We start from the raw sequence: 55,323 nt of genomic DNA, 5'->3' as shown, positions 1-55,323 counted from the left end.
GACGATCACGTATTGCTCACTGGCAGGCAGAAGGCCGGCTTCGGTGGCATACGGGGGTGTGATCGTGGTCTTGTTCGTGGTCGCGTTATAGCTGACCGTGCAGCCTGCCTCGGTGACCTTGCGGTCGAGGTGCAGGCCGAAGTCGAAGCCCGTGTCCTTGGTGCCGGGATTGACCGACATGCTCTCGATGAACACGCCATCAGCGCGCCGAATGATCAGGTAGAGGTTGCTCTCGACGAACTCGACAGAGAGGATCGTGTCGGTCGCCGGGAACGTCCACTTATACCACGCCGACTGGAGTTTCTCCTGGTCGTTCCAGTAGTACTTGTAGACGTAGATTGTGTTGCGCTCGTTTTCCGACAGCATGGCGATGGTGTCCTCGGAAGACGAGGCAGCCATCTTCGAGATGTCCTTCGGCACATAGGCCGGGACGTGCGAGGTCACGTCATTCGCGTCATTCGTCTTGGTGTCCCCATCGACGTAATATTCGCGCAGGCCCGAGAACTCACCCCGGTTGAAGGTGAAGTAGATGTTCCTGCCCGAGCCGACCGGCCGTGCCTTGAGGGAGCATTCGAACTCGGTCGTCTGGTTGATCGCGATGGTCTCAGGCGTGAGCAAATCGACAGCCCCGAGCTGGAACTGCGTCTGCTCCGAGAAGAGCAGCAGCGTTTCATTGAACGGGATTGCATGCTGCAGGATGGAGACCTTGATGTGCGACACAGCAGCGTCGATGGGGTCGGTATCGAGGACCTGGGTGGCCGACGAACGGAAGAAGTTGAAGAAGTCGCTGGCGCGAGAGAAGCAGACGTTCTCATCCGCGATGAAGCCGAGCCGGTTGCGGTGGAAGAAGATGTCGTTCATCTTCTTGCCCACGAAGGACGGCATCGGGCTGCTATCGAGATCTCCGACCTTGCGATCTTCCCATGTCACCTGCTTGAAGGTGAACGTGCCGTTGGCCTCGCGGACCAGCGCATGGGCCATCGTCGAGGACTTGAGGCGGATTGCTTCGCCACCCTTGACGCTCTCGACCCAGACGCCTGACTCGAAGCCGCTGCTGGTCTGATATTTCACATAGTAGTTATCGAACGAAGACGACTGGTCGCCTGCGATCTCGACACTGAAACCGTCGAAGCCCTTTGCAGGCAGATCGGAGAAGCGCTGGACGGAACGCTTTACAAGCTTCGTTGCTTGGTCGCCCTGGCTGTCCGTCACATTGACCGTGAAATCGTTGCCGTCGTTTTTTCTGATCCAGATGCTGGAACCGCTACGGACGAACGTGAAGCCTGGGGCTGCGCTGTTGATGGCGGTGATCAGATTTGCTGCAATTGCGTCGGTCTGGACTTGGGCGATGTGCGCGGCCACCGAACCGTCAGGCGTGTTCACCTCGGCCGTGTTACCATTCAGGTTGATCGAGTACTTGGTGCCGTAAGCACCCTGTTTGATCCACACGATGGCCTCAGGTTGCCGGGAGGCCGACAGCGTGGTGTCCTGCTGGACCGTTATCGTGCGGTTGATGAGGAACGTGTAGTCAGCGATCGTCACTGCCTTGAAAGCAGATCGCGGGTCAGCCGCAGCGAGGTATGCGGTGCCGTTCGGAAACGCCACAGTCTTCTCGACACCGGTCTTCAGGTCATAGACCTTCAGCGCTCCGTTGCCCACGATGACCTCGTACTGCTCGTTGCGGTCGCGGTTGATGGTGTGCGTGAACAGCTCACCTGCGGGTGCGTTGGTGATCTTGGCCCGGTGCGTGGTGCCAGGGCGCTTGCGGAGCCCCTCGACAACCGAGCTATGGGCATTCTCCTGCAGCTCGCACTGGCTCGCCAGACGAAGCGCATAGGGCTGCTGAGAGACGCCGTTGATCAGGTTCGGGATGGTTGTTGAGATGAGCGCCCCGGCCATTAGCTGAGGCCTCCCGGGGGCAGTCGATTGGTCACGCGCTGGACGGACGGGTTGTCCGTGAAGACGTTCAGATCGAGCGTCTCAGCCTCAGCGGACAGCAGGTTCGACCACGACTTCAGCTCATCTCTGGAGTTGAACTGCCAGATCGTCTCCGAGCCGACCATGCGCTCCTGAAACTGCCGAGCAGCTCGCATCACGATGTAGGAGCGGGCAGCCTCGGGGAGCTGGTCGAAAGGCAGGAGAAGGACGATCTCGACGTAGACTGTGCGGCCCACGTTGAAGGTGTGGTTCTTGCGGTCGTAGAGGCGGTTGCCGCGCTGGACCAGATCGAGGACCGAGTCGGCCCCTGTGGTATCCACCTTGAGGGTGTTCGGGGGAAGCTGAAGCTCACCTTCGGGGAAGCTTGCAGGTATCGGGTAGTCGATTTCAGTGTTCCAATGCCAGCCCACGAGCTGAACGTCTCGGCTGGACTGAAAGAGGATTTGACGGGCGATCACCGCGTCGACGACACCGGTATCCTCAGCCGTGTTGACTGGGCTTTCACCGATGACGGACAGCATGAGGTTGATCGCCTCAAGCTCCGTGGTGGGAGTCGGAACGAGGACGGACATGTTGATCCTGAAAAAGAAAAAGCCCGCGCGATGGCGGGCCTGAGTGGGGGTGTGGTGGCTGGTTTAGGCAGCCGAATAGAACTTGGACTTCTCCGACTGCGGGATGCGGCTGATGATCCTGAGGATGGCGTGGAGCAGCGGGTGGACGTGGGTCGTGGTACCGCTACCGGAGTCAAGGTTCAGGGCCTTGCCATAGAGCGTGGCATTGTCCTGCACGTTGGTCGCGAACACTTCCTGAACCTTGTAATTCGAGGTTCCATCACCCACGGGAGCCTCACTGAGAACCGTCCGCGAAGCCCAGAGGCCCGGTTGGTACTCGAATGTGATCACAGCGCCTCGGGGAATGCCTGACGGCATGCGGATGGTGTCCCAGGTGGTTACTCCGTCCTGATTGCCCGGGTGGCCAATAACATTGCCCAGGGGAAACATCTCAGAGCCGGGGGCCTTGGAAGGGTCTGCATCGGTGGTGTAAGCGGGGAACACGTCCATCACCTTGGCGTACCGGGAGGAAGCCTTGATGGCGTCGTTCACAGTCTTGAGGGTGCCGGTAACACCGTTCCACAACGTCGCCACAGAGTAAGCACCGGCCGTGCGGGCGTTATCGGTCGACGTGAGGGTCGGCCAGAGGGTCATCCCCACAACGTGGGTCCCTGCCCCGTATCTGGTCTTGACGCGGTCGACGAGGCCGAACTTATCGCCATACCAAGTGGCAGCCGTGGCGTTGTTATCGTTTCGACCAGACTGATCGGCGACACAGGTCCAGATGTCCTTACCGGCGTTGTAGGTCGTCTTGATCGCGTCGATCATGGTCCAGCGCTTGGTGGCTGAGGTGGCCAGCTCCTGCTTGGACTTTGCGCCAGGGACGCCCATGACGAGCGGGATGAGGCTGCCCCAAATGGGGTCTCTCTGGTCGAACCAGCGCCGCCAGACGCCCATGTTCCCGCGATCATCGGCAGATGCTGCGATCTCCTGACGCTCGGCCAGGGAGTCCGCGAGAAGCATCGGAACGGGGCGACCATCCCATCCCTTCGCGAGGACCAGCGCCGGCCCATAGGCGAGCTGCTGAGAGTTCGTAGCGTTGCCGACAGTGTTGTACCAATTGTCGGGGTCCAGAGCCGCAGTGCTGGGGCCATTAGCGGCAGCAAGCGCCTGAACCGAGGCGAGATCACCAGCAGCCCAGAGCTTCTCACCACGGTGCCTCTGGCAGCGATATGCGCCGATGTAGGTGTTCCCTACGGTGCCGTGATAGAACGTCTCAATACCGAAGATGGACCACGCCGGCAGCGAGGTGGGCAGCGTTACCTGACCATAGACTATCCCGGTTGCTGCGGTGACCGAAGCGGTTGCGGCTCCACCGAACAGGATGGGATACTTGGTCCCATTGGGATGAATGAAGTTTGCCCCATCGAGTGGGATGTCAGCGTTCGGTAGGACGGTCTCCTGAGGTGCGAGGCCCCCTTCGGTCAAACCAAAGCCCACGAACGGGATCAGGAAATCGTTGGTTGGATAATCAGGAGACCCGAAATAAAGCCGGGAGCACTGGTAGTTCAGGCCGGTGGCGTAGGTCATGGTGAAGCCGGCCGGCCAGCGGGTACGGGTTGCAGCAGGCATGTAACGGTTGGGGTCAGGGACCCACACGGGATGACCACCGCCCCCCGATGACAGGTAGGTGGACCAGAGTAGACTTCTGCGATTGATCATGCTGACCTCAGTAGGCGCTGACCGAAATGGCGAGCGGCTGGGTCTTCTCGTTGCGCTTCACGAAGACCTTGTTGGTTCCGAGGTTGATGAACGGCCATGCATCGCCGCGCGGGAGGATGTGACCCTTCACCGAGGCAAGAGCAGCGGAGTTCGGAGCGACCGCGATGTAGGCGTCAAAGACGCTCTCGTTCTTGACGATGACCGTGGCTTCAGCCGTGGAGACCGCAGTCCAATCGTCGGTCTCGATGGAGTAATTCTGAGTGGCCATGAGAGTGAATGTCCTTCACGAAAAAAAGGGGAGACCCCTGTTAAGGAGCCTCCCCATATTCACTGGTGGATTGATTAGGACGCAGCGTTGCGGATTTCGACAGCGGCCTGCGGGCGCAGGATGCCGTGACCGACTGCGTACTTGGCGACCATCAGGTGACCCTGACGGCGGATGTCGTAGGCCGACTCCATGCCCATATCGAGCAGCTTGACGGTGCCGACTGCAGACTTGTGCATGACGAGCGCAGAGGTGTTCGCGAAGTTGCCGCGATAGCGCAGACCCGAGCCAGCCTCGACGCCGGTTGCAGCCGACAGGTCGGTGCTCGGCAGGTGGTTCGTCTTGATGATCTGGATGCCGGCGACCTTGAGGATCGAGCCCTCAGCGTAGGAACCCATGCCGCCCCAATCCTTGTTCAGGTTGTTGGTGGCCTTGACAAGGTTGTAGTACTGGGCGGGCTTCACGAAGGCGACACGCTCTTCTTCCGGCACGTCCTTCTCATCGAGCTTCTGGGCAGCGATGAAGAGGGCAGCGGCGAGGTGATCACCGTTCGTGGCGAAGTTCGGCGTGGCCGGCAGACCGGCTTCACCCGTGAGGATGACGGAACCGCCCGGTTCGCCCTGGACCACGTTCGTGGCGCGGGCTGCGAGGACGCCGACCTGAAGCAGGTGCTTGTCCATCGTCTTGGCCAGGAAGCGGCCCATCTCGGTCGAGTAGATCGAGCGCAGGTCGTAGTGCGTCTTGGCCTCGTCGATGTTGGCGATGAAGCCGTGCGAGATCAGCAGATCGTCGATGGTGATGACCGTTTCAGCGGCCTTGAGGTTCAGGCCGGTGATCTCGGTACCCGGAACGTGGTATTCACCGCCGACCTTGCCGGTCGCGGGAAACTGTGCCGACTTGCCCGAGCTGATCGTGCGGGTCATCGTGTGTTCGAGGGCAACATTGGTTTCCTCGAAAGCAGTGAGGACTTCGCCTGCGAACTGCATGAGGAACAGTGCATCCACATCACCAGAGCCGTTGATCTGACCGATGCGGGTAACGTTGGCGTTTGCCATATGAAGTATTTCCTGTGAAGAGTTGGAAGTTGATCAGGCTTCCCGAACTGCTTCACTCGACACGACTAAGTTGTCCCGACGCATCGGGGCTAAGCTTGCTGAGTGGTGTTCTGGGGATTACCTTGGACAGCCGCGTATGAGGCACGCAGCACTGTCGAACTTCTTTCACAGGGAACGGCAATTAACCTTTGAGTCGGTCACCTTGCATCAGTCGGGAACGCCGGCCCCGACTGAAAACCCAAAGAATTTGCGTTTTCGAGCCCGAAATACTACCTAGGGAGGGTTCGTCGCATTGAGGATATTTTGGTGGAAGAGATTGACCTGGGCATTGAGGAAGACACTCCGGACCGGGAAACCATTAGCTTCAAACACTTCCTGGAGAAGACACACGCTGGAATCGAAAAAGTAGTTGGCGGCGTCTGGGAGCCCACAACCGAGAACAGCATTAGAAAGCGGAAGATACTTTACCCCTCGATACGCCTCCATTGCCAAACCTGCGATGGAATGCGGAGTTACCGCGTTGTCTTTAATCCCGCTTCCGGCTGGAGTCAGACGACGATGAATACCCATGCCCACTATCGATGCGGTGATTGTCTCGAAGACAAAAAACAGTACGCCCTTCACGTGGAGATGGAAGACGACGGTAGCGGTAAGATCTTCAAATATGGCGAGTTCCCAACCATGGGAACGCCGGTCCCGAAGCGCGTATTGAAGTTGCTTGGTGACGCAGACGGCAAACTATTCCTGAAAGGTAGGCAGTGCGAGAATCTGGGTTACGGTATCGGGGCCTTCGCCTATTACCGTCGGGTCGTCGAAAACCACCGAAATGACTTGTTCGACGAAATTATCAAAGTTTGCGAGACTGTCGGTGCTTCCGGCGACCTAATCGAAGAATTGAAAGAGGCGAAGAAAGAAATCTCCTTCATGAAGTCCATGGAGAAGATCAAGTCGGGCGTCCCGCAGGGGCTCTTGATAGACGGGCACAATCCTCTGAACGCTTTACATAAGGCGCTTAGCATTAGCTTGCACAACGAGACCGACGACGATTGCTTGGAATACGCTGCTTCCGTCCGTTTAGTGTTGAGCGACTTGGTAGAGCGCATTGCGTCGTTGAGACAGGACAACAAGCAGCTAAGTCAAGCAGTGCAGCGCCTCCTATCCAAGAAGAAGGGATGAGCCAACTTATGCGGCTCACCCCGATTTATTAAAAGAGACCTGGGGATGTCGGAGCTGCCGGGAAATCCTTCCGCTTGACGGAGAGGACAGAGGCGATGCTTTCGAGGACCGACAGGATTTTCGCTGCGATGGCGTCATCCTTCGGGGTCGGCGTGAGCTTGGAGATCAGGACTAGGACAGCCTGCAGCGCAAAGAGCACTGCGAAGATGTCGTCGAGATGAGCCCAAAGCAGCGCCACGATAGAGGCGAGTGCGGTCATTGACGTTCCTTAATAGAGCGAGGACTTGGAGAGTTTGCGCTTGACGTCCTCCCGATAGGCGGGGTCCTTCTTGTAGCGCGGGTCACGCATTGCTGCGGTGAGTTCAGCGGTCGACCGGAAGAACTCGGTGGAGTTGCCGCCAGTCTCGCCGTTCAGCAGTTCCGGTTCTGCGCCGTTCGCTGCTTCGAAGCGAGCCTTCAGGCCCTGCACGGCCATCTTGGCAGCCGTGATATTGCCGCTGTCGACCTGATCGTTGTAGGCCTCGATCTCAGCCGGCGTGAGGTTCGAAGCGGCCCACTCGGTCATCTGCGTGTAGGTGTCTTCACCGCCGACTGCGAGGAGAACTTCGGCGCGGTGGAGCTGGGTCTTTGCTTCCTGGCCGGCGATGAAGTCGTCGACGATTTCCTTCGTCAGACCCTTCTCGGCCAGCTTGGCGTAGCTCTCATCGGACAGCGCACCCTTCTCGGCAAACTCAGTGCCGAAGGCGTCGAAGTCGAGGCCGACAGAAGCAAGCGCATCACGGGCCTCTTCAGCCGGCGCATCGGCAGGCTTCGGGGCCGGCGTTTCGGTGCCGCCCGACTGCTTGCGTTCGAGGGCAGCATAGGCCTCGGCCAGGGCTTCCGGCGTCTGGAACTTCTCGGGAAGCCAGGAGGGACGTTCAGCGGGCGTTTCGGCCGGCTTGTCGACCGTGCCAGACTGGTTCTGGAATTTCTCGACCATGAGAGCGTTATGCTCGTCAGAGCCGGGGACCACGATCTGGTCCTCTTCTTTCACTTCGTTTTCCATGGTTCCTGCTTATTTCGAGACGGGAGCGTTGCGGCGACGGGCGATGCCGAGCGAGATCGCGGAGCCCTTACGGGCGAACCACTGTCCCTCTTCCGGCTGCGGCCCCTGCTTCTCAGGCTTGGGGACAGTGCCCCGAGCGGGGGTCTGAGGCTTTTGCACGGTGTTCGCGTTCGCATCGGCGCGGGACGGAACCTTGGCGACCGGGGCGTTATCCCGAGCGGCTGCGGCCTGACCGATTGCGGAGCCGGCGCTGGCGATGCCCACGGACTTTGCGGGGCGCGGGTAGTCCTGCTTCGGGGCCGGCTTGGCGGGAGCAGACTTCGGCGCGCTGTCGACCGCTGCCTGGGCATCAGTCTTCATCGCCTCGGGGCGTGGGGTCGGTGTCGGGACGGCCTTCGTGGTCTTGGCCATCTCGTCTTTTGTCTTGGTGTGGTAGGACTTACCTCCAAACTTGAAGGTCGTCTTGCCGGCTTTTCGGGCAGCCTTGAAGGCGTCACCAAAGGATGTCATGGGGTGGTCCTTAGAAGTCGAGAGAGACGATGCCGTGATCATGGACCGTCCGCTTGGGACCGGCACGACCGGCAGGGACCTCAGAGGTCAGAGGGGCAACCTTGGTCGCCGCGCTCTCGTCACCCTGAGGCTGGTTGGGCTTGGGCTTGCGCGCCATCTTGCACCTCTGGTTTGAGTTGATCTCGGAGGATGTCCATTCCCTTCGGGCCGAGCTTGTCGAGGAGCTGCTGCAGCATGAGTTGCTGCTGATCCTGCTGGAGCTGAGCGGGCGTCTTGACGAGGCCGTCCATGTCGAGGCCGAGGGCGGTACCGATGCGCATGAGGAAGTCAGCCTTGCTGATCTCAGGCGGGAGTGCGGCAGCCTGCTGTGCGGCTTGACCGAACAGGTTGAGCTTGTTCATGTCGTGCCCACGACCAAGTGCTTCGAGGCCGGTCGTGATGGTCGGTCTAACAACACCCTTAGGCAGCGGCGGAATCTTCTTCTGGCGCTCCATGCGGAACATCAGGACGCGGACGAGCGGGAGCTGAAACTCCTGCGACAGGATCGAGTAGACACCACCGAGGGCATCTTCCAGCTCGCCGGCCATGTACCGGATTTCTTCGGCCGTCACGCGCTCCCCTGCCCGCTGGATTGCGGTATTCAGGAGGAAGGCGAACGACAGGCGCTGCTGGATGGTCTCAATCGTCTTGAAGGCGATCTGGAAGTCCGCGTACTTTTCGAGCTGCAGGACGCTCACGTCTTCGGCGTTACCGGAGCGGACAGCGCCAGACGGTGCCTTGGCGATGTCAGTCATGCGGGTGGTGCCGTTCGGGTTCACGAGGAACAGAACTTTGGCAGCCGCAGCCGAGCCTTCGACGATGGCCTGCTGGAGCGTTTCGAGGGACAGCAGATCGCCGTAGTATTCCTCGACGTAGCCGCGACCGTAGTCTTCGCAGTCGATCTTGGTGAATCGCAGGGCGATCCACGGGCACTTATCCAGCGGATAGGAACCACGAGAGCGGGGCACGGTCATGCCCTTGATCTCTTGACGGATGACCCACTTGTCAGGCGTTCGGACGATGTGGGTGTAGAGTTCGATGGTCTTTTCGTTCGACTTCGACTTCTGCTTGACGGAGTCCTTCATCGACTGAGGGACCATGTCAGGGGAAATATCTTCGCGGGTTATGATCTCGATCACATTGCCCATCGGGTCACGCTTGACCACGTAGCGGTCGAGGCGGAAGACCCGCATGCCTCCCTCGTTCGGGAGGTAGATAAGGACGTTACCAGCAACAAGGAGCTGCTTCAGCGCTTCGAAAGCGGACACACGGATTGCCGTGGTCTCGATCTCCGTCATCAGGGCGCGTTCGATCTTGTTCAGGCCCTTCTCGACCTCGGCTCTCATCCCCTGCCGCTGCGTCAACTGTTCGAGCGTGAAGTCGTCGATCATCAGACGGAAGAAGGGAGAGTTCGGAGGGAGAAGGGCCAGCAGGAGCTTGGAGGCCAGATTGTTCACGCCTCGTGCGCCGATGCCCTGGAACGGGGTCGGCAGAGACGAGGTCTCGGAGTGCCCTGAGGGCGGAAGAAGCGATGGGATAGTCAGCTTGGCGGAAGCCCGCGCTCGTTCAAGGACGGCAGACCTGGCTGTGCTGAGCTGCTGATAACGACCGGAAGCTGTTTGCCCGGTCATTGGGGAACCTTATGCCTGAGGGACGTTGATCCCGGTTGCGCCACCACCGGTGCCTGCATCGAGCGGGATGCGGAGACCGGAACGGCCCTTACGCTTGGCCTTGATGGCGGCGGCTTCTGGGGAAAGTTCGTCGGGCGTCTTCGGGCCAGATTGATTGACGGTGGCCGCAGGCTGAGCAGGCGGCGGGGTCTGAGCGACCGGCTCGACCTTCTGCTCTTTGACTTTGGGTCGTGGGCACATTTATCGGAGAACCTGTTCGTTGATCACCGCCTCATTCTGACGGTGGTATTGTTCGAGGAGGAACCTCACGACATGCCTCTCTCCCCCCTTCCATCTGATCTCATCTAAGGAGGATTTTAATGAGGGTGTCCTCTCAGGGAACTTCTGATCGAGGGCGTCGATGAGGTCTTTGGGGATATGAGGGAAGCGATCTTGGTCTTCGGCCATCGAGTTATCCTTAAGGGAGGGGTAATTGAAAATGGCCCTCGGGGCGGCTTTCACCCCAAGGCTTTGATCGCCTCGACCAGCTCATTGCGGCGGCTGAAGTCGAGGTAGATCGTCGCGGTTCTGGTCTGCAGGACGAGCTGGCCTCCCCTTCGGGAGACCTTCAGGTCGCTGGGCAGGTTTTCGTTCGTGTGGTCCTGCAGATTGCTCACTGGGCCTTCGGAGCTTCCTGAACGGTGGTCGTCGGGACAGCGGCAGTCGGAGCTGCAGGGGCCGGTGTCGGCGCTGCGGCAGGAGCCTGTTCAGCCGGCTTCTCGTCTTCACCGAACAGCCAAGAGGCAATGCCGTACCCGGCAATCGAACCGAGCATGCTGGAGAAGAAGCCGCCACCGCTCGACTGGTTGACCGTGGTCGAGGAGTAGGAATTGTAGCTCGGCCGGCTGTAGCTGTAGGCCGGTCGCGAGTAGCTCGTGGACGGTCGGCTGTAAGAGGTCGAGGGACGGCTGTAGCTCGTCGAGGGGCGCGAGTACGACCGCGAAGAGCTGAACGAGGAGGAGCGGAAAGAGCTGCCACCACGGAAGCCGCCGAAGGAGGCAGCCTCGGCCATGGAAGCGAAGACGAGGGACGCTGAGAGGAGAACGGCGAAGAGGCCGAAGAACTTCTTGATCATAAATTCACCAGTGGATTGAATTGGTTAAACCGACTGCGCGAGAAGTAGCGTCTTGCTGTACAACTCGCGAAGCGTTCCGTTATTGAGGATCGTGTGGTGGAAGAAGTGGCCCGAGAGCTTGCCTTCATATGCACCACCGGCCTCCCGTGAAGGGTCAGCCCGAACGACCCGCACCAGCGTCCCGTCAAGGGAAGCGATGAGATCGTACTCATTGGGGAAGCGGAGGTCGTCGACCACCACATCGATCCCCTTGTCGCGCAGGCCTTCGATCTTGGAAGCTGCTACCTTCGTCCAGAGGTCCTGGTCGATAGCTTCCCTGCCCCAGTCGGTGCCGAGGGTCTGCATGATTTGGCGGGGCGTGACAGTCTTGAAGCCGGGGATTACTGCTTCCTTCAGGTCGCCCTCGATCATGCGTTCGACGGTCACACCATCGAAACCCATCGAGCTGAGCAGACCACGGGCCATGTTCTTCAGGGGGCCGGCGAACTTCACCGAGCGATAGCCATGCCTGACCAAGGTACCGGCGACCTCGGACTTCCCGCTGCCAGCAGCATCGCTGTAGAGGGCGATCAGTTTGCCTTTGGTTGCCACAGGATGGGCTCCTTCTTCTTGAAGTCGTAATCAGATGCCCTGAGGATGCGGGCCACACGGGCCTGCGTCAGTGCATCGGTTTCGGTGAGCGTGGCTTTCTCGAAGGCGGTAAGCACCCTCGCCCAGCCCTCGACCAGATCGAACTCGTCAATCGGGCCAAGGATCGCCTCAGCCTTCTTCGGGCCGATGCCAGGGCAGCCTGAATAGCCGTCCGTCGCGTCGCCCATGAGCGTCTGATAGAGGTGCCAATAGTCGGCCTCCTGCTCGGAGTATTCGACTATCTTGGCCTTGCTGTCGGTGTACCGGCAGAACTTGCCAGGGACGGTCTTCATGTCCTTGTCGATGGAAACGATGATGCGCTCATCGGTCCCCTTCATGGTGGCGAGAATGCCCATGCAGTCGTCACCTTCGAGACCAGGGCGGAAGTAAGCCCCCAGCTCGTCGATCATCCACTCCTTGGTTCTCATCAGGACCAGGGGTTTCTTGATGTTCGCGCGGCTGCCCTTATAGGTGGCCAGGACGGACTTGCGGAAGTTGCCGAGGCTATCGGTCAGGCAAAGCTTGTAGCTGTCGCCTTTCAGATCTTCCATCGTATCGTCGATGATCTGCTTGACCTTCTTCTGCACTTCGAACTCGTCGACGTGCCAAGTCCAGTAGCCGTCGCCCCAGTCAGTGGCCACCTCAAGGGACGAAGCCGCCACATAGGCGACCACGTCCGCGTCAATGAGGAGGGTTCTAGTCATGGAGGATGACGCCCTCCTCCGCTTCGGCTGCCGTCCAGTTGACGTGGCCGACATAGCGGTATTCTTGCGGGTAGAGTTCCCGATAGGCGTCCTCGACCACGTGGTGCGGGGGCCGTTCGTCCCAGATGATCGGGACCAGATCGTCACCGCTTTCGGTGCGACCGAAGGTGACCCAGCGTTTGGTTGACATCAGCGTCTCCTCGCAAAGGTTTGATAGATTTGAAGGATCGACCGATCCATCAGGGTGTTGGCGATGCCCTCGGCAATTGCGCGATAAGCCACACGCTCGCGAGGTTCATCGCGGTTGAACTCATCAATCTCGACCCTCGTCTCGAAGGTCTTGCCGTTGATCTTGAAGACCACTCGGACGTGGTCCTTGAAGTCCAGGACATCGCGGTGCGTATCGAGCGTTACGAACTCGACCTTGGTGTCTGCGATCTGGTGACCGATGATTTCCTTGACGGAATCCCCGGCCTTGTCTTGCAGCTCGCCATAGAGGCGGGCCGCATCGGCAGCGTCGTTCGGCTGTTGGTTGACAGTCATGTGATGGTGGTGGGTCGTGCGCCCACCGACGAACGTGCGGTCGAACATCAGGAGACCAGCCTCGCGATGTCGACGATAATGGCCACGATCATGATGACCGAGAGAAGCTTGGCTTGACCTTCAGTCATGGTTCATCCCCGACAGTGCGTAGTAGTGGGAGAGACCGACCGGCGTGATCATCCACTTGCGGGAATACAGGCCGGCAGCCACGCGGGTCGTGATGAAGCTGTCACTGGCTGCCATAGCAATCAGATCAGCGTTCTCACGGGCGAAGTTGGATTTGGTCTTGAAGGGGTTCTCCAAGGCCTGCTTGAGGATTTCAATCATGGCTCAGTGGGTTTCCTTCCAGTTGTTGCCGATCTTGAACTCGCCATCGATCGGACAACCGAAGGCGAAGAATGCACCTGCCGCGCGCATCGCCTCGACGACGATCTGCCCCACCTCCTCCGCGATGTCGGCGCGGCACTCGGTCTGGATTTCGTCGTGGATGTGAGCCACGAAGGCGTAGTCCCTCCCGAAGATGTAGCCACGGGTGGATAGTTCTTGATAAGCGAAGATCATCGAGACCTTCGAGATCAACGCGCCGGCCGACTGCAGCAGCGTGTTGAGGGCTGCATGAGCTGACCTGATGTGGAGCTGGCGCCCGTCGAGGCCGACTAGAACGCCACCAGCGGAGGCCTTGAACCACCACTGCTTGGCGCTGTCCTGTCGCCATAGATGCTCATATGCGGGGTTGACGCTGAGCGGCCGGGACTTGGGGACGAACCCGAGGACCTTAAGCTCGACGACCTCACGGAGGCGGCGCAGTGCCGGGGTCTTCGCGAGGAACTGCCGCTTGAGCTTCTTGCCGATGCGCTTCTGCTCCTCGGGGGATGCATCAGGCGCGACGATGCTGCCAATCTTCTGGTCGCCTGCCCCATAGAGGAAGGCGTAGATGAACGTCTTGGCATCGTTACGTGTCGGCAGGCCGGCAGCGTTCTGGTTTACGGTGTGGATGTCCCCTTCGAGGACGATGCGCCCGTATTCCCCTCCATCAAAGAGGGCCATGAAATGGGCGAGGCACCGAAGCTCAAGGCCAGATAGATCGGCCCCCACCAGAACCCACCGCGAGGTAGTGCTGAATAGCGCTCGGCATTCCGCACCGAAAGGACTGCCCACACGCGGGACCTGAGCGACGTTCGGGTTGCTATGGGTGCACCGGCCGGTGACAGCACCGTTGGTGTTGACGGAACCATGGATGCGCCCTTTCCTGACGAGCTTGAGCCACGCCTGATCGCCCTCGGCCAACTGGCCAATGCGTTTCTCGACGAGGAAGTGTTCGGCCAGCACCTTCGCTTCCGCGTAGGGCAGCGCCTGGAGGATTGTTTCGTCGATCTTAGGTTGACCGGAAGGGGTGAACTCCTGCGGCACCCAGCCCATGGCTTGCAGGCGATCTGCAATCATCTGGCGGGATGATGGGTTGAACTCGACCATCCACTTCTTGGTGAATGGCTCACCCTTCACGTAGCCGCGCTGCTTGTTGTTCACCTTGGGGATGAACACCTCGGTCTTCTCGACCGGGGGAAAGGCAGCCTTCAGGTCCTGGGCAATCTCCAGCCTGCGGGTGACAAGCTGGCCATAGAGCTTGACGGCTTCCTCCTCGTTAAAGGCGAAGCCGTGGCGCTCCTGCATGGCGATGATCTTGCAGAACTCATGCTCGATCCAAAGGGCCTTCTTGGCGGGGTCCTTCTTCTTGATGCGGGCGTAGAACTGGGCAGTGACTTCAACGTCCTGCTCGCAGTAAGTCTGCATTTCAGGGGACCAGTAGTGCCAGTCGGTGGTCTCACCGAACTCCCCCTTCAAGACGCCGAGGCGGTAGCCCCAGGCCTTAAGGGAGTGGGAGCCGACCAGCTTTCCTGGGTAGCCCTTGCGCACCTGCTTCAGATCGTGGTCGGCGATGTCGGACCAGATCAAGCGGGAGCAGACCAAGGTGTCGATGATCAAGCCCTTCGGCTCGAACCATGGGAACACCTTCTGCAATGCCGGGATGTCGAACTTGATGATGTTGTGACCGATGATGACATCGGCGTTCATCAGGGCATGTAACGCTTCCTCGACGGTCCAGTCGGTGATGATCGTGGGATCATCCGAGCCGTATTCGTTCGGGGTTGCGGAGATCGTGAAGCCACTGCTGGGGTCACGCATGACCAACGAGTGGACCCTGGTGAGGGTGTCCAGAAGCCCGTCAGTCTCGCAGTCGAAGATGTATGTGGAAGGCGCAGGCGCGTCGACTGACGACCCGTCTGGCCAGTGCCAATTGAAGTCCATGTTGTCCTCTCGCCGGAGTAACTATTCACAGGTGGATTGGTTTGGTTAAAAGGGGGCGGTCTCGTCCTTGAAGTCAGAGCCGGTCTCGTCCCCAAACTCGATGCTGGTTTCGTAGAGCATGCCGGTCTCGCGCTCGTAGCCGAGGTAGATAGCCTCGCCTGTGGCTTGGCCGGTGTAGCGGTCCTTCAGTACACGGAAGGTTGTCACCGCACGGAGACGCTCATCCTCGTGCTGCTGATCACGTTCGAGGCCAAACATGTAGTGGCACCAGAAGCCGATGGCTCGGCTGCCCTTGAAGTGTCTGATCATTACGCGACCACCCTCTTCGTGAGGTTTGCCCTCGGGGGTGGCGAGGTGGGACACGAGGTGGATGATGATGCCCAGTTCCTTCGCCAGGGCAGCCATCTCGGCCATGATCTGTTCAAGGGCTTTGCGCTCGTCATCCTCGGCAGCCGCAAGGGCCGTAAGGTGGTCGATGTAGAAGACCTTCACACCCTCGCTGTGGGCGAGGTAACGGATGGTCTCTCGGATGACGCTCCACTCAGTCGCTCCGAAGCTGTCGTAGAAGAACAGCATGTCTTGATCGAGCTTATCGAGCGCCTCGTCCAGTTCGGCATCAGTCCACCCATCGTCGGGGATATGGAACCGACGCTTGGCGAACTTGCCGGCCAATCGCTTGGCTGTCTCGGTCGGCATCTGTTCGAGGAAGAACACGCCAACCTTTTGTCCCAGCTCGGTGACATCGAAGGTGATCTGCTGGGTGAGGAAGTCGGTCTTGCCGATACCGGTACCCGCGCCGAAGGCGTAGACTTCCCCGAAGCGGCGACCGTAGGTCAGCTTGGTCAGGCGTTCACAGAACCACCGAAGGCCCATCTCGATAGGCCGGCGAGCGGCTTCCTTGATGTCCTTGAAGGATACCACCCCATCTGGGCGATAGGTCTGAGCCTGCCAGATCGCAGTGATGATCTCGTCCCCCTTGCCGGCCATGAGCAGGGCGTTGGGGTCTTTGTCCGGTAGCCGGGCTATCTTACACTTGCCGGGAGGGAAGAGAGCAGCACACGCGGCTGCGGCTTCTCGCCCGGGTTCATCCATGTCGAACATGAGGACGACTTCCTCGAAGGTGGTGAGCCATTCGAGTGCTGCCGACAAGGCCTTCTTTGCGGACTGCGCGCCATTCTGGATGGACACGACAGGCCACTTATTGCCCTGCACTTGGCTGACCGACATCGCGTCGATCTCACCTTCGGTGATGACGACCTTACGGCCTCCACCACTCCACAGGTTCTGGCCGAAGAGGAGCGCCGGCTTCATGTTGCCGGTGACCGTGAAGGTCTTGTCGGCAAAGCGTATCTTCTGCGCCGTGAGGTTTCCCTCATCGTCATAGTAGGGTGCGATGTGGACGAGTTGGTCCTTGAAGTGGCCGATCCGGTAGCCAAACTTGCGGCAGGTTTCTTCGGTGATGCCGCGCTTTGAAAGGGCACGGTATTCCCCGCCCGAGATAAGGTCTCGCGACATCTTTGATTTCCTTGAAGGTTGGGGGTCGGAGCCATCTCCCGGCTCGTAATAGTCACAGCCGAAGCAGTGGCCGTGGCCGTCCGAGTAGCGACCAAGGTTGTCCCTTGAGCCGCACTTCGGGCATGGCTCCTTGCGAACGAAGGAGCTTTCTGACTGCATAGGTTAGAGGCGCTCCGACCTTTCGAAGGAAACCCCGACTGCGATCCAAAAGAACGCGGCAACGGAACCAGCGAGCGGGCCGAAGGCAACGAAGGCCGCGCCGGTAGACGATGCTACGAGGATGGCGAGCAAGCCGAGACCGGCGATGGACAAAAAGTCGAGAAGGAAATGGAGGGCGGCTTTCATGCTGCCACCTTGCGCTCACGCACACCGGCAACAGTGAGGAGACCGTTGGCCACGCGAATGACCACGGCAAAGAATGCCTGTTTCATGGGGATACCTTCACGAGGTTTTCAGAGGGGACACAGAGGCCATTGCGGTAGTACTTGCGCTTGAGGCGCACCCGCTTCTCCGTGAATGCTTCGATCTCGAAGGGGCCAGACAGCCCGCCCGAAACGCCAGAGCCGTGGACGACGAGATCGCCCACAGCCAGTTCCTTTCCGAGGAAGTCCTTCATGCTTCCACCTCGACGAAGATGGGCTTTACGCCATAGCGGTTCGAACCGGTGGGGATGCCACGGGCAGCCTCACGCTCAGTTGTCCAGACCTTGAAGCGGCGGGTGCCGCTCTTCGGGGAGTTGGTTGCGTAATCCCAAGCGAGATAGCCGAGGAGCTTCTTCTCCATCACCAAATCCTCCCAGCTTTCCGCAGGGCGTACTCGGCGTAAACCTTGCCGTTGACATCGGTCTTGATCGTCGAGGTGACCTTGTGGCCAGCCTTCTTGATTTCGAGGATGCGGGCTGCGAGGCGTTCGACGCCGAACAACTGGCGAGCCACCAGCGGGGTGATCGAGTTGCCGGCGAGAAGGTGTTTGACCAGCCGGCCGCACTGGCTACCGGACTGGAAGACGATGGTCTTGACCTTCGGAGTTGCCTTCTTGACAGCCTCCACGGGGTCGACCTTGACCAGCGTGAGGTCAGCAGTCGGCACGAACTGACTGCCAGGAATGCCGGCGACGGAGACGATTGCGTAGCTGTCATCGACGGACAGGACGGAACCGTTCTTCTCGGCATAGTCGCTATCGTAGTAGAAGCCAGGATAGGCGCGCTGATCGAGGGCAGCCATCTGGACCGTATCGCCGGCCTTGAAGGGGTTGATCAGTTCCAGGCTCGAAGCCTTCGACCAGCGGCCGAAGTTCTTCTTGGTGTGCCCTGCGCAATCATGTGCGAGGCCCGTGCGGTTCTCGAACTCGACGGCCAGCGACTTGCCGTTCTGGTGGATGTGGACGATGCGACCATTGCCGTAGTCCGGGTGGTCTTTGTGGCGAACATGAGCGCCGACAACGATGTGGTAGTTCATGTGATCTCTCGGATGTTGAGGTCGTAAAAACGAAAAGACCCCCACGGAGGGAACCGTGAGGGCCATTGGAGGTCAGCTTAAGGGAGGGGTAATCAGCCTGGGAGGCGGATGACCTGACCGACCTTCAGCTTCGCCGGGTTGACGTGCGGGTTGACCTTGAGGATTGCCTCGACGGTCGTGCCGTACTTCTTCGCCAGACTGAAAATCGTGGGCGTGGCACTGGTGATCTCGACCGCTCGGGCGTCCGGTTCAGCCGGAACATGCGAGGTATCGAAGACGCCGGTCTCGTTGATCCATTTGCGGACATCGAACGATGGGCAGTCCTTCTTCACACCAGGGAAATCCCGATGTCCCTGAATGGTGATGCCGGGGTACTTGGTCTTCAGCTCGCGCAGCTTGATTGCGAGCGTGGCGAACTGGGCAGGCGTGAAGTTGTTCTGCGCCTTCATGTTCGCATCGACACCGCCGACGAGGCAGATGCCGATTGAATTGGAATTGTGGTTCTCAACGTGAGCGCCGACCACATTCTCGGGCCGGCCGAGTTCCACCGTGCCATCGCGGCGGATGACGAAGTGGTAGCCGATATCGATCCAGCCCTTCTCTCGATGCCACTGGCGGATTTCCTTCGCGCCGATGTCCATCTTGGGCTGAGTGGCCGAGCAATGCACGACGAGGTAGGAGGTCACCTTGCGAGGTGTGAACATGCTACTCATCGATCCATTCCTGGGGGATGATCTTCGCCGCGAACTTGAAGCCGTGCTTCAGGCACCAGTCGGCGTAGGTTGTCTGTGAAGTCTTGGAGATGCGGGCTTTGGGGTTCGAGAAGACGAACCGGATGTCCAGCTCGGGGTGCTGCGTCTTGACCAGCAGATGTTTCTGTCGGTCCTCGGTGACGAAGCGCCCCTTGGTCTCGATGAAGATACCGTTCGGGAGCTGGAAGTCTGGGGTGTATTTGGCCTTCCGTTCCGGCTTGGTGTAGGGGATGACGACCTCTTCGTAGCGCGGGTTGATGCCCTGCGCCCGAAGCTGGTCGCCCACCTTGTCCTCAAGACCGGAGCGGAAGCCTTCTCGAATACCCACCGCGCGCAGTCCTGCTGCGGATGTGCGGTAGGTCATGTGATCCTTAGAACGGAATGTCGTCGTCGATGGTCTTGGACGAGGTGTCCTCGCCGCTCTCGTCACCGAAGCCGCTTTCGTTCTCCTCGGTCGCCGGCTCCTCGTATTCGTAGCCATCTTCAGCGCCGAAGCCGTAGCTCGATGCGGAGCGCTGACCACCGGAGACGAGGTCGATGATCTGGACAGCCTTCAGCTTGAGCTTCAGGCCGGCCGCGCCGGTACCTGGGATGAAGTAAGGCTGGCATTCGAACGAGACCTTGGCCTCGGTGCCAGACCAGATCTCCGGTACCTTGGTCATCGGCTTGCCCTTGGCGTCGAAGATCGCGGGCTTGGCTGCCCACTTCGTCTTGTCCTTGCGCTCGCCGCTTGCCGCCATCGCGAACTTGAACTCGATGTAGCCGGTCGGCTGCTCGGTTTCCTGATCGTAGAGGGTCGTGAAGAGGTCGTTCTCGGTGACCTTGCCGAGCTTCTTGCGGGTCTCGACCTTGAGTTCCTTGAACTTGGCTGCGGCCTCGGCCATCGCTTCCTGATAGTGCGGCATCAGGGCGGCGATGAAGGCCTTGGTTGCCGGTGCGTCAGCTTCGAGCACCAGCTTGGTGGAGTACTCGCCGTTCGGCTTCGGGTAGTCCTTCGTGCCGTAGTCGATCTTGTCGATCTTCGGGAACTTCAGGGGACCGCGAGGGGAGTTGAGCGACGGGTTCTTCTTGCGTTCTGCCATAGAGAAAGTCCTGCTGTGGGAAATGAAAAAGCCCCCTCACCGGCAAGGCGAAGGGGCCGACAAACATCCACGGGTGGATGCGATTGATTAAAGCTTGGTCGTCTTGACCGGGGGGATGACCGGCAGTTCACGGCTGGCTTCGTAGGTGGCCTTGAAGACGTGGTAGGTACCACCGTGTTCCTTGGCCAGACGGAGCGCCTCAGCCTCGGCCCCGATGTCCGTGACGTGGACCTTAGGGTTGGTGCCCGGGAGGTAGCGAGCGCCTTCCAGCTTGGCCACGATGAAGCGACCGGACTGGATGGTCGGGACGGCTGCCTTCACGGCTTCGACTGGGTCAGTGTGGACCAGCTCGAACGAGGACTTGGTGTAGCTGCCGGTGAGACCAACCAGCTTGAGCGATGAGCCGACAGCGGAAACCGTGTAGATTTCACCATGCTTGACGTCGCGCCAATTCGCGCCAGTGCGGCGAACCAGATCGCCTACCTGAATTTCACGTGGCCCAGCTACGAGATAATCCTCATGGGTCTTGATCAGGTTGTCGAACGGACCGCCCGTGAAGTTGACCATGTACCAGCCATTGGCCAGCACTTCCTTGACCGACCCCTTGCGGCCATCCATGCCACGGGCACCGTAGCCAACGATGGCCTTGTAGGTCACCTTGTCACCGACCTTGAACTTGGTCGGCTTGGTGGCAGCGGCCGGCACTTCGAGCGGGTAGATCGCGATCAGTTCATCGCGGAGACGCTTGGCGTCTTCAGGGTGGAGGGTTTGGGTCGAGCCGCCGACCCCCATGTTCAGATATTCCGACACGTTCATGGTGCCGAGGAAGATTTCGACCGAACGGTTGCTGTTGTGCGGGAAGGAGCGCGTCGTGAATTTTACAGAGCGAAGTGCCATGTTGTGTTTTCTCTCAGATGTCGAGGGCTGATGATCAGCGGGTGGAGCGGACGTATTCGAGGAGGGTGATGGGCACCCATTCGAGTTCCGATATTCGTTTGAAGTACTGATGGACGTAGCCTCGGCCCGAGCGAGCCGGGACCATGGTTCTTCCGAACTCCCCGGAACGCGGGATTTTGAAGGTGACCTTGCCGATGCGGGAGTGGGTCATCACATCTTCCCCTGCGGGCAGTTGCGTTCGGCCTGCCGCTCCAGTGAAGGCAGCGGGTGTTCAGGCAGATCGTGGTTGATGGAGTTACCGAGCTGGACGTAGGGCTTGTCGGAGACCGAGACCTTGATGAACGCCCGCTTGCCGCTCTCGACGTTGAGCGACACCCGGTGGATGTTCGTCTGGTCGAGGCGATAGAGGTGGTTCACCTTGGCGTGTTCAAGTCGGTCGCCCTTCGAGCGCAGCGGGTGCCGAGCCATCCAGTCGAACTGGTCCATCGACGACTGGTGATCAGGCTCAGTTCCGAAGGGCTCATCCGTGATGAAGAACTCGGTCGGGTTCCTGTCAGCCCAGATGTAGTTCAGGTCGTCCGTCAGGAAGCCATCGCTGTGCCACCCAGGGCGATTGCCGGGTGCATCCGGTGTGACATGCGTGATCTTGACCGAGAGATAGACGTAGCTTTCGGTCCAGCGCCTGCCCTTTGGGTTGATCGTGTCATCATCGATCACATCGTCCATGACTGCATCGACAATGCGCTCGTACTTCTTCAGGTTGGCCGGGAGCTTCGGCATGAACTGTCCCGGCATCTTGATCGGGAGGTAGAGCCAGAACATCATTTCCGATGTGTCCAGTTCCATGCAGCCCAGGTCGACCGGAGCTGCGCCGTAGATGGCTGGAGTGAGTTTGGCCATGTCGCCGCTCCTCAGATCGAGAGCTTGAAGTGGAAGCGACGGAGGGCAGCCACGTCGTAGCCGTCTTCGCGCAGCTCCTGGCCGTGTTGGAAAGAGATTTCGCGACCCTGGTTCCAGAGTTGGATGGCGCGACCGAGCGCGCTCTGAGCCTTGTGGGCGTCGGAGTTGTTCATGTGATGAGACCTGCTGTTTGAGCTATTTGCTTAAGGGAGGGGTAATGGGTCAGGCTTCGGTCAACTGACCTGCAGCGAAGCGGTATCCGCGAGGGGTTTCATCGTGGAATTGAACAGCCTGCTCGTATGCCTCAGCGAACGCTTCCTTGAGATCACCGAGGTAGTCCAAGAGATCGACATGCATCATTGGCTCGATCTCGAAGCGGACTTCACCGGTCTCGATCTTGCAGCGGAGGCGTTTGATTGGATGGTTCATTTGAAGTGTCCTGCTGGATGGCCCGCTCGGGGCGCGCTACTGGGTTTGCTTAAGGGAGGGGTAATCCCCCTCAGAGGGATCACCGATGATTTCAATTCACTCGTGGATGCGTTCAGGCAAAGAAAAACGGGCTGTCCAGTACCTGCTGGAGGTCGAGGTTGCCCTTGGCTGGGAGATCGGGAAGTTTCTCCCCGGTCTGTGCCTCCAGTTCCTCCTTAAACCGGGTCAACGCATCCACCTGTGAGTACATCAGGACAAACTCCTCCCTAAGATACCGAGCCAGAGCCCAGGCATTGCCTGCGTGGGTGCCGTAGCTGTCATGGATCATCGAGAAGGAGTTGATCCCCTCGCGCTTGCTGCGCCCGATGGTCTTCATCAGGTGCGAGGCGTCGAGCGAGTGGACCCAGTTCGGGCTGATGCCAGACGCCTGCCGGCGACTGTCGATCTTACCGACCCCATGCTGGTACCTGATCTGAAGACGCTGCGAGTTGAACGTGGTGTCCACCCGCTTCATGTTCGGAACACGATAGGCTTGCTGCACGAGGAAGCCTACAGGCGTCGACCAGTTGATCGGCAGGCCTTCCTTCGAGGCCACCTGAGAGGCTGCCTGAAGCCAATCCATGGCCTCGCGAGCCTTGACCACAACCTCACCGACCGAGTCCCAGATCAGACCGCCCATGTACTGAGCTGCCTTGTAGCCGAAGTCGATGGCCTTTCCGTCATCGCCCTGGCTGACGAAGGGGTAGTTCTCGGGTTCCTTCGTGCGCCATTCCTTGATGGTGTCCTCGTCGACCTGAGACACGAAGCCGAAGCGACGTGCCCCATAGGCGAGCGTCATGACCGGGCGCTTGGTGACCTTGCGTCCCATCTTCGGCAGCCAGCCAGAGGCCATCTCAGCGACGGTGCAGACCACCTTCTCGTACTCCTCACCACTGTCGGTCTTGCCCTTGATCATCACCATGTCGGGGCTGTTGAGATCGCGAGCGAGCTGTTCGCAGACGATATCGCAGACCTTCTGGTAGATGTCCTGCGGCTCTTCTGCCGGGATGAGGTTCACCGCTGCGCCACCGACCTCGTCGAGCAGCATCGCGGAGAAATTCTGCAGGCCATTGCAGGTGCCATCCATCTGGATCGGAAGGCAGGACATGTAGCCGTAGCCTTCGCGCTTCAGGCCAGCCCACTCAAAGCAGAACGCGAGGAACTGCCACTTCTTCTCACCCTTGTCCGCGTCCATCCAGAAGCGGTTGTCATAGGGGTTCTCGGCCGAGGCGATGATATGCTCCTCATTCCGCAACACCCACTGCACACGCTCCTCCATGTCGACCTTGTCGTAACCCCAGCAGCCGGCACCGTGGATCGCCAGCCACTCGGCCGCTTCCTGATCGTGGATCGGAACAGCGTTCGAGAAGGTGAGCAGACCACGCTGCAGATCGTTGCCCTGAGGGGTCAGATAGAGGGGCAGCGGATAGGCACGACCACGCCAGTCGAGGGTGTGGGGGTAGAAGAACGCCTCCTCATCCTTGAACTTCTCGGCCACCCCGAGGGTACGCAGGAAGCTGGCCCGACGACCTGAGATCGCGGCGTTCTCGACGTGCGTCCGATGGGTCTCGGCCTTCCACGCCTTGAACTCTTCGAGCTGCTCCTCGGTCATGTCCTCGACAGCCATCTTCTCCTTGCCATCGGGCAGCCAGTGGGGCCGCACCGGTATCGGCAGCTTGTCGGCCTGAGGAAGACCAGCAACGCCAGCGCCGGTCTCATAGAGGGTGCGGACCACGTCGAGGACCTGGGTGTTGATCGCCCAGGCTGTGTCCTGCAACGCGTTGATCGCCTCGTAGACCTCCGAGAGATCACGGTTGGCCAGCTCTTCGAGGTACTGCTGGTTATGCGTCTTGACCAGCTTCAGGCGACGGAAGGCCGTGTAATAGCCGCCGTCGAAGGGCGAGGTCCACGGCTTGGGCGGGACGATGGTGGGCATGTAGATCGGGAACAGGTGTTCGAGCCTGCTGTTCTCGGTCTCCATCCACCGCATCGTCGCTTCATTGGCAGTGAGCAATTCGAGGGTGCCGAAGCGCGCCGACTGGACCACCTCGCGCTCGATCAGGCCGGTGGACTGAATGAAGATGTCGACCAGCTTTAGACCAACGAGAATGCGGTCCTTCTCGCTCCACTCCTCCAGCTCCACGCCGAGCAAACGTGCAGGGTACAGCAGATGCGACCACTTGCGCCTGTCGAGGGACTCCTTCTGGGCCTTCCTCAGGAACTTCTTGTGGGCCTTGGGCATCTCCTCTTCGAACTTGCGGCTGTTGAACTCGTTCTCCAGCATCGAGCCGATGGCGAGTGAGGTCTTCGTGAGGTTGGATTTGCGGGTGACCTCGTCGAGGATCACGCGGGCTGTGATGTTGGCGACCGTGTCGACATCGAGCTTGTCGATGAAGGCCACTGCCGTGTGGCGACGACCAGCAGCTCCGCTCTTCGCTTCAGCGAGGAAGCCGGCGATAGCTGCCACGACTTTCTCATGAGCTTCACTCACCAACCGGTTGACCGCCAAGGTCCCGGTCATCTGCCCCTTATCGGAAGCCTTCTCGACGCTCTTTCTGAACCTTTGGATACCGGAGGTTCTCATCTCCTGTTCCAGTTCAAGCTGACGTTCAAAGAGGGGGTTTTCAAGGATGGAATTATCGATGGTCATTCTGAGGTCCTCGTCTCTGCGTGGGCCAAAGGCTCCCTTCCGGTCTCCTCTAAGGGGCCGGTTTTTGGGGCTTTGCTTAAGTGAGGGGTAATCGACGTGACGCGGCTGCCTGAGGGGCCGGTGGAGGCCCTAAGGGAGGGGTAATTCTCCCCGCCGTGACACACGAATGTGGCATGCAATCACAGGTGAATTGATAAGTAACCACCGGTGAATACATTTTCATTGAAAGAAAGCCCCAGTTTCCCGGGGCTAACTTACTATATGAAGGGGGAAGTATTTACGGGTGACTAGGATGTAGAGGCACAACCTAAATCTGGCGTGTCTACCAATTTCACCATACCCGCGTTCACAAAACCGCATGCCTATGCCTGCGCATGAGGCCTTCCGGAGCGCGGCGTCTCTATATCACCCGATTTGGCCGAGGCAAAGGAAAAATGAACGGTCAATGACGGCGATCTGCGCTTCAGAAGCCGCCCTGCCAAGAAGTGCCGCCGGATCAGTAAAGCGGCTCGTCGTAAACCGGCTTGCCGTCAACGAGAAGGCTGCGAATCTGCGGGCTTCCATCAGGCGAAACCCGCACTGATATAGCGACATTGCCGTCATTGCGGGCCTCCTCGATCGGCTTGCCCTCGCCTTCCGGAACGTAATAGCGCTCGATGCCGTATTCGACACGGATGCTGTCGCCCGCGGCAAGTCCGCCGCTGTAGAATGGCTGGCTGCGCAGGATCACGGTCTCCGGCTGCGGCGACAGTTCATGAAAGGACGATTCGATCACCGTCCAGAAACCGTCCTCCTGCTTCTTCAACCGAACCCATAATACGCGTTCGCCGGGCTCGGCCGGAATGCCACCGGAAACCGTCTGCACCGGCACCGAAGAAATGTCGTAGTTCAAGACGACGTAATCGCCGCGCAGGAAATCGCGCGGGTCGACGGGCGCCGTCTTCAGCAGCACCTCGGCGCCATTGCTGAGGATAGACGCCCGGCTCTGGATGATCGTGCCGAGGATAAGGGTCTGCAGACCGGCGACGATGATCGCCGAAAAGAGATAACCCCTACCTGATTGCAGCCTTGCCATGAACGAGCTCATGCGCGCTCCCCCTGTCCATTCGCCGACTGTGCATTCGCCGAAAAACGCCGCTCGAGACGGATGACGATCCACGCGACAAGTGCCACCACGAGACCGGAGAACAGGAAGAGGCTCGACGTACCGAGGATCGAGCCGACGGTGACGGAGGCAAGATACAGCATCTCGGCGGCAAAGGTGGTGTAGGCGAGATAACGCACCGCGCCGTTATTCCTGCCATGCAGGGCGATTGCCAGCACGGAAGCGGCAAGCGTCGCCACGCCAAGCACCACCAGCCGCCAGCCGTCCTCGATCTCGATATGCAGCAGCAGGAAGCCGATCGCGGCGACAAGGAAGCTGTAGAAGGCCGGGGCCGCACCGGCGCTCCTGACCAGGGAGGCGATCCGCGGGAGCGGCAACGCCGTCAGGACGAAGGCCACCATGCCGCCGATCGCGAAGGCGAGCGCCACGGCGATCTCCTCATAGAGAGTATAGAGCCAGGCGAGCCAGCCGATCAAAAGCAGATAGGCCAGATGGCGGGCCCGCTCGGCGCCGGTATACCGCACCAGGGCGATTGTGATCGCCGCCATGATGGGCACCATCCAGGGATCGAAGCCTATCCAATGCGTGTCGTTATTCTGCAGGTAGACGGCGAACGACGCCCAGGAGAGGAAGCCGGCGACGATGGTCACGGCGCCCGAACGGAACAGGATTGCCGAGATCGTCGCGATGGCGAACCAGAGATACATCACCGTCTGCTCGTCGCCGGAGAGATGATACATCTGCCCGACAAGTGAGATGGCGCCGCCGAAACTCATCGCGCCGATGACCAGCAAGCCGCTTGCGGCCGCTGTCGAACCGCGGGCAAGCATCCGGGCGGCGGCGATGTGCACCACCCAGATCAGCGCGAGGATGCCGCCGACGCGGACAAGGCGCGGGATGGCCTCCCAGTTGGAGGCGACGACCAGCAGGATGGCAGCGGCAAGCAGCACCGCCGCCAGCGCCATCAGCACCCTGCCGAGGCTGAAACTTGCCGGGCGGCTGTCATATTCGGCGAGAAGTGCGCTTGCCGTTTCCTGACCGAGCAGGCCCTTGCCCACCCAGAGGGAGAGATCCCGCTCCAATCTGCCGCGATACATGCTCCACCCCTTATTTCCGCGACGCCGACTGCGGCACTGCGGCTCTCGCCGTTATAGACGCAGCAGAGGTGTTCGCAAACGCTCCTGCGGCAAATATACAAGTTCCTCATTGGTCTAACTTGTATCGAGTGTTAACCGGCCGCTAACGTCAGAAGCGCTAATATAGACATATGAACGGAGAGGCATGCGCATTACGCATACCACTCATGAATTTATTGCACTGCAAAATAATCATTAGTCATACTATTTGTTTGAGGTATCGAAGCACGGGGATGGCGCCCCGGCCCGGCATCAGCCGGACGCCCGCGGATGCTTGTCCGTGACGAGATTCGCAGCTGCGCACTCCTCCTCCCAGCGCGCTGCGATAGGCTGGCAACACTCCTCCTCCCAGTTGCCAGTCACCATAACACGCCCGCCGGATCCTCCCCCGGCGGGCGTTTTTGTTGAGCGACAGCCCGATTAAAGCATTGACGGTCCGGGGCTTTCCCTCGCATGGCGCCGTCGCGCCACATTATCGCCACACCGCCCCACCGAGCCTGCAGACAAATGGGCGGCTTCCAATTTGAAGCGAAACACTTCTTTGCTCCGGCTGGGCGGGCGGCTTCACCGGAGAGCGCGGCGTTTTTCGACAACGGCACGCCATTGGTCGCTCTCAACCGGATTGCTTCCCCAAGAGTCATTCTGCCTATTCGTTGACCAAAAAACGGTAAGTCTGCGTCAAATACCCCTGGAGCATTGCGTATGCCGCATAGGTGATTTGAAAACTTGGCTGTTTTAGTCTTTTGCGCCGCAACATATATTCCAGTCATCAAATAGAGGTCAGCGCCGATCGGTGGCTGCTGGCAGATGAAACCCTCGGAAAGGGGCTTAACATGAACTTCTCTCGCTCTTTCAATAACTGGCGCAAGTATCGTCAGACCGTCACGGAACTTGGCCGCATGACCAACCGCGAATTGCATGATCTCGGCATCGACCGTTCGGATATCCATCGCGTTGCCCGTGAGGCTTCTGCCCGCTAATTCCAGGCGATCGCGGCTCCTCCCAAGCGCGATTGTTCTCGATTGAAACGCCCGCTGTACCCACAGCGGGCGTTTTCTTTTGTCTGCATGCGGCTGGCACCGCGGTTGCATGTTTTTCCGCTTCTTTAGCCCGCTCAAAAAATATTCACCGCCCAATTTACGAGCATCACATTGCACAATTGCATGGCAGACGCCTTTTATTTGCACTGCACAATAGGACCGATATCGCCTATATAAACACCAACCGCAGAGAGACAGGCGATCCCGCCGTCCCGCGGACATAGGAAGAAAACGATGAACCCGATCCGCATTGCAAAAAGCTGGCTCAGCTACCGCCGTACGCTCAACGAACTCGGCGGCCTTTCCAACCAGACCCTGTCCGATATCGGCGTCAGCCGCTACGACATCCGCAATATCGCATCCCGCTCGTTCCGTTAATAACGGGCACGATGCTTCCAAGACGGCGCCATCAGGCGCCGTTTTTGATTCCGGGGTGTTGGATCGCACCTGCCGACATGATATCAGCCCGGGATGAACACGACCTCCTCCTATTCCCCCATCCACGTCGTCGGCGGCGGGCTTGCCGGTTCGGAAGCCGCCTGGCAGATCGCCAGTTCCGGCATTCCCGTCATCCTGCATGAAATGCGCGGCGTACGCGGCACCGATGCGCACAAGACCGACGGCCTGGCCGAACTCGTCTGCTCCAACTCCTTCCGCTCCGACGATGCGACTAGCAATGCCGTCGGCGTCATCCATGCCGAAATGCGCATGGCGGGCTCGCTGATCATGGCCGCTGCCGATCGATGCCAGGTGCCGGCCGGCGGCGCACTCGCCGTCGATCGCGATGGCTTCTCTGAGGCCGTGACCAAGGCAATCCACGAGCACCCGCTCATCACGGTCGTGCGGGAAGAGATCACCGGCCTGCCGCCCCGCGACTGGGATCTCGCCATCGTCGCCACCGGACCGCTGACGGCGCCGTCGCTCGCAAACGCTATCCAGGCGGAAACGGGCGAGGATTCGCTCGCCTTCTTCGACGCCATCGCGCCGATCGTCTACCGCGAGAGCATCGACATGGATATCTGCTGGTATCAGTCGCGCTACGACAAGGTCGGTCCCGGCGGCACCGGCAAGGATTACATCAACTGTCCGATGGACGAGGCGCAGTACAATGCCTTCGTCGACGCGCTGGTATCAGGCGACACGGTCGGTTTCAAGGAATGGGAAGGCACGCCCTATTTCGACGGCTGTCTGCCGATCGAAGTGATGGCCGAACGCGGCCGCGAGACGCTGCGCCACGGGCCGATGAAGCCGATGGGGCTGACGAACGCGCATAATCCGACGGTCAAGGCCTATGCCGTCGTGCAGCTGCGGCAGGACAATGCGCTCGGCACGCTCTACAATATGGTCGGCTTTCAGACGAAACTGAAATATGGCGCACAGGCGGACATCTTCCGGATGATCCCGGGTCTGCAAAATGCAGAATTTGCCCGTCTCGGCGGCCTGCACCGCAACACCTATATGAACTCCCCCACCCTGCTCGACCCGTCGCTGACGCTGAAATCGCGGCCCGGCCTGCGCTTTGCCGGTCAGATCACCGGTTGCGAGGGTTATGTCGAAAGCGCCAGCGTCGGGCTGCTGGCCGGGCGTTTCGCCGCCGCCGAACGCAAGGGCGAAGCGATCTCGCTGCCGCCGGCGACGACGGCGCTCGGCTCGCTGCTCGGCCATATCACCGGTGGTCATATCGTCACCGACGAGGAGCCGGGTAAACGATCGTTCCAGCCGATGAACATCAATTTCGGGCTGTTTCCGGAGCTCCAACCCGGTTCGATCGTAAAACCCGAAGGCGTCAAGCGTTTCCGCGGCAAGGACAAGACGATCATGAAGCGGCAACTGATCGCGCGCCGCGCGCTGGCAGACTGCGCCGCCTGGCTTGGCCAGAGTCTGACGCTTGCCGAGAGCGCCTGACCGGCGCTTCTACTGCTTGTTCGCCGCCGGCAGATTGCCGGATGGCAGGTCCTTATCCGGCTCGGCAATATAATTGCCGAGCAGCCAGAGCGACACTTCGGAAGCCTCCTTGGCGGAAGCGAATTCAAAATCACCATTGTGATGGGGCGCATCGAGGAAGTCGACCATCAGTCCCCTGCCCGTTTCCGAACCGACGACACGCACGCGGCCCGGCTCGATCAGATGGCAGGCGAAGTGGCGCGACATGTTGCGCATGAAGCCCGCCTTGTTATCGTGCAGGCGTACGAAGATTGCCTGGCCGTTTTCCGTCGCCTGCAACTGGCGGATCGCCTCGGTCGGAAAGGCGCGGCCGAACTCGATGATGGCGAGGCCCGTGTCATGCAGGCCATCTTCCTTGTTCTGCGCGGCCATGCGTGTGGCCACAAAAGCAAAGAAAACAACGATGGCGAAAAGAACGCACCAGACGATAATGCCCACGCCGAGTCTCCGATCAAAGGGTAGCGGTGGAAGTGTTGTACCGCGCGAGACTTGCGCGAATTTGACCGATGTCAGATTTTCCGGCGTGCCGCAGCCAGCCCCATCCGCAGCTGGCGGCGCCATTGCGGCGGCTGCAGCGGATGGTCGAACAGCGAGGCGCCGCGTTTTTGCGCCTTGACGAGCACCGGTTCGGCGAGCACCGTCGGCAGGAAGGCTGGAAACACGGCTGCCGCAATCGGCCCTGCCGCTCTCGCCTTCGCCAGATGTTCGCGACCAAGACCGGCAAAAGCCTCGATGGCGGCGGAGATGCGCGCCCTGTCGTCGCCGGCAAGGAAGGTATCGCGGTCGAGACCGGTTGCCGACAGGATCTGCAGCGGAATATAGACCTGGCCGCGGCGGCGATGCAGCGGCATCAGCAGCAATAGCCCGGCGACGGCCTGGGCAACGCCGGCATGGCCGGCAGCGTCGGCCGATCGTGCGGCCTCCTCAGGCGAAAGCACGAGGCTTGCCAGCTGGATCAGGGCGGATGCCGTCTCGCCGGCGTAACCTTCAAGCGAGAGACGGGTCTCCATCGGATCGTCATAGAGATCGAAAGTGCGGGCCTCGATCATGTCGATCAGCGTCTTGCGCGGCAGACGGTGCGTTTCGATCGCGGCCAGAAGTGCAGAGGCGACGGGATTGGCCGCCGTCGAGCCATGTGCGCTGCCTTCCAGCAGATCGTGCCAATATTGCAGCCTGACTTCGCCAGGCAACGGCTCGTGCACGAGATCGCGGACGCGGGCAAGCTCGGCATTAAAGACATAGAGAGCTGCAAGCGCGCCGCGCTTTTCCTCCTGCGACAGCAGACAGGCGAGATAGCGGTCGCGATCGCTGTCACGCAGCATCGCCAGGCAGATCTCCTGGTTCGTCGTACTATTCGCTTCCGTCATCGTCAGACCGCGATCAATGCCGCGGCGACGGCGCGCTGCTCCGAGAGCATGATATTGAAGGTGCGCACCGCAGCCCCGGTGCTCATCGGATCGGAGGAGATGCCGCGCGATTTCAGCGCCAGCTTCAATTCCTCGGGCAGACGGCGAAGCTCGGTTCCGGTGCCGACGAGCAAAACTTCGATATCACTAGCCTCATCCAGCACACGGCGGAAATTTTCCGGCGACAGCGGTTTCGACATATCCATGTCCCAGCCATGAATGCCGGAAGGCAGGCAAAGGATCGAGCCGCGATGCGACATGTCGGCAAAACGGAAACCGCCATTGCCGTAAGTGTCGATCGGGGCGCGCCCGGGGAAATGCGCAGCGCGGATTTCTATGCCTTTTGCCATGTTTTCAAACCACCGTGCCGGATTTTACACCAGCATCCGTCTTGTTGCTCTCTTCCCCGTCGGGAGCCTCCGGCCGCAGCCGGAAGACGATCAATACAGGAGCGGCGATATAGATCGAAGAGAAAGTGCCGAGAGCGACGCCGAAGAGCATCGTAAAGGTGAAGGAGCGGATGACGTCGCCCCCGAAGAGATAGAGTGCGAGCAAGGCGAGCAGCGTCGTCGCCGCGGTCAGAACGGTGCGCGACAGCGTCTGGTTGATCGAGGCATCGATCAGGATCGGCAGCGGCATCTTCTTGTATCGCTTGAGATTCTCGCGCATGCGGTCATAGACCACGACCGTGTCGTTCAGGGAATAACCGACGATGGTCAGGACCGCGGCGATGCTCGTCAGATTGAACTCGATGCCGGTGAGGACGAAAAGACCGAGCATGATGATGACGTCGTGCAGCGTTGCGACGATGGCGCCGACTGCGAACTGCCATTCGAAGCGGATCCAGATGTAGATCAGGATCGCCGCCAGCGCTGCCAGCACGCCGAGCGTCGCCATCATCGTCAATTCGCCCGAGATGGCGGGGCCGACGACCTCGACTCGGCGGAAATCATAATCCTCCTGGAGCTCGCCGCGCACCAGCGTCGCCGCCGACTGTTCGGCATTCTCGCCGCCGCCCTGGGAAGCGATGCGGATCCGCGCGTTCGCCGGGCCGCCGGTACGCTCGACACTGATATCGCCAAGATTGAGATCATTCAGACGCGAGCTGAGATCGGCGATGTCGGCATTGCCCTGCTTCGCCGTTACCTCGATCAGCGAGCCGCCGGTGAAATCGATGCCGAGATGCAGACCGACGGTGGCAAAAGCGGCCATGGCGATCAGCGAAATAACCGCCGAGGCCGTGAAGACATAACGGCGGATCCCCATGAAACGAATATTGGCATGCTCGAAAAGATGGGTCAGGACACTCTTCGGCAGATGCCGGGGATGGCGCCGTCTCAGCCAGGCGCCGACGATCGAGCGCGTCAGCGTGAAAGCCGTGAAGACGGTCGTCAGGATGCCGACCGCCAGCGTCACCGCGAAACCGCGGATGGTTTCGCTGCCGAGGAAGAAGAGGATAATGGCGGCGATGAAGATCGTGACATTCGCGTCGACGATCGTTGCGAATGCGCGCGAGAAACCCCGGCCGACGGCCTCCGCAAAGGAATGGGTGGTTTTCTCTTCTTCCCGGATGCGCTCGTAGATCAGCACGTTCGAGTCGACGGCCATGCCGACGATGAGCACGATGCCGGCAATGCCCGGCAAGGTGAGCGTCGCGCCGGCAAGGCTGAGCACCGCGACGATGAGGATCAGGTTGAAGAAGAGCGAGACGACGGCGATGACGCCGAGAATACGGTAAAGCGCGATCATCAGCGCTGCGACGAGCACAACGGCGACGAGGCCGGCAATAAGGCCGCTGAAGATGGAATCGGCGCCGAATGTGGGGCTGACGCTACGCTCCTCAACGCTCGTCAGCGTCGCCGGCAAGGCGCCGCCGCGCAGCATGATGGCAAGGTCGCGGACGCCATCCTCGGAGAAGTTTGCCGAAATCCGGCCCTCACCGCCGGTGATCGCCGCATCGATGACCGGTGACGACATTACCTGGTCATCGAAAACGATGGCAAGGTGCTTGCCGATATTCTGCCCGGTCGCCTGCGCCAGCCGCTGCGTGCCCTCGGCGTCGAGACGGTAGGTGATCGAGGTATCCTGCGTCTGCGGGTCGACGACAGGCTCGATATCGACCATGTTGCTGCCGGTGACGAAGGCGGTGCGGTCGACGAGATAAGGTACCGGCGGATCGTCCAGCGAATAGAGCACCTGCGATGTGGCCGGCCAACGGCCGTTCAGCGCTTCCTGCCCCGACATGCTTTCATCGATCAGATGAAAGGAAAGCTTGGCCGGCTGGTTCAGGATGTTTTTCAGCCGCTCCGCATCGAGCGAGCCCAGCACCTGGACGACAATTCGATCGGCGCCATCGGGGCGAACGAGGAAATTGTCATAGCCGAATCCGGCGATGCGGCGGCCTACGATATCGAGCGACCGGGTCCGGGCCGAGGCGACGTCGGCGGTAATGCCGGCGTCGGAAATCTGCAGCGAAAGTTGCCCCTCCCCGCCCTGCTGCAGCGCGATCTCTGGTCCTGAACGTCCCGCAGCCGTCGTCAAAGGCTTGAGGAGATCGACCGCCGCCTGTGTCTGGGCCGGATCGGTGATCCGGACGGTGACGGTCTGGTCATTGCCGGTCAGCCCGGTGTAGCGGATGCCGGCGCCGCGCAGCGCGTTGCGCACATTGGCGACCGCCTGCTCCAGGCGGTCCTTGACGATATCGGAACGCTCGACCTTCAGAACGATATGCGAACCGCCCTGCAGGTCGAGGCCGAGCGTCATGCGGTCGTGGCGCAACCAGTCCGGCAGAGAGGAACGCTGCGCCTCGGTCAGCAAATTGGGCGCAGCGATGACGATGGCCGCAAACGCGACCAGCCAAATCAGAAGTGTTTTCCAGCGGGAAAAATGCAACATTCTCTCGACGATCTTCCGATCCGGCGGTCCTGCCGTTATCGCTTGTTACGCTGCGTCGGCCTTGACTGGTTCACCCTTGACGCGGACGTCCGAAATGCCGCTGCGGACGATACGCACGCGAACGCCTTCAGCGATCTCGACTTCAACTTCCTTGTCGTCGATGACCTTGGTGACCTTACCGACGAGACCGCCACCGGTGACGACCTGGTCGCCGCGACGGATCGCCTTCAGGGTCTCCTCACGCTTTTTTGCCTGTGCGCGCTGCGGACGGATCAGCAGGAAGTACCAGACGACCATCAGCGGCACGAACAGGATGATCATTTCGAAACCGGAGCCGCCGAATCCCGTTGCGGTATCGGTCGCGCTCTGGGCGAATGCCGGGGTGATGAACATGCTAAACTCCTCAGGCTTGGGCGGCGGAACTCCGCCTCTCTTTTCAGGTTGCCGGACTATAGTTACCGCTTCGATGAATGCAACAGAAACAGCCGGAAACAGTACCGATTCCGCTGCCTCATAACCTTTCCGCCGTCAAAACGCCATGGTACCCGGCATCCAAAGATCAAAGCAGATTGCCGCAGTGAGAAATCAGGAGGCCACCGATGACCGAGGAAATCAACACAGCCCTGCTTGCCGAACTGAGACGGCTCGCAGACGCCGTCGAGCGTCTTGCCGGACCGGCGCCTACCCTCAACGACTGGGATGCCGCCGACTGTTTCGTCTGGGCACCATCGCGCCAGCATCTGCAGCCGGTCAAGCGACCGAACCGGGTGGCATTGAAGCTCATCCGCGGCGTCGATCACGTGCGCGACATCCTGCATGAGAATACGGTGCGTTTCGCCGACGGTTATGCCGCCAACAATGTGCTGCTCTGGGGCGCGCGCGGCATGGGCAAATCCTCGCTGGTCAAGGCCGTGCACGAGGATGTCAGGCGCGAAAGCGGCGTCTCGCTGAAGCTGGTCGAAGTCCATCGCGAGGATATCGCCAGCCTTCCCAACCTGCTCGACCTGTTGAAGGACACACCGCACCGCGTGATCGTCTTCTGCGACGATCTCTCTTTCGATCACGACGACACCGCCTACAAGTCGCTGAAGGCAGCGCTCGACGGCGGCGTCGAAGGACGACCGGACAATGTGCTCTTCTACGCCACCTCCAACCGGCGCCATCTTCTGCCGCGGCACATGATGGAAAACGAGCAGTCGACGGCGATCAATCCGTCGGAGGCGGTCGAGGAGAAGGTTTCGCTTTCCGACCGCTTCGGCCTCTGGCTCGGCTTCCATAAATGCAGCCAGGAGGATTATCTCGGCATGATCGACGGCTATGCCGATCACTTCAAGCTCGGGCTCGACCGCAGCAAGATGCATGCGGAGGCGCTGGAATGGGCGACGACCCGCGGCGCGCGCTCCGGCCGTGTCGCCTGGCAGTATATCCAGGATCTGGCCGGGCGCATGCGCGTTCACATCGACAGAGCCTAAATCGCCTAGCATCAGGCGCAGTTCGGACGACATGCCAAAAAACAAAAGCCCGGCGGGTGGCCGGGCTTTTGCGCTTCCTGGTACGCTGTACCTATTCCAGGAAAGTCATCGGGTTGACCGGGGACGCGTCCTTGCGCACCTCGAAATGGACCTGCGGCTGCTTGACGTCGCCGCTCATTCCGGAGACCGCGACGGTCTGGCCGCGCTGGATCTTCTGGCCGCGAGTGACGCTCAGCGTATCGGCGTTGCCGTAGACGGTGACGGTGCCGTCGTCGTGACGGACGAGAACCGTGTTGCCGAGTTCCTTCAGGCCGTTGCCGGCATAGATGACGACGCCGTTTTCGGCAGCCTTGATCGGCGTGCCCTGCGGTACCGAAATATCGATGCCGTCATTGCGGTTGCCGTTGACGTTGGCGCCGTATGAAGCAATGACCTGGCCGCGCACCGGCCAGCGATATTTGCCGATGCCGGTCGATTCCGGCGCGTCGGAGCTGACGTCCGACTTCTTCTCGACATCGTCGACGGTCTGGGTGGCAGCCGGCGCCTTGTAGGGCGCGGGCTGAACGGAAGCCGTCTGCTGGGCGGCAGCCGGCTGGGTCGGCTTCGGATCGACCTTCTCGGCCGGGATCGAGGCGGTCTTGATGTTGTCGGCGGTGCCGTTCGGGATCTTCAGGGCTTGACCGACGCGCAGCGAGCTAGCCGAAAGACTATTGGCGACCTTGAGATCGTCGACATTGGTACCGGTCGCCTTGGCGATCTTTGCCAGCGAATCGCCTTGCTTGACGACATAGGTGCCGGCGGGCGCTTTCGGATCCTTGCCGGCGCCGACCGGAAGCTTGCCGGTGACATCGGCGTTCGCCATGGTCTTGTCGCGGGCGGAATTGGCGCCTGGAACGACAGCGACATTCTGCTCCGGCGCCTTGACCGGCTCCGGCAGCTTGCCGGGCTTGGAGAGATCGGCCGTCTGCGATGCCGCCTTGGCGGCATTGCCGCCGTTGAAGGTCGGGATCAGGATCGCCTGGCCGGGTTGGGCGGCAGATGCGGTCTTCAGATTGTTGACGCGAAGGATTTCCTTTTCCGGAACACCGAAGCGCCTGGAGAGCGTGGCAATGTTTTCACCCGGACGCAGCGTCACCGAAGGGGCATTGGTTGCGGACCAGCCGGAAACCCTCGGCGTCGTGCCTGTCGTCAAAGAATCGGGCGTCACCTTGGGTGCCGCCGGCGCCACCAACCGCGGCTTTTCAGCCTGCGGCGTAGCCGGGAAAGGCTGGGCGAGCGCAACTTCCTTTTCCCGCTGGCGGGATGGCGCCACAGCCGACGGTGCGGCAAGTTCTGTCCGCTGTACCGAGACCGGCGCGGAAGCCAGACGCGCGCTCGAGCTCGACGCGCGGATCGGATCGTAACTTGGGCGGGCGGGATAAGGCTGATTCAGCGCGTCATTGCCGCCGCCATAGCCCTGCTGGCTCGCAACGGCCGAACCGCCGAGATCGGCACGCGGCACCGGATCACCCTGAGAACCGTTCATATTCCTGCGCGGAATGGAACTTGTGGTGATCTGATCCTGCCCTGAGGAGGAAAACAAGCCGCCAAACCGTGTCACATCGGAACTGCAGCCCGTTGCGGCACTTGCCAGCAGGCCAACAACCAGAAGATTACCGGCCGACTTCCCGAACTTTGGCGAAAGACTGAAACGCATGACTCGACCCACTGAGAACGCAACCATTTGTGAGTCTATTAAAACGCGTTAGTATTACCACGCGGTTAAGATGCTGGAATCAGTGCGATATTTTTGAGAAGTTGATAACCATAGGCTTAGGGGTAAAAAATCGCAGTGCGCAGAGCATGATGCCCAAAACTTCGAGCGCTTTTCTGATTGTGATGCATATTCAGATTTCAGGCCGATCCGGCCGAAAAACATTTATGCCTGCGGCAGCCAGGCCCTACAGCAGCGAGGCAAGCCGCGGAACGATCGGCAGATAGGGAGCTTCGAACAGTTCCTCGCGTTCGAAACGGCTGCCGGTTTTCGTCAGCCGCACCATGCGGCACTCGTTTTCTGAAATCATCAGTGGCGCGATCATCGAACCGCCGGAAACGAGCTGGTCGGTATAAAAGCGCGGCATGGCATTGAAGGCGGCCGTCACCAGGATGCGGTCGAAAGTTCCCTCTCCCTGCATGCCGGCGCTTCCGTCGGCATGGCGAACGATGACGCTGCGCAGACCAAGCGATTCCATGCGTCGCTGCGCTGCCGTGGTCAGCGTCTTGTAGCGGTCGATGGACAGAACACGCTCGGCCATGCGGCCCATGACGGCGGCGGTAAAGCCGCTGCCGGTGCCGATCTCCAGAACGCGCTGTCCTGGTTTGAGCTTCAGGTGATGCAGGATGCGGACGGCAAAATCGATGCCTTCGAGGAAGGAGCCGCATTCGATCGGTATCGTCCGGCTCGAATAGGCGTCGTCGGCGAATTGCGGCGGCACGAACAGTGACCGCTGCGTCTGCTCGACCGCCGTCAGCAGATCGAGGTCGGAGATGCCTTCGGCACGCAATCTGAGGACGAGCGCCGCAAAGCCCTCCTTCTCCGCCAGTTTAGCCGTCAAACTTGTGCTCCGTATCCCAAGGCCCGCGCCACGCGGTCCGTCACGGAATAATCGGTCAGATCAAGTTTCAAAGGCGTTACCGAGATCTTATTATGCTTCAAGGCGTGAATATCGGTGCCTTCGATGAAGGCGCCGGCGCGTTCGCCGAACTTCAGCCAGTAGTAGGGAAAGCCCCGGCCATCGGAGCGCGCGTCGACCTGCAGGTTGAAGGCGAGCTTGCCCTGCATGGTCACCTCCGCGCCATCGACCTCGTCGGGACGGCAGTTCGGGAAATTGAGATTGAGGAACGTGCCCTCCGGCAGGTCCAGCACCATCAGCTTTTCCAGGAGCGCTGGGGCATGCGTTTCGCAGACCTCCCACGGCACGATGCGCGCGCCGTCCTCATAGAGATAGGCCTGGCTCAGCGCGAAGGAGCGCACGCCCTGCATCGTGCCCTCGATGGCGCCGGCGATCGTGCCGGAATAGGTGACGTCGTCGGCAACGTTCGAACCTGAATTGACGCCTGACAGCACGAGATCCGGCTTGATGTCCATCACCTGCCGGATGCCCATGATGACGCAATCGGTCGGCGTGCCGCGCAGCGCGAAATGCTTGTCGGAAATCTTGCGCAGCCGCAACGGTTCAGACAGGCTCAGCGAATGGGCCAGGCCGCTCTGGTCGGTTTCGGGCGCAACGATCCAGACATCGTCGGACAGCGTGCGCGCGATCCGCTCCAGGGCGGCGAGCCCTTCGGCGTGAATGCCGTCGTCATTCGTAAGCAGGATGCGCATCGCCTCAGGCCGCCCGTTCGATCTTGGTCAATCCGCCCATATAGGGGAGCAAAACGTCCGGAATCGTGACGGAGCCGTCCTCGTTCAGATAATTTTCAAGGACAGCGATCAGGCAGCGACCGACGGCGGTGCCGGAACCGTTCAGCGTGTGGACGAACCTGTTGTTCTTGTCATCCTTGCCGCGGTAGCGCGCATTCATCCGCCGGCCCTGAAAATCACCGCAGACCGAGCAGGAGGAAATTTCGCGGAAGGCATTCTGTCCCGGCAGCCAGACTTCGAGGTCGTAAGTCTTGCGCGAACCGAAGCCCATGTCGCCGGTGCAAAGCGTCATGGTGCGGAAATGCAGGCCGAGGCGTTTCAGCACCTCCTCGGCGCAGGCGGTCATCCGTTCGTGCTCGGCAACGGCGCTCTCGGCGTCGGTGATCGAGACGAGTTCGCATTTCCAGAACTGGTGCTGGCGCAGCATGCCACGCGTATCGCGGCCGGCGGATCCCGCTTCCGAGCGGAAAGACGGCGTCAATGCGGTGAAGCGGAGCGGCAGCTTGTCCTGATCGAGGATTTCTTCGCGCACCAGATTGGTGAGCGTCACTTCGGCCGTCGGGATCAGCCAGCGGCCGTCCGTCGTCCTGAAGAGATCCTCGGCGAATTTCGGCAGTTGGGCAGTGCCATAGACGGCCTCGTCGCGCACCATCAGGGGCGAGCTGACTTCGGTATAGCCGTGCTCGCTGGTGTGGAGATCGATCATGAACTGGCCGAGCGCGCGCTCGAGCTTGGCGAGCGGCCCGGTCAGAACCGTGAAGCGCGAGCCGGAGAGCTTGGCGGCGCGCTCGAAATCCATATAGCCGAGCGCCTCGCCGATTTCGAAGTGCTCCTTCGGCGCATGGTTCCAACGCGGCTTTTCGCCGACGGTGCGGGTGACGACATTGTCATGCTCGTCCTTGCCGACCGGGACGTCGTCGAAGGGAATGTTCGGGATGCGCGAGAGCGCGTCGTTGAGTTCGGCCGTCAGCTGCCGGTCTTCTTCCTCGACCGCCGGCAGCAGGGTCTTCAGTTCGGCGACCTCGGCCTTCAACTTCTCGGCAAGCTCGCCGTTCTTCTGGGCCATCGCCGCGCCGATCTCCTTGGAGGCGATGTTGCGGCGGGACAGCAAATCCTGCGCCTTCTGCACGGCGGAGCGGCGCTTTTCATCGAGGGCGACGAGACTTTGGGCCAGAGGCTCCGCACCGCGCTTGGCAAGGGCGGCATCGAGCGCTTCGGGATTCTCACGGATCCATTTGATATCGAGCATCGTCGTTCCAGGTCGTTGCAACAGAAATGACCCGGCCAAGGCCTGACGGGCCTCGACCGGATGTTAAGCAGCGTTCACAAAGGGGATTGGGATCGCCGCTCAGACGCTGTCCGTCTTGGCAACGTCCGCGGATCCGGTGTCCTTTTCGACCGCCTGCCGGGCACGCTGGCGCTCCACGAGTCGCGCCGCATAGATGGAAATCTCGTAGAGAAGGATCGTCGGTATCGCAAGGCCGATCTGAGACATCGGGTCCGGCGGCGTCAGCACGGCAGCAACGACGAAGGCGAGGACGATGGCGAACTTGCGCTTTTCGGCAAGCCATTGCGACGTCAGCAGGCCAACACGGGCAAGCAGCGTGGTGACGACGGGAAGCTGGAAGACGAGGCCGAAGGAGAAGACCAGCGTCATGATGAGGCTCAGATATTCCGAGACCTTCGGCATCAGCGAAATCGCCACCTCGTCATGACCCGGCGCCTGCTGCATCGACAGGAAGAACCACATGACCATCGGCGTGAAGAAGAAATAGACGAGTGCCGCGCCCATCAGGAACAGGACCGGCGAGGCGATCAGGAACGGCAGGAAGGCCTGACGCTCGTTCTTGTAGAGGCCCGGCGCCACGAACTTGTAGACCTGGGCGGCAATGATCGGGAAAGCGACCACGAGACCGCCGAACATCGCCACCTTGACCTGGGTGAAGAAGAATTCCTGCGGCGCGGTGTAGATCAGCTGGGCCTTCTCGACGTCGAGATGCGCCCATTCCACGGCCGTCTTGTAAGGAATGACCAGATAGTTGAAGAGGTGCTTGGCAAAAAAGAAGCATATGATGAAGGCGACGAAAAACGCGCCGATCGACCACATCAGCCGCGTGCGCAGCTCCATCAGGTGCTCGATCAACGGCTGCGGCTTGTCTTCGATATCACCGCTCATGCCTCGTCCTTCTTCGTCTGCGCCGGCTTCTTCGGCGTTGCAGTCTTTTTGACTGCCGTCGTGCGCTTCGGTTTTTCCACGGGCACGGCAACGGCCGCCGCAGCATCGACCTTGTCGGTAGCCTTGAGGCGCGGCTTGCGCACGGGTTTCGGCTTGGCGGCAACCGTATCGGCCTGGACGATCGCTGCTGCGACGGGTTCAGGCTGCGCAGGCGCCGGCACCAGCGGCGGCGTTTCCGGCAGGCTCATCGACGGCGTCGGAGCCGAGACAGCAGCAGCCGGCACCTCGGTCTTGTTTTCCGTGACCACGGTCGACTTCTGCAGGTCGGCCTTGATCTCGTTGCCCATCTGGCGAAGCGGGTTCATCGCCTCGCGCAGGCTGTTGACCGGGTTGAGCTTCTGGGCGTCGCTGATCGTCTGGCGGACATCGTCAAGCTCGGCTTCGCGCAACGCTTCGTCGAACTGCGCACGAAATTCACCCGCGACCTTACGGGCGCGCTGCGTCATCTTGCCGAAAGCGCGCAGCATCGGCGGCAAATCCTTCGGACCGACCACCACGATCAGTACGACCGCAATGACCAAAAGCTCGGTCCAGCCAATATCGAACATGCAAGGCTCCTGGACGGGAAGCGCGGGGGCTGCGCTTTTTCCCGGACTTGGTTACTTCGTTTCGTCGGCCTTGTGATCGACGGTCTTTGCCGTATCCGGCGCGTCCTCGTCCGTCATGCCCTTCTTGAAGCTCTTGATGCCCTTGGCAACGTCGCCCATCAGTTCCGGAATCTTGCCGCGACCGAACAACAACAGCACGATGACCAGAACGATCAGCCAGTGCCACATGCTAAAAGAACCCATTACGCTAACTCCCTGTTTCTATGTTCCCACGATGTAAGGATTTCCGACACCGTTTCCAACATCAAGCCCTTTGAACTGCGCTTAATGTCACGGTATCGCCCTTTGTGACAAGCCATTGACCCGCCGAAAAGTGCTGGTTCTATTGTTTTCGCCATGCATGGCAAAAGCAAGACGCAAACCCCTCAATCTTCAGAGGTGCCGCGCGGCGCCAACAACCCCAATTCCTCGAGGTCCATCTGGGTGATCGGGTCTTCGTCCTCGGTCAGTTCGTCGTTCATCAACGGCGAGGGAATATTGAAATTCGCCGGAATGCGGCCCGACAGCAAGCCCGCTCCCTTCAACTCTTCGAGACCCGGCAAGTCACGCAGCTCTTCGAGACCGAAATGGTCGAGGAAATCGCGTGTCGTGCCCAATGTCACCGGCCGGCCCGGCGTGCGCCGGCGGCCGCGGAACCGCACCCAGCCGGCCTCCATCAACACGTCGAGCGTGCCGCGCGAGGTCTGGACGCCACGGATATCCTCGATCTCGGCGCGCGTCACCGGCTGGTGATAGGCAATGATCGCCAGCACTTCCAATGCTGCGCGCGAAAGCTTCTTCACCTCATTGTCATCACGGCGGATGATGAATGACAGGTCGGCGGCAGTGCGGAAGGCCCAGGCGCCCTCGACCTGGACCAGATTGACGCCCCGCGGCGCATACTGCTCCTTCAGGCGCAGCATGATGGCGCGCACGTCGGTCTTCTCAGGCAGGCGCTCGGCGAGGAAGCCTTCGGAGACCGGCTGCGACGAGGCGAAGACCAGCGCCTCGGCGATGCGCTCGGCCTCGATCTCGGCCTGCAGTTCGCGGCTCCTGTCGTCGAAATCGCCTTCGAAATCCTCTTCGCTCTTCGGATCGATCAAGCCGGCTGCTCCTGCTCCACCACCTGCAGCGTGGCATGTTTCGGACCGCGGCGCATGTATATCGGCTGAAAGGCGCCATCCTGACGGATTTCGAGCTTGCCCTCACGCACCAGCTCCAGCGAGGCGGCAAAGGCGCTGGCGATTGCCGTGACGCGTTCCTCGGGTGCTGCGAGATAACGCAGCAGGTAATGCTCCATCGCCGTCCAGTCACCGATCTCGCCGATCATCTGGGTCAACAGCTCGCGGGCATCGGTCAGCGACCAGACACTGCGCCGCTCGATCGTCACCTGGGTGACGGCATTGCGCTGCCGCAGCGCCGCATAGGCGGTCAGGAGATCGTAGAGGCTTGCCGCATAAGCGGATTGCTGACGGTCGGGAATATGCTCGGGGGCGCCACGCACGAAGATATCGCGGCCGAGACGGTTGCGATTGACGAGGCCCTCCGCCGCCCGGCGCATGGCTTCCAGGCGTTTCAGGCGGAAGGCGAGCGTTGCCGCCAGTTCCTCGCCCGAAGGACCGTCATCCTTGACCTGCTGGGGAATGAGCAACCGTGACTTGAGATAGGCAAGCCAGGCGGCCATGACGAGATAATCGGCGGCCAACTCGATGCGGATCCGCCGGGCGCTTTCGATGAAGAGCAGATATTGCTCGGCAAGCGCCAGCACCGAGATGCGCGACAGGTCGACCTTCTGGTTGCGGGCGAGATAGAGCAAGAGGTCGAGCGGGCCTTCGAAGCCGGCGACGTCAATCACCAGCGCTGGCTCGTGGCTGGCGCGCTCGGCACCGTTATCCTGCCACAGCTTGTCCATCGGCGTTGCCGCCTGCGGACGTTCCGTGCCCTTGACCGTGCTCACCTAGCTGCTCCCTTACGATCAGACCGTCGCAAACATCGCCTCGAATTCCACCCTCAATTCCGCTTCGTCGGACCTATCCGGCGCCGCGAAGCCTGCTTCCACCGCTTTTGCGCGGGCAAGCGAGATGCCGGCGAGCGGCGGAACATTTGCCACGACATCCCGCATCTCGTCCATATCGCCATTGCAATGCAGCACGATATCGCATCCGCCTGCAATGATATTCGCCGCGCGCTCACCGATCGTACCGGAAAGAGCGTTCATCGAGCTGTCGTCGGAGAGCAGCAGACCGGTAAAGCCGATATGCTGACGGATGATGCCGTCGATCACCTTGCGCGAGGTCGTCGCCGGATTGTCCGGGTCGATGGCAGTGAAGACGAGGTGACAGGTCATCGCCATCAACTCGTCCTTCATCGCGATAAAGGGCGGGAAATCGTGGGTCTCCAGCTCATCACGCGAGACGGTGACGACAGGCAGTTCCAGATGTGAATCCGCGAAACCGCGGCCGTGGCCGGGCATATGCTTCATCACAGGCAACAGGCCGCCGGCCTTCAGGCCTTCGGCAGCCGCCCGGCCCATGGCGATGACGGTGTCGGGATCGCCGCCATAGGCGCGGTCGCCGATGACGTTGCTGCTGCCCTCCACCGGCACGTCGAGCACCGGCAGGCAATCGACATCGATGCCGAGGCTCGAAAGGTCGAAGGCATGCAGCCGCGACATCAGCCATGCGGCCCGCAGGCCAAGCGCCGGGTCGCGGCGATAAAGATCGCCGAGCGCCTGGCCGGAAGGATAACGCGCCAGAATGGGCGGGCGGATGCGCTGGACGCGGCCGCCTTCCTGGTCGATCAGCACCGGCGCATGCCAGCCGACGCTTTCGCGCAGATCGGCGACGAGATCGGTGATCTGCCGGGCTTCGGAGATGTTGCGCCCGAAGAGGATGAAGCCCCAGGGCCGTTCGCCCCGGTAAAAGGCCTTTTCTTCGGATGTGAGGGCAAGGCCGCTGCAGCCAAGGATCATCGCTTTTGATTCGGTCATGTGAGAATCATAGACGGCGCCCTGCCAAATGCGAGCAAGGTCCAGCGCGATGCACAAAAAAGAGCGGCGGACCAATCCGGTCCGCCGCTTCCGATATCAATGAGCCTGATTCTTACTTGGAGATCAGGCAGCTTCCGCCCGCGGCGCGATACTGTTCGCAGAGCGCAGCCGCCTCGTCCTTGGAACCGGCCGGAATGCGAACACGGTAGAACGTGCCCTTGCCGGCGATATCGGCCCTGCGGATCTCATGGCTACGGCCGCCAAGCACGCCGGCGAATTTCTTCGACAGGTTGGCATAGGATTTGTTCGCCTCGTCTTCCGACGGCAGCGAGGCGATCTGGATGCCGTAGCCGCCGGCGGACGCAGCCTGCTGCGGCTTTGCGGCAACCGGTGCTGCGGCCGCGACCTCAGCCGTCGTCTGCTGTGCAGGCGGCCGGACATTGCCCTTCTCGGTCACGGTGCCGACGACGTTGACGGGCTGGTCGACCGGACGGGCGGTCGGGATCGGAGCGGTATCGGCAATCGCCGAGGTCTTGACCGGGCGCACCGGCGGCTCGACCGGGGCGGGATTTGCGGCCTGCGCGTCGGCGCTGCCTGCAAGCGGCGGCTCAGCCGGCGCGGTTTCAGCAGGTGCTGCAGAACGAGCATCGGCGGAAGCAACCTCGGCGCTTGCCGGGAAACTTGCGGCCGTTCCGGCGACCGGAGGCGCGGTCGGGGTCGATGGCGTCGTCTGGGCCGTCAACGGCGGCAGAGCCGACGGCGTCGGCTGGGCAGATTGCGCCGCCTGTGTCGGCTGGTCGGCGGGCGCCGGCTCCTCGCGGGCGACCAAGGTGCCGTCAGGCTTGACGATCATCGTGCGGACCTTGCGCGGCGAAACGGACGGCGCCTTGTCGGCATCGGTTGCAGAAGCGTTGTCGGCATTGTCCTGGTTCGGCAGCAGACGCGGATCCTGCGTCTCACCGACCGCGGTCGGCGTGACCTGATCACCGGCATTGGCGTTCTCGTCGTCCTCAGGCAGCGCTTCCGGTGTCAGCGTACGCTGGACGACATCGACGGGCGCTTCGTCGGAAGAAACGAGCGCCTTCTGCTTCGGCTCCTCGGCAGAACCCGCGACGCGGTCGTAGACAGCCTTGTCCTGGTTCGGCACCGTCTTGCCGCCCGGATTTTCCGGAACGACCTTGACCGGCTCCTTGTCGGCGGTGATCACGCGCGGCTCGCCGGTTGCAACAATGCCGAGCCCCTCGCCGTTCCAGACGGAGGAATAGACGCCATAACCGACGCCGGCAAAAACGACGAGAACGACAGCCCCGGCCAGCAGCCGGCGCATCGACCGGGCGCGGCTGAAATCAGCGGCCTGGCTTGCCGATTCGATACGGACTTCGGAGGTTTCACGGCGCTCGACCGGTTCGCGCACGCTGCGGCGGAAATCCTCCTCCAGCGCCCGTTCGAAATCATCGAGGCCATCGGCGATGGTGGGCTTGACCGGCTTTGCCGCGGCAGCAGCCGTATCCCGGACCGGCGCCGGGGTTTCCCGCGGTTTGGCCGGCTCAAAGAAGCTGGCGATCTCTGCGTCGAGATCGAAATCGAAATCCGCAGTTTTCGCGACCGGCGCAGGCTGCTCGACCGGCGGCAGCGCCGGCACATGCATATCGTCGACGGTCTCGGGACGATCCTCCGGATCGGAGATCATCGCCGGATCGAATGGCAAGTCTTCGGTGGATTCGGCGACAGGCGCCGCCCAGTTGAAAGCCGGCGCCGGAGCTGGCGCCTGCGGCTCAGGAACGGCGGCCGGAGCGGGCCGCACCGAGGCGGCGGCAGCCTGCTGGGGAGCAGGAGCTGGCGGCTCAGGCGCAAAAACGGGAGCCGGCCGCGGAGAGACGGCGGCGACCTGCTGCGGCGCAGGGGTTATCGGCTGGGGCGCAGGCTCGATCTGCTCGGAGAAATCGAGATCGGCGAGTTCCAGTTCGATGCCGGCAAGATCCAGCTCGAAATCATGGCCGGCGAAGGGATCGTCGGCTTCCTGTACGGGCCGCGGCGTCTGCGAATATGCCGTTGCAGCAGGCTGCGGCGCAACGACTTCGGCAAGTTGCGGCGCGACAGGCCGTGCGGCTTCGGCAGCATAGACCGTAGCCGGCTCGATCGGCGCAGGCTGAACGAATGCTGCGGCGACCGGCGCGGGCGCGATCACCTCGGGCTGAACAGGTGCTGCGGCCACCGGGACGGCAGGAACGGGTGCCGCCTCGATCGATGCGGGCTGCGGCGAAACGGGCGCCGGATTGGCGCGTTGCGGCACCGGATAACGCGAGACGTCGGCCAGCAGATCGTCGAGATCGAACGTGCCGGCAGTGTGTGGAACTTCCGGCACGACCTCGGTCAGCGCCGCATCGGCCTGGACCTCGCCTTCGACAGCCGCGGCAATGAGATCGAAACCAGCGTCGGAGCCGAAATCCTCCAGCTCGTCTTCGATTTCGACGAATTCCTCGGCCTCGGCAGCCTCTTCCGACGCGACGACCTCATCATGGCGATCGAGTTCGGCGGGGAAGCCAAGCGACGGCGAAGCGGATTCGAATTCCTCGGAGGGCTCGACAGCGGCGACAGGCGCCGGCGGTTCGATTACAGATTGCGGCTCGACCACAGGAAGATCGACGGACGGCGCTTCAGCGACCGGTGCTGCGACCGTTTCGGCCACAGGCGCCGGCGCAACAACCGGCTCCTCGCGCTTCGCGGCATGGAAATTGGCGAGCGGCAGCCTGATGCTGGCAGCCGACCATTGCGGCGCCTTGGCGGGTTGCGGCAGCGAAGAGACCGGTGCTGCACCGATCGACAGCTCAAGCTCCTCGATGAGGTCGCGCGCACCGCCGAAGACCGACTGCACCGACGCTTCGGGAGCGGGCTCGGGGGAAAGCTGCTCCGCCCAGTCGGCGGCGGGCTTGTCCTGATTCTCCACGGCCAAAGTCACGTCTTCGTCAGCGTCATCGGGAGCGACGGACACCGGCTCAGCAGCCTCCGCACGTTCGTCAGCGGGAGAAACATCGAGAACGGGCTCGACGTAATCTTCAGGCAGGTCGTCAGAGATCGGCTCGGCGGGCCGGTCGAGCTCTGCGAGCGGACGTGGCGAATCGTAACGGTCGAACTCGCGCCCAAGCTCTTCCTCGAGATCGAGGGCCGGCTCGCGCCGAGCCGCCTCGGTCATCGTATTCGCTGCAACACGCGGCTCGAAGCCGACGATACGGGCAAGTTCGGCCAACGGATCGTCGTCGGCAAACAGATCGTCTTTTCCGCGCGTATCATACGCAAGTTGTTTATCAGCCATGCCTATCCCACTCGCAAACGCCAACGCTCAAATGCCAGCGCATTGTGGGGAAATGGTGACGTTATCGCATTTCGTCCGGTGCGGCAGTGCCTGTAATGGCAAGTCCCGACTTCAAAACCGACGCGACGGCGTACACCAGCCCAAGTCTGGCAATACTTGATTCTCGGTTTTTATCATTAACAAATCGTAATTCCGGCTGATCTTTACCTTTGTTCCAGTGCGCGTGGAACGAACTTGCGACGTCGTAGAGGTAAAAAGCGATGCGATGCGGCTCCTGCGACTGGGCGGCCGCCTCGACGATCCGCGGGAATTCGGCGAGCTTGGCGACAAGCTGCAATTCGGCCGGATCACCAATGCCAGCAACGGTTTTCGCGAGATCCTCGGGCGAAACTTCGAGGTCGGGAAAAGCCTCCCTCGCCTGCCGGAAGACCGACATGCAGCGGGCATGCGCATACTGCACGTAAAAAACAGGATTATCTTTCGATTGTTCGGTCACTTTGGCGAAATCGAAGTCGAGCGGCTCGGAATTCTTGCGGTAGAGCATCATGAAACGGACCGAATCACGACCGACTTCCTCGACGACGTCCCGAAGCGTGACGAAATCGCCGGAGCGTTTCGACATCTTCACCGGCTCGCCGTTTCGATAGAGCTTGACGAGCTGGCAAAGCAGCACCGTCAGCTTCGCCTTACCATCCGAAACGCCGCGTGCAACCGCTTCCAGGCGCTTGACGTAGCCGCCATGATCGGCGCCGAGCACATAGATCATCTCGTCGAAACCACGGTCGAACTTGTTCTTGAAGTAGGCGACGTCGGCGGCGAAATAGGTGTAGGCGCCGTCCGACTTGATCAGCGGCCGGTCGATATCGTCACCCACTTCGGTCGAGCGGAACAATGTTTGCTCGCGATCCTCCCAATCCTCGGGAAGCTGGCCCTTCGGCGGCGGCAGCGTGCCCTTGTAGACATAACCCTTGAAGGTCAGGTCGTTGATCGCCGTGCGGATCGCCGCGGCCCCATTGGCATGCAGGGTGCGCTCGGAGAAGAAGACGTCGTGATGGACGTTCAGCGCCGCGAGATCGGCGCGGATCATCACCATCATCGCATCGATGGTGCGGTCCTTGACGATCGGCATCCATTGCTCTTCCGGCATGTTGTGCAGCCGCACGCCGTAATCGGCGGCAAGCGACTGGCCAACGGGCACGAGATAGTCGCCGGGATAGAGACCCGAAGGGATTTCGCCGATTTTTTCGCCGAGCGCTTCGCGATAACGCAGGAAAACGGAGCGGGCGAGCACATCGATCTGCGAGCCGGCATCGTTGATGTAGTATTCCTTCTCGACGCCGTAACCGGCAAAAGCCAGCAGGTTGGCAAGCGCGTCGCCGACGACGGCGCCACGGCAATGGCCGACATGCATCGGGCCGGTCGGATTGGCCGAGACATATTCGACGTTGACCTTCCTGCCCTCACCCAGCGTCGAGCGGCCGTAATCGGTGCCGGCGCCGATGATCGAGGCGAGCAGCCGCTGCCAGTAGCCGACGGCGAGACGGATGTTGATGAAACCGGGGCCGGCAACCGAGACATCGGCGACGTCGGCATCCTCTTTCAGCTTGGCGATGATGACATCGGCCAGCGCGCGCGGATTGGTTCCGAGCGGTTTTGCCAGCACCATCGCGGCATTGGTCGCGACATCGCCATGGCTCGCGTCACGCGGCGGCTCGACGGTGATGCGGCCGAAATCGAGCTCAGATCGCTTTTCCCTGACCAGATCGATCTGTTCAAGGGCGGTTTTGATCCTGGCTTCGAAGTCGGTAAAAAGGTTCATCGCACTCTTCCATGCATAGGCTGTGCCAAAGGCTCAAATCGACCCTCGGCGTGGGCGACCGCTGCCTATCGCAAATCCGGAGTGTGGTCAAACAACCGCCTGTGGGCGCTGATCGCATAGGTGTCGGTCATGCCGGCCAGATAATCGCCGACATGGCGGGCCTTCGGCGCATCGGACAGGCCGGCGATATGATCGACCCAGTAATGGCTCTGCATCTCCTTGGGATTGGCCATGTAGGCGCCAAACAGATCGGTAACGATCTTTGCCGCGCCGGCGCGGATGCGCATGATATCGGCATTGCGGTAGATGCGCTTGAAAAGCATCGCCTTGATCTGCCGGTCGGTCTCGGCCATCGCCTCGGAAAAGGTGGCGATCACCTGGCCGGCGCCGCGGATGTCGCCGGCGCTCTCGGGGCGAAGGAGGGAAAGGCGCGCCTGCGCGACACCGATCACGTCTTCGACCATGCGGGTGATCTGGCGGCGCATAATCTCATGGGTGAAGCGGCTCGGCTCCAGATGCGGATATCGCTCCCTCACCTCGGCCATCAGCCCGGCGAGAAACGGGATTTCCTCTAACATCTCGAAAGTCAGGTAACCGGAACGCAGGCCGTCATCGATATCGTGGGTATTATAGGCGATGTCGTCGGCGATCGCCGCGACCTGGGCCTCGAGGCTGGCATAGCTTGCAAGCTCGAGATCGTGCAGCTCGCAATAATCGAGGATCGGCTGGGGAACGGGGCCGCGCGTGCCGACGCCATCCGGCGTCAGAAGCGGACCATTGTGCTTGACGAGACCTTCGAGGCTTTCCCATGTCAGGTTGATGCCGTCAAATTCGGCATAACGCCTCTCCAGCTTGGTCACGATGCGCAGCGATTGTGCATTGTGGTCGAAGCCGCCATAGGGCAGCAGCACCTCGTGCAGCGCGTCCTCGCCGGTGTGACCGAAGGGCGTGTGACCGAAATCGTGGACGAGGGCGACGCCTTCGGCCAGATCCTCGTCGAGCTTCAGGGCGCGGGCGAGCGCGCGGGCGATCTGCGCCACCTCGATCGTATGGGTCAGCCGGGTGCGGTAATGATCGCCATCCTGGGCGATGAAGACCTGCGTCTTGTGCTTCAGCCGGCGAAAGGCGGTGGTGTGGACGATGCGGTCGCGGTCGCGCTGGAAATCGGAGCGCGTCGGGCTTCCGTCTTCCTGATAGAGTCGTCCGCGGCTCGTCCAGGGGTCGGCCGCATAGACCGCCCTCTCACTGCTGCCGAAACCCAAAGCACGCGTATCGATCGTCATTCTTCACCGTCATCCTGCATGTTGCCGCATCTGCCCATTGACGCCGCTCTTCGCCCTTCATACCTATAGCCCGATAAAACGGCAAAGAGGCGCTTTCTCAACCGCATCGGCGTATCATCGCCTTTTCGCTAGGATTATGGTAAGTTTCTTTGATATCAGGCATTTGAACATTTCAGTGCCAAAACCCATTCTCTCCGGATCTTGACCCCGGCAGGAGGAAACATGACGGATACGAGTGTAACCCTTTCAGATGCCGCGGCAAAGCGTATCGCTGCGATCGTCGGCGCCGAAGCCGGCAAGAGCGCGTTGCGCGTTTCCGTCGAAGGCGGCGGCTGTTCGGGCTTTTCCTACAAGTTCGATCTTGCCGATAACGCCGGCGACGACGACATCGTCGTCGAAAAGAACGACGCCAAGGTGCTGATCGACAGCCTGTCGCTCGTCTATATGGCAGGCTCGGAGATCGACTTCGTCGACAATCTGCTTGGCCAATCCTTCCAGATCAAGAACCCGAACGCGGTGGCAAGCTGCGGCTGTGGCACCAGCTTCTCGATCTGACTTCTGAACGCACGGCCTTCTCCCCAACGAACCGGCCGAAGAACTATTTCCGGCCGGTTTATCGTCTTGTCCCCTGGTGAAATACCGCGATAAAAGAAGCGCACGAAGCTAACGGGACAGAGCCATGAAGATCGCGACCTGGAACATCAACGGCGTTAAGGCGCGCATCGACAATCTCACGCAATGGCTCAAGGATTCCGATCCCGATATCGTCTGCCTGCAGGAAATCAAAACCGTCGACGAAGGGTTTCCGCGGCTGGAGATCGAGGCGCTCGGCTATCACGTCGAGACGCACGGCCAGAAGGGCTTCAACGGCGTGGCGATCCTCTCCAAGAGTTCCCCTTTCGAAGTGAACCGCGGCCTACCCGGCGACCCGCTGGACGAACAGGCGCGTTTCCTCGAAGCCGTGTTCACGCTCCCCGACACGCGCATCCTGCGTGTCTGCTGCCTCTACCTGCCGAACGGCAATCCCGTCGACACGGAGAAATATCCCTACAAGCTCGCCTGGATGGAGCGCCTGCGGGCGTTCGCCGCCGAACGGCTGGCCTATGAGGAGATGCTGGTCCTTGCCGGCGATTACAATGTCATCCCGGAACCGCACGACTGCTTCGATCCCAAGGTCTGGGAAAACGATGCGCTGTTTCTGCCGCAGACGCGGGCGGCGTTCCGCCGGCTCGAAAATCTCGGGCTGACGGATGCGGTGCGCGCGACGACGGATGCGACGCAGTTCTATTCCTTCTGGGATTATCAGGCCGGCGCCTGGCCGAAGAACAACGGCATCCGCATCGACCATCTGATGCTGTCGCCGGAAGCCGCCGACCGGATGACGTCGGCCGCGATCGAGAAACATGTGCGGGCTTGGGAAAAGCCGTCCGACCACGTGCCTGTTATCGCCTATTTCGATTTTGCAGGCTGAGGCTTTTCCGCCTTACCGTGCCGTGGGTCCGAAAGGATGCACGGCACTCCTCTAGTCGTCGGAACCGGTCGCGATGCTGTGCGAGAGGGATACCGCCGTGCGGCGGTCGGCCTCGTTCGCAACAGAGAAGGCCTGCTCCTGCAACGCTTCCATCCAGCCACAGTCCTTGGGCTTGCAGCGGTCGAGTGCCGCCGTCATCAGCGCCAGACCACGGGCCGTCTGGCCTTCGTCGAACAGGATATTGCCGAAGACCGCCATGGCGCCGGGATGGCCGCTCTTGCGGGCCTGGTTCAACCATTTCTTCGCCTGCTGCGGGCTGGCATTGCCGCCCTCGCCGGCGAGCATCATCTGCGCCAGTTGGAACTGCGCTTCGGGGACGCCAAAGGTGGAGGCCACCTGGAAATAAAGTTGGCGTGCCTGGCTGAGGTCGATCCTGACCGGGCTGCCGGCAATGCCGTGCTTGTAATAGTTGGCGAGCGAGAGCAGCGCGTTGACGAAGAAGCCGGTATCTTCCGAACCGGGCTCGACGCCCTGCTGGGCGATCTCGCTATAGATCTTGAAGGCTTCGAAATCATCCTGGGTGACGCCGTCGCCATCGGCATACATGTTGGCAAGCGCCCAGCGCGAGCCGGTGTGCCCCTTTTCGGCGGCGTATCTATAGGCTTCCACCGCCTCTTCCTTCTGGCCGTTCTTGTAGGCCTTGAAGCCGAACTTGAAGAGGTCGAAGGGTCCGGATTCCTTGCTGACGCCGCCTTTGATATCGAATGCGCGGCACGGACCGGACAGCGCCAGCGCGACGGCTATCGACATGCCCATCAGCATGAATTTGAACAGTTTGAACTCGGACGTCACCATTTCAACCGATTTCTTTCGTTCATCTCAGGCAGGCGGCAACGGCGCTCGCGCCCTGCATCCCGCGGATGTATTCCTTCGAGGCGAGCGATCCCGCGGCGAGCTCAATGGCTCCCTTACCCGCGTCGCATCCAGCCCAGTGGCCTTTTCTCAAAGGCGCTATTCTCAGCCCATCATTCAGAACCACCCGGCTCCCGGCATGGCCCCGACTGCAATCTCCGTGGCATTCTTTCGGCAGGTGCGGCATCCGCCTTCCCGCCTCATCGCATTCGTAAACAGCAAATGTGACGAAAGCGGTATCGACGTCTCCGGCAAAGCTAGGCTGCTCATCCGAACGGGTCGAAAACAACGACAATGGATGGATCGGCGACGTCATCGCAAGGCCGGATTGGCGGCCGGAACAGCCTTGTTCGGAAAGCGAAACGACTGCAATCAAACGACTGTCGCCAATCGCGCCGTGCGATCTGGTGTTACCGGAAAAAAATCGACCCATGCTACTATTTACACGCACCGTAAGCCTGCCATCTCCTCGCCTGCAAATAGCGCTGCGCCCTCTTTGTGGCGGGAAATGGACAAATTCGCCCCGCCGCCACCTTACGCCAATCGTCGTAAAAAAGTGTTGCTGAATCGTCACAAATTGGAACGTCGATTTGTCTTGCCGACCGCCCAAAGAAAAGCCCGGCAAACTGCCGGGCTTTAACACTTTTACTTGGATCGCAGGATCAGAACTTGACCTTTACGCTGGTGGAAAGAGCCGCGACCAGATCGTCGCCGAAGGAATAGGAGACGTCGTTGCCATAGGTCCGGCCATTATAGACGTAGGTACCGGAATCCCCGCCCGTCATGATGCCGAGCGCGCCGGCCAGACGCCACTCGACATTCTCGACCGGCGTATAGGCGACACCTGCGCCGAGCGTCCATGTATCGGTCTGGGCGCCGTAGCCCTGGCTCGTGCCGCGATCCCAGGTCAGGCTGAGGGCACCGGACCATTGGTCGTTGAACTTGTGGCCGACGCCGCCGCTGACCGTCCAGCCGTCGCGGTAGAAGAGATCGAGCGAGGTGAGCTGGCTGCTGGCGGAGCAGGCGACGACGCCCTTGGTGGCCTTCGGGCAGAAGGCGATCGACTGCAGCACGCTCCAGTTCGTCCACTTGACCGACCCGAAGGCGAGCCAATCGGGCGCAATGCCGCTCTGAAGCTTGAGCTCAACGGAATCCGGCGCCTCGGCCTCCCCATAGACCGGCGTCACGACACCGAGGTAGGGATTTTTGGGATTGGCGGCCTTCGGCACCTCGGTCAGGTCGACCGTGCCGGTGAGATCGTCATACTTGACCTTGCTGTTGTAGACCAGGCTGGCGCGGAAGGCATATTCCTCGATTTCGTAGGCGATGCCCGCCCGCCATCCCATAGCCTGGTCGGCAAG

The 55,323-nt window shown here is 60.9% G+C and carries 63 protein-coding genes (2 of these 63 only partly in view); 8 read left to right on the top strand and 55 right to left on the bottom strand.

The window, feature by feature from the left end; genetic code table 11:
* From EEQ99_RS24130 to EEQ99_RS24110, 5 genes are all read right to left on the bottom strand, one after another.
* Positions 1-1,899, bottom strand: partial view of a phage nozzle protein gene (locus tag EEQ99_RS24130; RefSeq protein WP_127431199.1) — the 5' portion only. Its footprint begins 483 nt before the window's first position; only the first 1,899 of its 2,382 coding nucleotides appear in the window; its start codon is at positions 1,897-1,899; its stop codon lies beyond the left edge, outside the window.
* Positions 1,899-2,510 carry a phage tail protein gene (locus EEQ99_RS24125; RefSeq protein ID WP_127431198.1) on the bottom strand — a complete coding sequence of 204 codons (612 nt, stop codon included), beginning with the start codon at positions 2,508-2,510 and terminating at the stop codon, positions 1,899-1,901. Before EEQ99_RS24125 ends, EEQ99_RS24130 begins: the two co-directional genes overlap by 1 nt.
* Positions 2,511-2,573: 63 nt before the next feature.
* Positions 2,574-4,211, bottom strand: a complete 1,638-nt coding sequence (locus tag EEQ99_RS24120; RefSeq protein ID WP_127431197.1) for a hypothetical protein — start codon at positions 4,209-4,211, stop codon at positions 2,574-2,576.
* A 7-nt stretch (positions 4,212-4,218) separates the two neighbouring features.
* Positions 4,219-4,479 (bottom strand): hypothetical protein, encoded by a 261-nt coding sequence (locus EEQ99_RS24115; RefSeq protein WP_127431196.1) that lies wholly within the window; start codon positions 4,477-4,479, stop codon positions 4,219-4,221.
* 74 nt (positions 4,480-4,553) lie between these two features.
* Positions 4,554-5,531, bottom strand: a complete 978-nt coding sequence (locus EEQ99_RS24110; RefSeq protein WP_127431195.1) for a phage capsid protein — start codon at positions 5,529-5,531, stop codon at positions 4,554-4,556.
* 306 nt (positions 5,532-5,837) lie between these two features.
* Between EEQ99_RS24110 and EEQ99_RS24105 the strand changes: the two genes are divergently transcribed.
* Positions 5,838-6,707: a hypothetical protein gene (locus tag EEQ99_RS24105; protein ID WP_127431194.1), complete on the top strand. Its 870-nt coding sequence runs from the start codon at positions 5,838-5,840 to the stop codon at positions 6,705-6,707.
* Between the two features lie 28 nt (positions 6,708-6,735).
* Here EEQ99_RS24105 and EEQ99_RS24100 read toward each other — a convergent pair whose 3' ends face one another.
* From EEQ99_RS24100 to EEQ99_RS23975, 30 genes are all read right to left on the bottom strand, one after another.
* Positions 6,736-6,966 (bottom strand): hypothetical protein, encoded by a 231-nt coding sequence (locus EEQ99_RS24100; protein ID WP_127431193.1) that lies wholly within the window; start codon positions 6,964-6,966, stop codon positions 6,736-6,738.
* Between the two features lie 9 nt (positions 6,967-6,975).
* Positions 6,976-7,740, bottom strand: coding sequence for a capsid assembly protein (locus EEQ99_RS24095; protein ID WP_164735963.1), 765 nt, complete (start codon positions 7,738-7,740; stop codon positions 6,976-6,978).
* A gap of 21 nt (positions 7,741-7,761) precedes the next feature.
* Entirely contained in the window at positions 7,762-8,262 is a 501-nt protein-coding gene (locus EEQ99_RS24090) for a hypothetical protein (RefSeq protein WP_127431191.1), read from the bottom strand.
* 119 nt (positions 8,263-8,381) lie between these two features.
* On the bottom strand, positions 8,382-9,932 hold the full coding sequence (locus tag EEQ99_RS24085; RefSeq protein ID WP_127431190.1) for a portal protein: 1,551 nt from the start codon (positions 9,930-9,932) through the stop codon (positions 8,382-8,384).
* Positions 9,933-9,941: 9 nt separating this feature from the next.
* Positions 9,942-10,172, bottom strand: a complete 231-nt coding sequence (locus EEQ99_RS24080) for a hypothetical protein (RefSeq protein ID WP_127431189.1) — start codon at positions 10,170-10,172, stop codon at positions 9,942-9,944.
* On the bottom strand, positions 10,173-10,379 hold the full coding sequence (locus EEQ99_RS24075; protein WP_127431188.1) for a hypothetical protein: 207 nt from the start codon (positions 10,377-10,379) through the stop codon (positions 10,173-10,175).
* A gap of 50 nt (positions 10,380-10,429) precedes the next feature.
* Complete coding sequence (locus EEQ99_RS34725; RefSeq protein ID WP_164735962.1) at positions 10,430-10,588, bottom strand: hypothetical protein; 159 nt, start codon at positions 10,586-10,588, stop codon at positions 10,430-10,432.
* Positions 10,585-11,046, bottom strand: a complete 462-nt coding sequence (locus tag EEQ99_RS24070; RefSeq protein ID WP_127431187.1) for a hypothetical protein — start codon at positions 11,044-11,046, stop codon at positions 10,585-10,587. Before EEQ99_RS24070 ends, EEQ99_RS34725 begins: the two co-directional genes overlap by 4 nt.
* 24 nt (positions 11,047-11,070) lie before the next feature.
* The gene (locus tag EEQ99_RS24065) at positions 11,071-11,637 is read right to left on the bottom strand and encodes a deoxynucleotide monophosphate kinase family protein (protein WP_210212247.1); all 567 of its coding nucleotides are present in this window, start codon (positions 11,635-11,637) and stop codon (positions 11,071-11,073) included.
* Entirely contained in the window at positions 11,616-12,380 is a 765-nt protein-coding gene (locus EEQ99_RS24060; RefSeq protein WP_127431186.1) for a hypothetical protein, read from the bottom strand. The genes EEQ99_RS24065 and EEQ99_RS24060 overlap by 22 nt, the downstream gene beginning before the upstream one ends.
* On the bottom strand, positions 12,373-12,570 hold the full coding sequence (locus EEQ99_RS24055) for a hypothetical protein (RefSeq protein WP_127431185.1): 198 nt from the start codon (positions 12,568-12,570) through the stop codon (positions 12,373-12,375). Before EEQ99_RS24055 ends, EEQ99_RS24060 begins: the two co-directional genes overlap by 8 nt.
* The gene (locus EEQ99_RS24050; protein WP_127431184.1) at positions 12,570-12,971 is read right to left on the bottom strand and encodes a hypothetical protein; all 402 of its coding nucleotides are present in this window, start codon (positions 12,969-12,971) and stop codon (positions 12,570-12,572) included. The genes EEQ99_RS24055 and EEQ99_RS24050 overlap by 1 nt, the downstream gene beginning before the upstream one ends.
* A 72-nt stretch (positions 12,972-13,043) precedes the next feature.
* Entirely contained in the window at positions 13,044-13,250 is a 207-nt protein-coding gene (locus EEQ99_RS24045; protein WP_127431183.1) for a hypothetical protein, read from the bottom strand.
* A 3-nt stretch (positions 13,251-13,253) separates the two neighbouring features.
* On the bottom strand, positions 13,254-15,230 hold the full coding sequence (locus EEQ99_RS24040) for a DNA polymerase (RefSeq protein WP_210212246.1): 1,977 nt from the start codon (positions 15,228-15,230) through the stop codon (positions 13,254-13,256).
* Between the two features lie 45 nt (positions 15,231-15,275).
* Positions 15,276-16,745 (bottom strand): DnaB-like helicase C-terminal domain-containing protein, encoded by a 1,470-nt coding sequence (locus EEQ99_RS24035; RefSeq protein WP_210212245.1) that lies wholly within the window; start codon positions 16,743-16,745, stop codon positions 15,276-15,278.
* Between the two features lie 162 nt (positions 16,746-16,907).
* Positions 16,908-17,090, bottom strand: coding sequence for a hypothetical protein (locus EEQ99_RS24030; RefSeq protein ID WP_127431181.1), 183 nt, complete (start codon positions 17,088-17,090; stop codon positions 16,908-16,910).
* An 82-nt stretch (positions 17,091-17,172) separates the two neighbouring features.
* On the bottom strand, positions 17,173-17,361 hold the full coding sequence (locus EEQ99_RS24025; protein WP_127431180.1) for a hypothetical protein: 189 nt from the start codon (positions 17,359-17,361) through the stop codon (positions 17,173-17,175).
* The gene (locus tag EEQ99_RS34720) at positions 17,358-17,528 is read right to left on the bottom strand and encodes a hypothetical protein (protein WP_164735961.1); all 171 of its coding nucleotides are present in this window, start codon (positions 17,526-17,528) and stop codon (positions 17,358-17,360) included. Before EEQ99_RS34720 ends, EEQ99_RS24025 begins: the two co-directional genes overlap by 4 nt.
* On the bottom strand, positions 17,528-18,202 hold the full coding sequence (locus tag EEQ99_RS24020; RefSeq protein WP_164735960.1) for a helix-turn-helix domain-containing protein: 675 nt from the start codon (positions 18,200-18,202) through the stop codon (positions 17,528-17,530). Before EEQ99_RS24020 ends, EEQ99_RS34720 begins: the two co-directional genes overlap by 1 nt.
* Positions 18,203-18,294: 92 nt before the next feature.
* A complete protein-coding gene (locus EEQ99_RS24015) occupies positions 18,295-18,915 on the bottom strand; it encodes an N-acetylmuramoyl-L-alanine amidase (RefSeq protein ID WP_127431178.1) in 621 nt (206 codons plus the stop codon).
* The gene (locus EEQ99_RS24010; protein WP_127431177.1) at positions 18,908-19,318 is read right to left on the bottom strand and encodes an endodeoxyribonuclease; all 411 of its coding nucleotides are present in this window, start codon (positions 19,316-19,318) and stop codon (positions 18,908-18,910) included. Before EEQ99_RS24010 ends, EEQ99_RS24015 begins: the two co-directional genes overlap by 8 nt.
* 7 nt (positions 19,319-19,325) lie before the next feature.
* Entirely contained in the window at positions 19,326-20,036 is a 711-nt protein-coding gene (locus tag EEQ99_RS24005; RefSeq protein WP_127431176.1) for an ssDNA-binding protein, read from the bottom strand.
* A gap of 87 nt (positions 20,037-20,123) precedes the next feature.
* Positions 20,124-20,933: a hypothetical protein gene (locus tag EEQ99_RS24000; protein WP_127431175.1), complete on the bottom strand. Its 810-nt coding sequence runs from the start codon at positions 20,931-20,933 to the stop codon at positions 20,124-20,126.
* Between the two features lie 34 nt (positions 20,934-20,967).
* Entirely contained in the window at positions 20,968-21,144 is a 177-nt protein-coding gene (locus EEQ99_RS34715; RefSeq protein ID WP_164735959.1) for a hypothetical protein, read from the bottom strand.
* Complete coding sequence (locus tag EEQ99_RS23995) at positions 21,144-21,833, bottom strand: hypothetical protein (RefSeq protein ID WP_127431174.1); 690 nt, start codon at positions 21,831-21,833, stop codon at positions 21,144-21,146. The genes EEQ99_RS34715 and EEQ99_RS23995 overlap by 1 nt, the downstream gene beginning before the upstream one ends.
* Positions 21,834-21,844: 11 nt before the next feature.
* On the bottom strand, positions 21,845-22,006 hold the full coding sequence (locus tag EEQ99_RS34710) for a hypothetical protein (RefSeq protein ID WP_164735958.1): 162 nt from the start codon (positions 22,004-22,006) through the stop codon (positions 21,845-21,847).
* Positions 22,007-22,055: 49 nt separating this feature from the next.
* Positions 22,056-22,262: a hypothetical protein gene (locus tag EEQ99_RS23990; RefSeq protein WP_127431173.1), complete on the bottom strand. Its 207-nt coding sequence runs from the start codon at positions 22,260-22,262 to the stop codon at positions 22,056-22,058.
* 112 nt (positions 22,263-22,374) lie between these two features.
* Positions 22,375-24,951, bottom strand: a complete 2,577-nt coding sequence (locus EEQ99_RS23985; RefSeq protein WP_127431172.1) for a DNA-directed RNA polymerase — start codon at positions 24,949-24,951, stop codon at positions 22,375-22,377.
* A 496-nt stretch (positions 24,952-25,447) separates the two neighbouring features.
* Entirely contained in the window at positions 25,448-26,038 is a 591-nt protein-coding gene (locus tag EEQ99_RS23980; protein WP_047615681.1) for a GDYXXLXY domain-containing protein, read from the bottom strand.
* On the bottom strand, positions 26,035-27,153 hold the full coding sequence (locus tag EEQ99_RS23975) for a DUF2157 domain-containing protein (protein ID WP_097543845.1): 1,119 nt from the start codon (positions 27,151-27,153) through the stop codon (positions 26,035-26,037). The genes EEQ99_RS23980 and EEQ99_RS23975 overlap by 4 nt, the downstream gene beginning before the upstream one ends.
* 872 nt (positions 27,154-28,025) lie before the next feature.
* Between EEQ99_RS23975 and EEQ99_RS23970 the strand changes: the two genes are divergently transcribed.
* From EEQ99_RS23970 to trmFO, 3 genes are all read left to right on the top strand, one after another.
* Complete coding sequence (locus EEQ99_RS23970) at positions 28,026-28,172, top strand: DUF1127 domain-containing protein (protein WP_003558908.1); 147 nt, start codon at positions 28,026-28,028, stop codon at positions 28,170-28,172.
* A gap of 294 nt (positions 28,173-28,466) precedes the next feature.
* Positions 28,467-28,610: a DUF1127 domain-containing protein gene (locus tag EEQ99_RS35610; RefSeq protein ID WP_003573524.1), complete on the top strand. Its 144-nt coding sequence runs from the start codon at positions 28,467-28,469 to the stop codon at positions 28,608-28,610.
* 93 nt (positions 28,611-28,703) lie between these two features.
* Positions 28,704-30,137, top strand: a complete 1,434-nt coding sequence (gene trmFO, locus EEQ99_RS23960; protein WP_063475464.1) for a methylenetetrahydrofolate--tRNA-(uracil(54)-C(5))-methyltransferase (FADH(2)-oxidizing) TrmFO — start codon at positions 28,704-28,706, stop codon at positions 30,135-30,137.
* Between the two features lie 9 nt (positions 30,138-30,146).
* Here trmFO and EEQ99_RS23955 read toward each other — a convergent pair whose 3' ends face one another.
* The 5 genes from EEQ99_RS23955 to yajC all read right to left on the bottom strand — a co-directional run bounded on the left by EEQ99_RS23955 (position 30,147) and on the right by yajC (position 34,870).
* Entirely contained in the window at positions 30,147-30,614 is a 468-nt protein-coding gene (locus EEQ99_RS23955) for a hypothetical protein (RefSeq protein WP_063475463.1), read from the bottom strand.
* A gap of 71 nt (positions 30,615-30,685) precedes the next feature.
* On the bottom strand, positions 30,686-31,543 hold the full coding sequence (locus tag EEQ99_RS23950; protein ID WP_063475462.1) for a phytoene/squalene synthase family protein: 858 nt from the start codon (positions 31,541-31,543) through the stop codon (positions 30,686-30,688).
* Positions 31,544-31,545: 2 nt separating this feature from the next.
* The gene (locus tag EEQ99_RS23945) at positions 31,546-31,932 is read right to left on the bottom strand and encodes an Mth938-like domain-containing protein (RefSeq protein ID WP_047614799.1); all 387 of its coding nucleotides are present in this window, start codon (positions 31,930-31,932) and stop codon (positions 31,546-31,548) included.
* 4 nt (positions 31,933-31,936) lie between these two features.
* Positions 31,937-34,477 carry a protein translocase subunit SecDF gene (gene secDF, locus EEQ99_RS23940; RefSeq protein ID WP_097623109.1) on the bottom strand — a complete coding sequence of 847 codons (2,541 nt, stop codon included), beginning with the start codon at positions 34,475-34,477 and terminating at the stop codon, positions 31,937-31,939.
* A gap of 45 nt (positions 34,478-34,522) precedes the next feature.
* Positions 34,523-34,870, bottom strand: a complete 348-nt coding sequence (yajC, locus tag EEQ99_RS23935; protein ID WP_047614795.1) for a preprotein translocase subunit YajC — start codon at positions 34,868-34,870, stop codon at positions 34,523-34,525.
* 206 nt (positions 34,871-35,076) lie between these two features.
* On the opposite strand from yajC, the gene EEQ99_RS23930 reads away from it, so the two are divergent.
* The gene (locus EEQ99_RS23930) at positions 35,077-35,949 is read left to right on the top strand and encodes an ATP-binding protein (protein ID WP_047614793.1); all 873 of its coding nucleotides are present in this window, start codon (positions 35,077-35,079) and stop codon (positions 35,947-35,949) included.
* A gap of 91 nt (positions 35,950-36,040) precedes the next feature.
* On the opposite strand, the gene EEQ99_RS23925 is transcribed toward EEQ99_RS23930, so the two are convergent.
* The 13 genes from EEQ99_RS23925 to EEQ99_RS23865 form a co-directional block, all read right to left on the bottom strand.
* The gene (locus EEQ99_RS23925) at positions 36,041-37,645 is read right to left on the bottom strand and encodes a peptidoglycan DD-metalloendopeptidase family protein (protein WP_063475460.1); all 1,605 of its coding nucleotides are present in this window, start codon (positions 37,643-37,645) and stop codon (positions 36,041-36,043) included.
* Between the two features lie 244 nt (positions 37,646-37,889).
* A complete protein-coding gene (locus EEQ99_RS23920) occupies positions 37,890-38,543 on the bottom strand; it encodes a protein-L-isoaspartate(D-aspartate) O-methyltransferase (RefSeq protein ID WP_047614790.1) in 654 nt (217 codons plus the stop codon).
* Entirely contained in the window at positions 38,540-39,313 is a 774-nt protein-coding gene (surE, locus tag EEQ99_RS23915; RefSeq protein ID WP_017964058.1) for a 5'/3'-nucleotidase SurE, read from the bottom strand. The genes EEQ99_RS23920 and surE overlap by 4 nt, the downstream gene beginning before the upstream one ends.
* Before the next feature lie 4 nt (positions 39,314-39,317).
* Entirely contained in the window at positions 39,318-40,601 is a 1,284-nt protein-coding gene (gene serS, locus EEQ99_RS23910) for a serine--tRNA ligase (protein WP_097543843.1), read from the bottom strand.
* Between the two features lie 99 nt (positions 40,602-40,700).
* A complete protein-coding gene (gene tatC / locus EEQ99_RS23905; protein ID WP_097543842.1) occupies positions 40,701-41,528 on the bottom strand; it encodes a twin-arginine translocase subunit TatC in 828 nt (275 codons plus the stop codon).
* A complete protein-coding gene (tatB, locus tag EEQ99_RS23900; protein ID WP_097543841.1) occupies positions 41,525-42,136 on the bottom strand; it encodes a Sec-independent protein translocase protein TatB in 612 nt (203 codons plus the stop codon). Before tatB ends, tatC begins: the two co-directional genes overlap by 4 nt.
* A 51-nt stretch (positions 42,137-42,187) precedes the next feature.
* Positions 42,188-42,379, bottom strand: a complete 192-nt coding sequence (locus EEQ99_RS23895) for a twin-arginine translocase TatA/TatE family subunit (RefSeq protein ID WP_003538990.1) — start codon at positions 42,377-42,379, stop codon at positions 42,188-42,190.
* A gap of 182 nt (positions 42,380-42,561) precedes the next feature.
* Positions 42,562-43,278 carry an SMC-Scp complex subunit ScpB gene (gene scpB / locus EEQ99_RS23890; protein WP_063475457.1) on the bottom strand — a complete coding sequence of 239 codons (717 nt, stop codon included), beginning with the start codon at positions 43,276-43,278 and terminating at the stop codon, positions 42,562-42,564.
* Complete coding sequence (locus EEQ99_RS23885; RefSeq protein WP_047614779.1) at positions 43,275-44,132, bottom strand: segregation and condensation protein A; 858 nt, start codon at positions 44,130-44,132, stop codon at positions 43,275-43,277. Before EEQ99_RS23885 ends, scpB begins: the two co-directional genes overlap by 4 nt.
* A gap of 18 nt (positions 44,133-44,150) precedes the next feature.
* Positions 44,151-45,164: a beta-N-acetylhexosaminidase gene (gene nagZ, locus EEQ99_RS23880; RefSeq protein WP_047615369.1), complete on the bottom strand. Its 1,014-nt coding sequence runs from the start codon at positions 45,162-45,164 to the stop codon at positions 44,151-44,153.
* A 112-nt stretch (positions 45,165-45,276) separates the two neighbouring features.
* Entirely contained in the window at positions 45,277-48,477 is a 3,201-nt protein-coding gene (locus EEQ99_RS23875) for an SPOR domain-containing protein (protein ID WP_127431171.1), read from the bottom strand.
* Between the two features lie 61 nt (positions 48,478-48,538).
* A complete protein-coding gene (gene argS / locus EEQ99_RS23870) occupies positions 48,539-50,296 on the bottom strand; it encodes an arginine--tRNA ligase (protein WP_097543839.1) in 1,758 nt (585 codons plus the stop codon).
* Between the two features lie 65 nt (positions 50,297-50,361).
* Complete coding sequence (locus EEQ99_RS23865) at positions 50,362-51,579, bottom strand: deoxyguanosinetriphosphate triphosphohydrolase (RefSeq protein ID WP_047614775.1); 1,218 nt, start codon at positions 51,577-51,579, stop codon at positions 50,362-50,364.
* Between the two features lie 222 nt (positions 51,580-51,801).
* Between EEQ99_RS23865 and erpA the strand changes: the two genes are divergently transcribed.
* Together erpA and xth are read left to right on the top strand one after the other, a co-directional pair.
* Positions 51,802-52,134: an iron-sulfur cluster insertion protein ErpA gene (gene erpA, locus EEQ99_RS23860; RefSeq protein ID WP_063475454.1), complete on the top strand. Its 333-nt coding sequence runs from the start codon at positions 51,802-51,804 to the stop codon at positions 52,132-52,134.
* A gap of 124 nt (positions 52,135-52,258) precedes the next feature.
* Positions 52,259-53,050 (top strand): exodeoxyribonuclease III, encoded by a 792-nt coding sequence (xth, locus tag EEQ99_RS23855; RefSeq protein WP_047614772.1) that lies wholly within the window; start codon positions 52,259-52,261, stop codon positions 53,048-53,050.
* 51 nt (positions 53,051-53,101) lie between these two features.
* On the opposite strand, the gene exoR is transcribed toward xth, so the two are convergent.
* Positions 53,102-53,905, bottom strand: coding sequence for an exopolysaccharide production regulator ExoR (gene exoR, locus EEQ99_RS23850; protein WP_047614771.1), 804 nt, complete (start codon positions 53,903-53,905; stop codon positions 53,102-53,104).
* Here exoR and EEQ99_RS34705 point away from each other — a divergent pair.
* Positions 53,859-54,602, top strand: coding sequence for a hypothetical protein (locus tag EEQ99_RS34705; protein ID WP_164735957.1), 744 nt, complete (start codon positions 53,859-53,861; stop codon positions 54,600-54,602). The genes exoR and EEQ99_RS34705 overlap by 47 nt on opposite strands.
* 22 nt (positions 54,603-54,624) lie before the next feature.
* Here the strand turns inward: EEQ99_RS34705 and EEQ99_RS23840 are convergent, their stop codons facing one another.
* A protein-coding gene (locus EEQ99_RS23840; RefSeq protein WP_047614769.1) for an OmpP1/FadL family transporter crosses the window boundary here: on the bottom strand, positions 54,625-55,323 show its 3' portion. The gene runs 579 nt beyond the window's last position; 699 of the gene's 1,278 nt are visible here — the last part of the coding sequence; its start codon lies off the right edge, out of view; its stop codon occupies positions 54,625-54,627.

Source organism: Rhizobium anhuiense (genome assembly GCF_003985145.1).
GTDB lineage: Bacteria > Pseudomonadota > Alphaproteobacteria > Rhizobiales > Rhizobiaceae > Rhizobium > Rhizobium anhuiense.
Note: the sequence above shows the minus strand (reverse complement) of the source record. Positions and strands in the feature narration are given on the sequence as shown.

Bases quoted from the DNA above. Each gene is read 5' to 3' on its own strand.
- EEQ99_RS23975 (WP_097543845.1), bottom strand. From the start codon at position 27,153: ATGTATCGCGGCAGATTGGAGCGGGATCTCTCCCTCTGGGTGGGCAAG.
- argS (WP_097543839.1), bottom strand. From the start codon at position 50,296: ATGAACCTTTTTACCGACTTCGAAGCCAGGATCAAAACCGCCCTTGAA.
- EEQ99_RS34705 (WP_164735957.1), top strand. From the start codon at position 53,859: ATGCCCATCAGCATGAATTTGAACAGTTTGAACTCGGACGTCACCATT.
- EEQ99_RS23970 (WP_003558908.1), top strand. From the start codon at position 28,026: ATGAACTTCTCTCGCTCTTTCAATAACTGGCGCAAGTATCGTCAGACC.
- EEQ99_RS24085 (WP_127431190.1), bottom strand. From the start codon at position 9,932: ATGACCGGGCAAACAGCTTCCGGTCGTTATCAGCAGCTCAGCACAGCC.
- EEQ99_RS24125 (WP_127431198.1), bottom strand. From the start codon at position 2,510: ATGTCCGTCCTCGTTCCGACTCCCACCACGGAGCTTGAGGCGATCAAC.
- EEQ99_RS23990 (WP_127431173.1), bottom strand. From the start codon at position 22,262: ATGAACCATCCAATCAAACGCCTCCGCTGCAAGATCGAGACCGGTGAA.
- EEQ99_RS24120 (WP_127431197.1), bottom strand. From the start codon at position 4,211: ATGATCAATCGCAGAAGTCTACTCTGGTCCACCTACCTGTCATCGGGG.
- EEQ99_RS24015 (WP_127431178.1), bottom strand. From the start codon at position 18,915: ATGAGTAGCATGTTCACACCTCGCAAGGTGACCTCCTACCTCGTCGTG.
- erpA (WP_063475454.1), top strand. From the start codon at position 51,802: ATGACGGATACGAGTGTAACCCTTTCAGATGCCGCGGCAAAGCGTATC.
- EEQ99_RS23930 (WP_047614793.1), top strand. From the start codon at position 35,077: ATGACCGAGGAAATCAACACAGCCCTGCTTGCCGAACTGAGACGGCTC.
- EEQ99_RS23950 (WP_063475462.1), bottom strand. From the start codon at position 31,543: ATGACGGAAGCGAATAGTACGACGAACCAGGAGATCTGCCTGGCGATG.
- EEQ99_RS24100 (WP_127431193.1), bottom strand. From the start codon at position 6,966: ATGACCGCACTCGCCTCTATCGTGGCGCTGCTTTGGGCTCATCTCGAC.
- EEQ99_RS24055 (WP_127431185.1), bottom strand. From the start codon at position 12,570: ATGTCAACCAAACGCTGGGTCACCTTCGGTCGCACCGAAAGCGGTGAC.
- secDF (WP_097623109.1), bottom strand. From the start codon at position 34,477: ATGTTGCATTTTTCCCGCTGGAAAACACTTCTGATTTGGCTGGTCGCG.
- EEQ99_RS23980 (WP_047615681.1), bottom strand. From the start codon at position 26,038: ATGAGCTCGTTCATGGCAAGGCTGCAATCAGGTAGGGGTTATCTCTTT.
- EEQ99_RS23945 (WP_047614799.1), bottom strand. From the start codon at position 31,932: ATGGCAAAAGGCATAGAAATCCGCGCTGCGCATTTCCCCGGGCGCGCC.
- EEQ99_RS35610 (WP_003573524.1), top strand. From the start codon at position 28,467: ATGAACCCGATCCGCATTGCAAAAAGCTGGCTCAGCTACCGCCGTACG.
- EEQ99_RS24080 (WP_127431189.1), bottom strand. From the start codon at position 10,172: ATGTGCCCACGACCCAAAGTCAAAGAGCAGAAGGTCGAGCCGGTCGCT.
- EEQ99_RS34720 (WP_164735961.1), bottom strand. From the start codon at position 17,528: ATGGAGAAGAAGCTCCTCGGCTATCTCGCTTGGGATTACGCAACCAAC.
- EEQ99_RS24010 (WP_127431177.1), bottom strand. From the start codon at position 19,318: ATGACCTACCGCACATCCGCAGCAGGACTGCGCGCGGTGGGTATTCGA.
- tatB (WP_097543841.1), bottom strand. From the start codon at position 42,136: ATGTTCGATATTGGCTGGACCGAGCTTTTGGTCATTGCGGTCGTACTG.
- EEQ99_RS24030 (WP_127431181.1), bottom strand. From the start codon at position 17,090: ATGAAAGCCGCCCTCCATTTCCTTCTCGACTTTTTGTCCATCGCCGGT.
- EEQ99_RS34715 (WP_164735959.1), bottom strand. From the start codon at position 21,144: ATGACCCACTCCCGCATCGGCAAGGTCACCTTCAAAATCCCGCGTTCC.
- trmFO (WP_063475464.1), top strand. From the start codon at position 28,704: ATGAACACGACCTCCTCCTATTCCCCCATCCACGTCGTCGGCGGCGGG.
- tatC (WP_097543842.1), bottom strand. From the start codon at position 41,528: ATGAGCGGTGATATCGAAGACAAGCCGCAGCCGTTGATCGAGCACCTG.
- EEQ99_RS24070 (WP_127431187.1), bottom strand. From the start codon at position 11,046: ATGATCAAGAAGTTCTTCGGCCTCTTCGCCGTTCTCCTCTCAGCGTCC.
- EEQ99_RS24035 (WP_210212245.1), bottom strand. From the start codon at position 16,745: ATGTCGCGAGACCTTATCTCGGGCGGGGAATACCGTGCCCTTTCAAAG.
- EEQ99_RS24000 (WP_127431175.1), bottom strand. From the start codon at position 20,933: ATGGCACTTCGCTCTGTAAAATTCACGACGCGCTCCTTCCCGCACAAC.
- xth (WP_047614772.1), top strand. From the start codon at position 52,259: ATGAAGATCGCGACCTGGAACATCAACGGCGTTAAGGCGCGCATCGAC.
- EEQ99_RS23895 (WP_003538990.1), bottom strand. From the start codon at position 42,379: ATGGGTTCTTTTAGCATGTGGCACTGGCTGATCGTTCTGGTCATCGTG.
- EEQ99_RS24020 (WP_164735960.1), bottom strand. From the start codon at position 18,202: ATGAACTACCACATCGTTGTCGGCGCTCATGTTCGCCACAAAGACCAC.
- surE (WP_017964058.1), bottom strand. From the start codon at position 39,313: ATGCGCATCCTGCTTACGAATGACGACGGCATTCACGCCGAAGGGCTC.
- EEQ99_RS23865 (WP_047614775.1), bottom strand. From the start codon at position 51,579: ATGACGATCGATACGCGTGCTTTGGGTTTCGGCAGCAGTGAGAGGGCG.
- EEQ99_RS23925 (WP_063475460.1), bottom strand. From the start codon at position 37,645: ATGCGTTTCAGTCTTTCGCCAAAGTTCGGGAAGTCGGCCGGTAATCTT.
- EEQ99_RS24115 (WP_127431196.1), bottom strand. From the start codon at position 4,479: ATGGCCACTCAGAATTACTCCATCGAGACCGACGATTGGACTGCGGTC.
- EEQ99_RS23995 (WP_127431174.1), bottom strand. From the start codon at position 21,833: ATGGCCAAACTCACTCCAGCCATCTACGGCGCAGCTCCGGTCGACCTG.
- EEQ99_RS23985 (WP_127431172.1), bottom strand. From the start codon at position 24,951: ATGACCATCGATAATTCCATCCTTGAAAACCCCCTCTTTGAACGTCAG.
- EEQ99_RS24050 (WP_127431184.1), bottom strand. From the start codon at position 12,971: ATGTTCGACCGCACGTTCGTCGGTGGGCGCACGACCCACCACCATCAC.
- EEQ99_RS23875 (WP_127431171.1), bottom strand. From the start codon at position 48,477: ATGGCTGATAAACAACTTGCGTATGATACGCGCGGAAAAGACGATCTG.
- EEQ99_RS24110 (WP_127431195.1), bottom strand. From the start codon at position 5,531: ATGGCAAACGCCAACGTTACCCGCATCGGTCAGATCAACGGCTCTGGT.
- EEQ99_RS34710 (WP_164735958.1), bottom strand. From the start codon at position 22,006: ATGAACAACTCCGACGCCCACAAGGCTCAGAGCGCGCTCGGTCGCGCC.
- EEQ99_RS24075 (WP_127431188.1), bottom strand. From the start codon at position 10,379: ATGGCCGAAGACCAAGATCGCTTCCCTCATATCCCCAAAGACCTCATC.
- EEQ99_RS24060 (WP_127431186.1), bottom strand. From the start codon at position 12,380: ATGACTAGAACCCTCCTCATTGACGCGGACGTGGTCGCCTATGTGGCG.
- EEQ99_RS24040 (WP_210212246.1), bottom strand. From the start codon at position 15,230: ATGGACTTCAATTGGCACTGGCCAGACGGGTCGTCAGTCGACGCGCCT.
- serS (WP_097543843.1), bottom strand. From the start codon at position 40,601: ATGCTCGATATCAAATGGATCCGTGAGAATCCCGAAGCGCTCGATGCC.
- EEQ99_RS24090 (WP_127431191.1), bottom strand. From the start codon at position 8,262: ATGACATCCTTTGGTGACGCCTTCAAGGCTGCCCGAAAAGCCGGCAAG.
- yajC (WP_047614795.1), bottom strand. From the start codon at position 34,870: ATGTTCATCACCCCGGCATTCGCCCAGAGCGCGACCGATACCGCAACG.
- exoR (WP_047614771.1), bottom strand. From the start codon at position 53,905: ATGGTGACGTCCGAGTTCAAACTGTTCAAATTCATGCTGATGGGCATG.
- EEQ99_RS24005 (WP_127431176.1), bottom strand. From the start codon at position 20,036: ATGGCAGAACGCAAGAAGAACCCGTCGCTCAACTCCCCTCGCGGTCCC.
- EEQ99_RS24045 (WP_127431183.1), bottom strand. From the start codon at position 13,250: ATGATTGAAATCCTCAAGCAGGCCTTGGAGAACCCCTTCAAGACCAAA.
- nagZ (WP_047615369.1), bottom strand. From the start codon at position 45,164: ATGACCGAATCAAAAGCGATGATCCTTGGCTGCAGCGGCCTTGCCCTC.
- EEQ99_RS24025 (WP_127431180.1), bottom strand. From the start codon at position 17,361: ATGAAGGACTTCCTCGGAAAGGAACTGGCTGTGGGCGATCTCGTCGTC.